The organism is Pseudomonas sp. W5-36 (assembly GCF_046540455.1).
GTDB classification, from domain to species: Bacteria; Pseudomonadota; Gammaproteobacteria; order Pseudomonadales; family Pseudomonadaceae; genus Aquipseudomonas; species Aquipseudomonas graminis_B.
In genome coordinates, this window is record NZ_JAXCIQ010000009.1 from 1 (window position 1) to 57671 (window position 57671).

Consider the following 57671-nt stretch of genomic DNA (forward strand, 5'->3'; position numbering starts at 1 on the left):
GTGGGCCCGCGCCGAACGGACATCCATGTCCTGACGGCGCTCTCGCCGCATCCATGCGGCTCGGCCCACTGCGCGTCGTCTGCGTTCAGCCTGCACCCAAGTCGCGATTGGCGGTGACTGAGCCTTTTGCGTAGGAAGATCAAAAGCGCGCTTACGCTTAGTAGGACCGGCTTTAGCCGGAAAGAGGCCAGTGCGGCCACCACCCATTTCACTGGATGCACGCGCTGCTTTTTTGTGGGACCGGCTTTAGCCGGGAAGAGGCCCGCTCAGGCGCTGATATTTGATCGTTCCCACGCTCCAAGTGGGAACGATCAAAAGTGGCCGCGACCTCGACCGTAGGACCGGCTTCAGCCGGGAAGCTTTTGCTTTTGCTTTTGATCTTCTACGCAAGAAGTCCAAACGACACAAAACGCGACTTGGGTGCAGGCTGAACGCAGGTCTCGCGCAGTGGGTCGAGCCGCATGGATGCGGCGAGAGCTGCCCCCCGCCATGGATGGCGGATGGCAGCGGGCCCACGGAGCGGGACCGGAGTGAAGGAACCCCAGGAACGAGGGGCCCAACCAGGAGCAAGCACCCTTGGTTACTTGGGGATGGTGCGACTTTCGACTTTTCCAAGTAACTCGCCGGAGGCGAAACAGTCTGCCCCCAGGCAGACGCTCTTGATCTTGCTTTAGATCGTGATCTGGATCTTGCCAGACGCAAGTCAAACATCTTCTATTCGAATGACCTCGTCGGGAACGTCCTCAAGCTGCCGCACGATCTGATAAATATTCGCCACCGCCAACAGCGTCGTCCGCGGGATGTACTTGCCTGCCTTGACCTTATAAAGCGTCCGCGCCAGCCAGATACTCTGCACCACCGGAATCCCCGCCTTCTTCGCCCGCGCAATCAACGCCAGCGCCTCATCATCCTCACCCTTGCAATGAATCTGCGGCAGCGGCGTCGTGCCCGGCCGGTAATACAACGCCACCGCATAATGCGTCGGATTCACCACCACCATGTCCGCATCCTCCACCGGCTTGGCCGGCGCAGTCGGTGCCTGGTTCAACAACTCATGGGCCAGCTGCCGACGATGCCCCTTCACGTGTGGGTCACCCTCGGCCTGCTTGTACTCCTTCTTGATGTCCTCGTGGCTCATCCGCAGCTTCTTCGCGTGGAAATACTTCTGCAGCGCAAAATCCACCGCGCCGATCACCAGCAGCAACCCCAGCGTCGCCCGCAAAATGTGCCGGAACACCTCCAACAGCGCATGCCAATACGTCGTCAGGTCCGTGCTCGACAGCAAAATCAGCGTGCCCAGCGACGGCTTCACCACCACGTACAGCGTCACGGCGATGGCCGTGGCTTTCAAAACGCTGAGCAGCAAGGTCGTCAGGCTCTGCGCCGAGAACATCTGCTTGGCGTGGGCGAAGGGGTTGAGCTTGTTGAAGTCCAGCTTCAATGCCTTGGGCGCAAACAGGAACCCGATCTGTATCCAGCTGCCCACCAGCCGCATCAGCATTGCGATGCCGACACTGCTCAGGATGAAGCCGATCAACACGCTCGCGCCTTCGCTGGCGACCTGCTCGACGGTGTGCATGAAGGGCTGGCCAACCCCTTTAAACGACAGGTTCAGCAAGTTCAGCAAGCGCGCGACACTTTCGTCCGCCAGGCCCAGGGTCACTTCGCTGACGACCAGCAGCACCAGCAGTTTGCTCAGGTCCTGGCTTTGCCCGACCTGACCCTTTTCGCGGGCGTCGCGCACCTGTTTGGGCGTGGCTTTTTCGGTTTTTTCGCTCACGGCATATGCACCAGTTGACCGAGCAAATGCTTCAGGTCGGCGAGTTGCATGATCTGGCCGTTGCCCAGTTCCAGCAGCGTCGGCAGGTAGATGAGCAGGAACGCGATGCCCGCCATGCTCTTGGCCGGCATGGCCAGGATCGACACGTTCAGTTGCTGCGCGTACAGGCCGATGATCGCCAGCGCGGCCTCGATCAACAGCAGCAAACCAATGAACGGTGCGGCGTAGAGCATCATGTGCTGGAGGGTCTGGTTGAGTTGTTCGAGAAACAGGTCCAGGCCGTCGACCGTCATGCCGGGCAGCCAGGCGGTGGGCGGCCAGACCTGATAGCTGTCCCAGATCACCTGCGTGATCAGCGACAACCCGCCGGACAGGATCACCAGCATGATCAACGTTTCCTGAAACAGCTCGCCCAGCGGCGTCGCGTCAGGCCCCAGCGCCGGGTTCAGCTGACCGCCGCTCAAGGCGCCGCGCTGGCTGTCGAGCAGCGCGCCCACCGAGGCGAACATCCAGAACGGCGCGTACAGCAACAGGCCGAGGAGGGTGCCGAGTACGGCCTCTTTGAGCAGCAGCGCGCCGATGGAAAACCAGTCGTCATTCATCCCCGACAGCGCGCGGCTGATGCTCGGCGCCGGCACCATCGACACCACCAGCACCACCGCGTAACGCAGCGGGCCCTTGAGGTATTTGAAGCAGAACGCCGGCACCAGAATCATGCACGGCAGGATGCGCGCCGCCGCCAGGCCCATGCCCAGCATCAGTTCGAACAGGCCCTGGGCGTCGAAGGGCATCTAGTGCGCGCCGCCGGACCGGGCGATCAGGTCGAAGGCCAGGTTGATGAACTGGATCAACTCGACACCGATCCAGCGCCCGGTCATGGCCAGGGTCAGGCCGACGGCGGCGAGCTTGATGCCGAAGGGCAGGGTCTGGTCCTGGATCTGCATCAACGCCTGCAACAGCGAAGTGATGACGCCGACCAGCACGGCGACCCCCAACGGCGGCGCCGTGAGAATCACCACCAGAAACATGCCCTGCTTGAACAACGCCAGCGCTTCCATCACCGCCTCACATGTACGAGTAGAAAAGGCTGTCGAGCAGGCGCGTCCAGCCTTGCACCAGCACGAACAGCAGCAGTTTGAGCGGCAGCGAAATGGTCATCGGCGAGACCATCTGCATGCCCAGCGCCAGCAGCAGGTTGGAGACGATCAGGTCGATGACGATGAACGGGATGTAGATCAGAAAGCCGATCTGAAAACCGGCCTGCAACTCGGACAGGACGAAGGCGGGGACGGCCAGCAGCAGGTCGCTTTTGCTGGCCTGATCGGCCATGTCCTTGGGCCACATGCGCTGGGTGTTGTCGAGCAGGTGGGCAACGACTTCCGGGTCGGTGTTACGGCTCATGAACCGTTGCAACGGCTCGATGACGGTGTTGGCGCTGGCCTGCAATTTCTCGGTGCTGCCCATCTCCAGCGGGCGGTCGTGAACCCGCTGCTGGATTTCGTGGGCGACGGGGGCCATGACGAACATGGTCGCGGCCAGGGCGATGCCGTACAGCGCCATGTTCGGCGGCACTTGCTGCACGCCGATGGCGTTGCGGGTAATCAGCAGGGTCATGGAGATCTTGAGAAAGGCCGTGCACACGATCAACAGAAACGGAATCAACGACAGGGCGCCGAGGAACAGCGCCAGCATCACCGGGTTCATCCCGTCCATGATCATGGGCGGGACGCCATGCGGGTGATCTGCAGACCGAGCCGTCCCTCGACGCTGACCAGCTCGCCCTCCGCGACGATGCGATCGCCATGGCACAGGGTGGCGAAGCCCGGCGTGACGCCGTTGACCGGTAATACGGTGCCGGCAGCGACGCGGCGCAGGTCGCCGAGGGTCAGTTCGAGGCTGCCGCAGCGCAGGGTCAGGGCCAGCGGCAGTTGATCGAGGGAATCGAGGGAGGGGTGGATTTCTGTTGATTGAGGCTCGTAAGAATCGTCCGCGTAGCCAACGGCGGCGGTTTCATCCTGCCACTCGTTTTCAGTGGATTGATATTCGGGGGCGCCGTGATGTCCAGGGTCCTCAAAAGCTTCCCGGCTGAAGCCGGTCCTACTCTGATCCGGCGCCTGATTCAGCGGTGGCTCAATTGACTCATCGTCGGCAAGATCCTCGATCTCGTCTTCGTACAATTCTTCATTGACCATGTCCCAAGTCTTCCTCGTGGCTGAACCGTACATACAGCTGCTCTGCGCGGCTGTCCGTCTGCACTGCCCATTGCCGACCCGCCAGTTGCAGGCGCCCGCCGCCTTCCTCGTCGAAATGACACAACGACGGCAGCAGCACGTCCCCCGGTTGCAACGACGCCAACTGGTCGAGGCTCAACGACAGCTCGCCCAGCACCAGCGGCTGGCGGATGGGCCAGTCCTGCGCGACGTTCTGCCGGTGTGGCTGCCAGTGGTGGCCGCCGAGCAGTTGCAGCATGACCCGCGCGTCGGCGCAGAGCTGTGCGTGCAACACCTGCGAACCCAGCCGCAGGTGCAATCGGCAGGTCATCGGCGCGGTAGCCGGGCGTTGGTCATCAACAGACAGCGCAGTGATATCGCTGAGTGGCCGCAAGGGGCAAAGCAGTTCCGCCAGTTCTGTACTCATGCGTTGATTCACCAATTGCCAGTACCACGGCTGGTGCTCGCCGCCGAGGGTGACCGGCAGTTCGCCCAGCAAACTCAGTACCGCTTCGGCGTCGCTCAGGGCGAAGGGGCCGATGGCGCTGTCGAACCAGGTCAGCGACGACCTGGTCCCGGCTGAAGCCGGTCCTACGAAGGGCGAGCCATCCCGGTTTGCATCGTCGGCTACCAATCGCAGGGTCAGTTCGCCGCGCTGGCCCTGGGCGGTGTAGCTGCAGCTCACGCCGGCGCCCAGCAAACGCGAGGCCTCGGCGACGTCGGCGCTGACTTCCCGCAGTGTCAGCGGACTGAACGACGGGTTCCCGGCTAAAGCCAGTCCTACAGGGTTCGGGCGGCTGATGTTCAGGGGGTTCACGTCCAATCCAGCCATGTCCACGTTGCTCACGTCCGAATTTATATCCGGGTTCATGTTGCCGCCTCCTCGTGCAACGACAAATCAACGTCACAGCCCAGCGCCTGTTCCAGCGCGCTTTCGCAGTTGCGTTGATGGGGCTGCAAGCGTTTCAGCACGCCCCGTCGGGCGAAACCCAGTTCGATGCTCCACTGGTTGTCGCGCTTGTTGGCGTTGACCTGCACCTTGCCCAGATTGGGCATCAGCAAGGTCAGGCTCAACGGGCCGTCCGGCTGTTGGGGCAGGCGTTGGGCGAGCTCGTCGATGAGCTGCGTCGGCACGCCTTCAGCGGGGAACAACGTGCTGAAACTGCTGCCGGCGAAACCCGATTCGCTTTGATCTTCCGTCACCGGCGGCACCAGCAGTTGGGAAAAAAACATCCCGTCTGCACTCAACGACGCAGGCGAAGCGGATTCATCGCACAGCCGGCGCAGGCGTTCGGCATCGGCGCGACGCACGTTGGGCTGCGGCTGGCGCGTTTCACTTGGGGAAGCCGGAGAGGGCGTACGGGGCGGTTCAGCGCGTTGTTGCGGTTGCGGGCGAGGCGGGTGTTGCACCGGGCTGTTCATGACGATTCACCTTGTTCGTTGAGGGCCTCGGCCAGGCAGGCAAGTTTTTCCACGGCGCGTTGGGATGCTTTCGCCGCGTCTTTTGCCTGAGCGAGGCGCTGCTGTTGTTCCTCGATGCTCAACGCTTGGCGGGCCATGTCCTGGCGGATATAGGCGAGCCGGTCGAGCATGCGGTTTTCCTTCTCGTGCCAGCGTTCGAGGTCGTCCAGCGACATTGCTTTGTTGACGTGGGCGCTGCTCAACACCTGCCGGCGTTCACGCTGGTTATGCCGTTCCTGCGCGTAGGAATCGCGAGTCTGTTGCAGGTGTTCGTGCATCTGCTCCAGGGTTTTCTGCGCCTGCCGCTGCGCCCGTTCGGCGCTGGCCTGGCGATGCTGACGCAAAGGCGTGAGCACGCTGATGACCTGCTCCATGGCGAGGGTTTGCGGATCGACTTCGAGCGCTTCTTCCACGCGACTACTCCGGCAGTTGCGAGGTGAGTTGCATCAGTGCGGCCAGGGTTTCTTGCAGCGGCACCGGCTCGCGCAGGTCCTGGCGCAGAAACGCGTTGATCGGCTCGTTCAGCCGCACGGCGCAATCGGTCACCGGGTCGCTGCCGGGCTGGTATTCGCCCAGGCGCAGGAGCATTTCCACCTGCTTGTACGCGGCCATCAAGCGACGCAACCGGTTGTTCGCCTGCTGGTGCTCGCGTCCGGTGACGTTGCTGATGATCCGGCTGATGCTGGCCTGCACGTCGATGGCCGGGTAATGCCCGCGCTCGGCCAGTTTGCGCGACAGCACGATGTGGCCGTCGAGCAGCGAACGCACCTCGTCGGCGACCGGGTCGTTCATGGAATCCTGTTCGATCAGCACGGTATAGAGCGCCGTGATCGAGCCTTTTTCGCTCATGCCGGCCCGTTCAACCAGGCGCGGCAGCAGGGTGTAGACCGAAGGCGGCAGGCCGCCACGGCCGAGGGGTTCGCCGGCGGCAATACCGATCTCGCGCTGGGCCCGGGCGAACCGGGTCAGGGAGTCGAGCAGCAACAACACCTTCAGGCCGCGCTCGCGAAAGGCTTCGGCGATGGCCGTGGCGGTGAACGCTGCCCGGGCGCGCTCCATGCTGGAACGGTCGGAGGTGGCGCAGACCAGCACCGAGCGCGCGCGCAAGGTGGCGTCCAGTTCGTGGTCGAGAAACTCGCGCAGCTCACGGCCCCGTTCGCCAATCAGGCCGAAGACGATGACGTCGCAGTCCATGTTGCGCGCCAGTTCGGCCATCAAGGTGGTCTTGCCGCAACCGGCGCCGGCGAACAAGCCGACGCGCTGGCCTTCGCCGAGCAGAATCGCGCTGTCGATGGCGCGCACGCCCGTGGGCAATGCCCGGCTGATCCGCGGCCGCTGGGTCGGCGGCAGGGCGTCGGCGATCACCGGCAGGGTCACGCGCCGATCACCCGGCCCGGCGAATGCGCCTTCTGAATCCCCCAGCAGCGGGCGACCGAAACCGTCGAGCACGCTGCCCAGCAAACGGTCATCGACGCCGATGCGGTGGGCCATGCCCAGGGGCCGGATGTGCGCGCCGACCTGAATCCCGTCCGGAGTGCCTAGGGCACTGAGCAACGTGCAGTCGCGGGTGAAACCGACAATTTCCGCGAGCATGGTGCTGCCGTCGGATTTGCTCACTTCACACAAGTCACCGACCTTGGCTGCGGGAATCTGACACTCCAGCAAGATGCCGCTGACGGCGCTGACACGGCCGCTGATTTTCACCGCAGAAAAGCCCTTCAGGCGCTGAAGGTGAGCGGATTTCCATTGATCCAGCGCCGCGTTCACCAGCTCACCTCGTAGTGGCGGTCGCCGTCGAACTGAATGCGGTTGTCATCGATGCGGGTCAGGCGCAGCCCGGCCAGTTCGTCGCCGACGTACAGCCGGCGACCGTCCGCCGTGACCAGGTGGGCGTGGGGCCCGGACATGATCTGCACGATGGTGAACGGCAGGCCACTGGTGCCGGCGGCGACGTTGTCGATCAACGCGACCGGCGTGTCATAGCGGTCCTTGAAACGCTGCAGCATGCGCTGATACACCAGCTGCGATTCCGGCTTGAGATTGCCGCTCAACGCCAGGCCCTCGGGCGTCTGCTCCACGGTGACGTCGCTCAGCAGGCGTTCGCTGAGCATGGTGTTGAGCTGGCGTTTGACGTCATCGACGCTGGTCAGCCGGATGCGCTTGCTGGTGGGCTGCCCGGCGGTTTTGTCCTTCGTGGTCGAACGCTTTACGGGCTGCACGTCTTGTTTGGCGAGCTGCTGCGCTGGCGTACTGATTGCCATCGCGTCGGACGAAGGCGTCCCGCTGCGGCTCAGGCTCCAGGCGCTGCCGGCAATGCCCAGCAACAGGCCGATGACGACGCCGGTGGTGCGGTTGAAGAAGCGTGAGCGCGACTCGACCTTCTCCAGCGGCGCGCTGGCCGGCGCTTCGGTCTGTGCCGTCTGTTCGGACTGCGCTTGAGGAATCACCGCCGGCAGCGAAGGCCAGGGGTCCTCGGCCGGGGACACGCACAACCACACCGCACCCAGCACAAAAGCGGTGTTGGGGGTGAGCAGGGTGCTCCCGTGAAGGTGGCCCTCTTCATCGGCAACGGCGCCGTCGGCCGCGTCGAGCCGCCAGTCTTCGCCCTGGCGTTGCAGGCGGCAGTGGAGCTGCTCGACGCCGGGATCGTGCAGCGCCAGATCCTGATCGGCGTCAGCGCCAATGCCCCATTGCTCACCCACCAGCGGCAGCGCGGCGCCCTGGTGCAGGCCGGTCAATACGCGTAATTCAAACATGTGACGCTCTCCAGGCACTCAAGCGGCGTACTCGTTATCCAGCGCGTGCGGGTCGTCTTCGTGATCGCTCTCGAAGTCGTCTTCCAGGTCGAAGCGCCCCAGCACCTTGACCTGCGCCGCGTTGCTGATCTCGGCAAACGACAGCACCGGCACGTGATAGAACTCCTCCTGCAGCAGGGTGCGCAGCGGGCTGCGCAAATCCTGGGCGACCAGCAACACCGCGCGCTGGGCGCTGCGCAGGGGGAAGGCGATGTGCAGCTGCTGTACCAGCAACTGGCTGGTTTCGTTGTCCAGCGCGAAGAAGGTTTCGGTCTGGGTCTGGCGCAGGCCGTCGCGCAGAATGCCTTCGCTTTCCGGCGTCAGCACCCAGACCAGCAAGCCCTCGGGGCCGGAATACTGGTGGTAGATCTGCGACTTCAGGGCGATGCGCACGTAGTCGGCGAGCACCGTGACTTCACGCTCGTGCTGTCCGTGCTCGATCAGGGTTTCGGCGATCACCCGGATCGCCCGCAGCGGCACGCACTCCGAGGCCAGGCGTTGCAGCACCGCCGAGAAGCGCGCCAGTGGCAGCACGCGCTGCATTTCCTGGGCAAGCTCCGGCTGCTCCGATTCCAGCCAGCCGAGGATCGCCTTGGTTTCCTGCAGGCCGATGAACTGCGGCCCGCACGACTGCAGCGCGCGTTCCATGCGCTCAATGATCAGCGTGGTCGCGTCGATGCGCTCGACGTCCCCATGCTGCAATTGCGGCGAATCGGTCGGCAGCCACAACCACTGAGCTTCTTCGCGCTCAACGCTGCCGTGCACGGCCGATTCCAGCGAGGCCGACTCCGGCAAGCCTTCTACCGAGCGCGCGTCCACCGCGACGTGGGTCTGGCTGAGCGTGGCCCGAAGCAGCGGCACTTCGTAAACCGAAAAACGAAACTCGTCCGGAGGCAGCAGCTCGCTGGTTTCGATGATGAAGGAGGGCAGGGTCAGGCCGTATTGCACCACCAGCCGGTTGCGTCGCTGACGGATTTCGCTGACCAGCGCTTCGATCTGCGCCGGGTTCTGGCTGGGGTGAAAATGCAGCACGAACTGGCGGCTGGGAGAGAAGGTGCGCAGGTCTTCGCGGCCGTTCATTTCCGGCGCGACGGCCACGGCCTGGGCAAGCTCGGCCTTGGGCTTGGCGCGGTGCAGCTGGAGCAGGCCGCCGACCCCGCAGATGATCGAGATGACCACGAACACCGCCGTCGGCATGCCCGGTAGTGCGGCGAATCCCAGCATGGCCACCGCCGCGATGATCCACGCCTTGGGCTGGCTGGTGATCTGCTCGGCGATCTCTCGGCCGATGTTGGCTTCGACGCCGTTTTCGCCGCTGGGCACGCGGGTGATGATCATGCCGCAGGTGACCGAAATCAGCAGCGCCGGGATCTGCGCGATCAGGCCGTCGCCGATGGTCAGCACGGTGTAGACCTGCAAGGCGTCGCCGGCGGTCATGTTGTGCTGCACCACGCCGATTGCGATGCCGCCGATCATGTTGATCGCGACGATGATCAGGCTGGCGATGGCATCGCCGTTGACGAACTTCATGGCCCCGTCCATGGCGCCGAACAGCTGGCTTTCCTTGCCCAGTTCGGCGCGGCGTTTGCGCGCTTCGTGGACGCTGATCAGGTTGGCGCGCAGGTCACTGTCGATGGACATCTGCTTGCCGGGCATCGCGTCGAGGGTGAACCGCGCGCCGACTTCCGCCACCCGCTCCGAGCCCTTGGTGATCACCAGAAAGTTGACCACGGTGAGGATCAGGAAGATCACCAGGCCCACCGCCAGATTGCCGCCGACCACGAACTGGCCGAACGCTTCGACGATGTGCCCGGCGTCCTGGTTGAGCAGGATCAGGCGCGTGGTGGAAATCGACAGCGCCAGCCGAAACATCGTCGTCAGCAGCAGCACCGCCGGAAACGTCGAGAACGCCAACGGGCGCGGCAGGTGCATCGCCAGCATGATCAACAGGCACGAGATGCAGATGTTGATGGCGATCAGCACGTCCACCAGCCCGGTGGGCAGCGGCGTGATCATCATGAACACGATGGCGATGACCACGAACGCACCGACGATTTCCGAGCGGCGCATGGCGGCGTGCGCGATCGAATTGAGCAGGTTAATGACACGATCCATCAGGCGAGGCCCCCCTGGAGCTGGTTCTGTTCCTGCCGAGTCAGTTCGGCCATGAGAATGAGCAGGTTGCCCAAGGCGTTCTGGCGGCTTTTCAGGTCGCGCCAGAGCAGAATCGGCAGCTGTTGCAGCATGGGCCGCAGCCCGTTGAGAAACGCCAGTTGATGCTTGAGCTGCTTGCCGCCGATGTGTTGCGTCAGTTGCAGGGTTTCGCCCAGGTTCATGCCCTTGCCCGACAGCGCCAGCAGGTGTTTGAGAAAGGCCGCTGCATCCACTTGCAGCGCGGGGTTCTTGTTGCGCATGCGGCCGAGCAGATGCTCGCAACTGCGCAGCAGGGTGGTGACGTGCCGGGCAGTGTTCAGGCCGTGCATCAAGGTGCGCAGTTGCTGCGGCGACGTAGACGGCGTGAGCGATGAAAGATCGTCGGCGAGGGCGCTGCGCATGTCCCGCAGGTTCAGCTCGAATTCGCCGGGTTCTTCCTGCTCGTTGATCAGCGCGTCGATCAGCCCGGTGATGTTCTGCTGCCCGGCCACCGCCACGCTGTAGAGGTTGCGCAGGGCACCGCGGCGCTTTTCCGAGGTCGGCCGGGAAAACGCCTTGGCGCTGTTGATGCCCGCGCGGGTGCGTTTGCCGTATTGACGGCGCAGTTGCTTGAGCTGCTGGCTCAGCACCACGTGTTCGCCCATTTCGCCGTCGGCCTGGGCCTGCTTTCTCGCTGCTTGCAGCATCACATGGGCCTTGGCCGGGTCGCCGTCTGTGTAACTCAGAATCTGCGCGAGGCTCGACGCGTTCTGCTTTTGCAGCTGCTTGCGCAGGTTACGCGCGGCATCGTCGAGGCCTTTGTCCTGACTGCCCATCAACAGCTGATACAGCTCGCCCAGTTTCACCGCCCGCGATTGCAGGGCGTTCCCGCTGGCGAGCAGCTCCCGCTGGCTGAGGCTGCGGCTCTGCTGAACCAGCGCCGACGCGAAGCGCGCGACCTGTTGCGGTGAGGTGCCGTTGACGTTCGGCGGATTGACATGCAGCGGCGCGGGCGCCTGCGTTTTTGCCGGCGTGATCGCAGGGGGTTGCAATGCCTGTGGGGCAACGGGGGCGGCGATCTTCATAAGTCGGCTCTGGATGGCTCGGTTCGGGGCCTGGTCATGGGTCCTGAGTGGAGCGCGGCGGCAAACGGTTCCATCTATTTGTGCGCAGATGTGGGAGCAGACCGATCTGTGCCAAATCTCGTCCGAGAAACAGCGTGTTCGCGCAAAGATTTGCACAGTGCTGTGCCTGAAGATTTATTTATTCATTTAAATTCAATGGCCTATGGGTTTTTGAAGGGTGGCACGCATATCGCTATAGGGCTAATACACTCAAAACAAGGAAGAGCCCTGATGTTTTCCAACCTTGCGATTCTCGACATTGACTCCCCAGTGCGCCGTCCCGCCCAAGGGATACGTCACCTGACCAGTGATCAGATCAAGATGATTCGCGGCTTCATTCAGAAGCGGGTCATGAACCCGGAAGATGTCGACGACATTCTGCAGAGCACCTTTCTGGAAGCGCTGCGCAGCGAACACAAGTTTCAACACGCGAGCAAACCCCAGACCTGGCTGTGTGGTATCGCGCTCAACCTGATCCGCAACCACTTCCGCAAAATGTATCGCCAGCCGTACCAGGAAAGCTGGGAAGACCACACCCATTCCGAACCCGATAGCCATGGCGACATCGGCCATCAGGTCGACGGCCATCGTCAGTTGATGCAGGCCGTCAGGGCGATCGGCACGCTGCCGTCGAACATGCAGCGGGTGATTGAGGTGTCGCTGGAAATGGACGGCAATTATCAGGAAACCGCGTCGTCCCTCGGCGTGCCGATCGGCACCGTTCGCTCACGCCTGTCCCGGGCGAGGGAACAACTCAAGCGGCAGATGGACCCGTTCGCCTGAGTGCCGAGTGGGACTGACGGAACGCGGACTTTGTGGGACCGGCTTCAGCCGGGAATGCGTCGGGCGTCACGCCGCAGGGTTGATGGTGTTCACAAAGGCCAGTTCCCGGCTAAAGCCGGTCCTACGCAAAGCATTGCGCGTATCCAGTGAGACTGGCTGCCCGCTCGGTGGTTGGGAAACAAACTGCAACATTTATCGGAACCGACGCGGCGCATCAGCCACACAGTCGCTATCCCTCATGCCCGGATGACGACTTCATGCGTATCTCAAGCACACCCTACAACGGCGTTGCCCCTCAACCCGCCGGCGCCGATGCCGCCCTGGGATCGCCGCTGACCGACCCCAAATCGGCGCTGTTGCTGAAGGGCGGTGTCGATCCGAATGTGCGCTTCGGCGCCTCGACCCAGCCGTCCCCGGCGAACGGTGCATTTGCCGGCAGTAGCCCGTCAGGCAAGGCTCAAAGCACTGAACAGCAGCTGCTTTCATTGCTGAACCAGCTCACTCAGCTCTTCAAAGGCCAGGCGCAATCGTCGCCCGAGTCCGCCACCTCGTCGCCCGATGCCCCCGCGCAGAATGCGCCCACCGGCGGTGCGGTTCCCACAGGCAACCCGCAGCCTGTGGCTCAGGTCAACGCCGCAGCCCCCGCAGCCCCCGTCGAGGCGGCGAAACCCGCCGAAGAGCCGAAATCCACCGAAGCAGCGTTTCTCGATGACTCGAAATACTCGTCGCCCAAGGAGCTTGAGCGTTGGGCGCCAATGGTCGCCAACCTGCCGGCGGATCAACGCGATCAGGCCGCCAAAGAGCTGAACCGGCCCATCGCCGCTGCACGCATGGCCGCGGAAAAAGGCCCGGACGCGGCCAAGGCCATGGACTTCATCAACGCCAACCCGTCGCTGAAAACGGCGGTCGATACCGGCAAGCACGGCGGCAAAGCGGACGGCAAGATCACCGACGGCGACCTCAAGGCCTTTGCCAAGAACATGCAGAAAGCCGCCGACAGCGCGGACAAGGACATCTCCAACTACCAGAAAGACCATCCGGACGCCGACCCTCAATCCCTGGAAATGGTCCGCAGCGCTGCGATGATGCGGGCCAACGAACCCCTGACGAAAGCCGCCGACCCCAAGCATGCGCTGGGCGCCGACGGCAAAACCAAGGTCGACGGCCTGACCAGCGCCGACGGTCTCAAGGCGATTCAGAACGACAACCCCGGCCTGGGCGGGCCCTTGAAGCAGGCAGCGAAAACCTGGTCGCAGCCCGGCTTTCTCACCCAGATCGATCAGGGTGGCCTGAGCGGTCGCTCGCTGGCGGCTCACAGCCCGGATAAGTTGTTCAATGCCAAGAACATCAGCGACTGGATCAAGAAGCAGGCCCCCACCAACGGCGGCGAATTTGCCAGCGTGCTCAGCGATGCGGCCACGCTCAACTCAGTTGCCAACGTCGATATCTCCAAACTGGGCAAAGACGTCTTCGACAACCCGTCGGCCTACAGCGGCGAGCAGAAAGCCGCAGTCATGGTCAAGCTGCAACAGACCCAGCAGAGCGTCGTCGCCGGCCAGGACCTGCGCAAGACCGGCAAGACCGAAGATGCGCTGAACGAAAAGATCGGCCAATTACAGGCCGATCCCGACGTGCAGGCATTTCTCGACAAACAGATACCGCAGCAGTCGCGGGCGCTGGTCGACAGTACGCCGTCGTTGCAGGAAGCCGTCACCCGGCAGATGCAGAGGGTCAACAGTGGCGAGGCCCTGCAAGCGGACCTGAGCACGGCCGACAAGGCCACCAAAAAAGACAAGCCGAACGCCGATTACAGCAGCGCCCTGGGCGGGTTGTCGGCGCAGTTGCAGATGCAGAAAGACCTGCTCGGCGACGACGCGAACGTGCCGACCGAGCAGCAGGTACTCGGCCAGCGGCCTGATCTGCAGGGCAAGATTCAGGATTCGTACGTGCGCAACTTCAGTGAAGGCGGCGCTGTCAGGCAGTTGCTCGATCAGAAGAAAGCCGATGGCGAAGAGGCGCTGCAGACCGCCGACGCGCAGAAGGCCGCCTACGACAGCGTCCTGCCGAACACCTTCGTGCAGAGCCAGCAATCGCGCTATGTGGATTCGACCTTCCACCATCTGGAAGACACCAAGAGTGGTCGCAAGGTGCTGGAAAACGCCAAGGGCGACAAAGACCATGCGCCATCGATGGCGGCTCAAGTGGCCTCAAACATGGGGCCTTCAGCGCTGCGCTCGGTAGCAGGCTTTGCCTCGGTCTCGGACATGCTCGCCCGCGGCGACAAGACCGATGCCGCCAAGACGATTTACGACAGTACCAAGTCAGGCCTTTCGGCCGCCAAGACCGGTTATGACGCCGTGGCCAAATCCGCCGGACGTGCGGGGCTGGGCGAGGTGGCGGCGAAAGTCGGCGGACGCGTTGCCGGCATGGTCGTGGGTGAAGCAGCGGGCCTGGCGGCCGGTGCGGCCATTGGCGCATCCATTCCGGTGGTCGGCTGGATCGCCGACGCGGCCATGGCCCTGGGTTTCGGCATCTCCGCCATCATCGAAGCCGTCAAGAAGCACAAAGCCCAGAAGGCCTTCGATCACAACGTCGACCCGGTCCTCGATCAGTTCGGCATCCCCAAAGCCCATTGATGTTTCCTGACCCGAAAGAGGTAAGTGATCATGAGTATCGGTATTTCCCAGAATCAGCCATTGAGCAATCCCGCCGCCCACGCGGATTTTTCGTCCCTGAGCGGCAAGCCTGGCCAGAGCAATTCGCTGGGCGGTGGCGGCGGTGCCGGTCAGGCCCTCGACGCCAGCTCGATTCTCTTTGCCCATGCCGGGCAGTCCCAGGTCAACTTCGGATCGCCTGGAAACCAGGACACGAAAACCGACGCCGCCAACCCCCTCGCCAGCGGTGCGGATCAGAATGGCATTGCCCAGCAGCTCATGGCGTTACTCCTGCAGTTGATGCAAATGCTGATGCAGAACAACCCCAATCAAACCGGTAATCCCGCTGCGCAGAACAATGCGGTGACTGGCGGCGGCGGGGGAGGCGGTGGTGGCGCGACCGAGGGGGCTGGCGGCGGGGGCGGCGCTGCGCAAGGGGCGGGCGGTGGTGCAGAAGGCGCAGGTGCCGGCACGGGTGCTGCTCAAGCCGCCGCTTCGCCTGCCGCCAGCACTGGCGCGGTGTCGAGCGACACCTCCCTCAGCGGCTCGGGGGATTTGCACTTGCCGCCCCAGCTTGAAGACTACCGCAAGGACATCATGGAGGCCTCAAGCGCCACCGGCGTGCCGCCGAGCATTCTGGCCGGGCAGATCTGGGCCGAGTCACGAGGTCAGTTGGGCCAGGACACCACCAACGTCAACGGCAAGACCGATGCCGGCGTGATGCAGGTCAACGCCGACACCTTCGCCGCCCTCAAGCGAGACAACCCCAAAGAGCTCGGCAACGCCGACGTCAACAACGCCCACGACAACATCATGGCCGGCGCGCTGTACATGCGCGACCAGAAGAAGGAGTTCGGTGACTGGGATTCGGCACTGCGTGCCTACAACTCGGGCCCGGACAAGGTCAACAAAGGCAACCTCGCGGACGCCGGCGGCATAGGCGATCCGAAGTACGTCGAGAACGTCATGAACTTCGCAAAAATCATCGAAAGCGGTCAGGGGCAATTGCCGGCCTGATCTTTGGCGTGAGTCCAAGGGGGAGCGGGGCGGGCGCGCGTCGCATTCTTCTCAATGCGAGAGTTCGTGAAAAAAGATGGCCTCATGTTGTAGATATCCAGGCAGGATTGCCCTGCCTGGAATCATGCTTCATTGATTGCGAGTGACCCGCCACACGGTGTTCGCCAGGTCGTCGGCGATGATCAGTGCGCCGCGAGGGTCCACGGTGACGCCGACTGGCCGGCCGCGGGTTTTGCCGTCGGCACCCCGAAAGCCGGTCGCGAAGTCAATCGGCGCACCGTTCGGACGGCCATTGCTGAAGGGTACGAACACGACTTTGTAGCCCACCGGATTCTCCCGGTTCCAACTGCCGTGTTCGCCGATGAACACCCCTTCGGCGTACTTGTCGCCCATCGCCGGGATGGAAAAATCCACGCCCAGCGCAGCGGCGTGGGACCCGAGGCTGTAGTCGGGTTTGATGGCGGCAGCGACCATTTTCGGGTTCTGCGGCTGGGCCCGCGTGTCGACGTTCTGACCCCAATAGCTGTAGGGCCACCCATAAAACCCGCCCTCGCGAACAGAGGTCAGGTAATCCGGTACCAGATCGGGGCCCAGTTCATCGCGCTCATTGACGACTGCCCATAACTGTCCGGTTTTCGGCTGGATGGTCAGCGCCGTCGGGTTACGGATGCCGGTCGCATACGCCTTATGAGCCCCGGTCTCGGCATCGACCTGCCAGACCCGCGCTCGGTCGAGTTCGACCTCCATGCCGCGCTCGGTCACGTTGCTGTTCGAACCGATGCCGACGTACAAGGTGCGCCCGTCATCGCTGACGGCCAGTGACTTGGTCCAGTGGTGGTTAATTTCAGCGGGAAGGTCGGTGACCTTGATCGGCGGGCCGCTGGCCTTGGTCTGACCCTCTGCATAATCGAAACGCACCAGTTCGTCCTGGTTGGCCACGTACAGTTTGCCGTTCGCAAACGCCAGGCCGTAGGGCGCGTTAAGGTTCTCCGCGAACACCGTCTTCGTCTCGTAGACGCCGTCACCGTCAGCATCGCGCAGCAAGGTCAGACGGTTGCCGCCTTTGACCTTGGTGTTGCCTTGGGCCTTGATGTACCCCGCGATCACGTCCTTGGGTTTGAGCTTCGCGGCGCTTCCGCCACGGCCTTCAGCGACGAGAATATCGCCGTTGGGCAGCACGAGGGTCTGGCGAGGAATCTTCAGGTCGGCGGCGATGGCCGTCACGCTGTAACCCTCAGGGACTGTCGGCTTTTGATCGCCCCACAAGACCGGTTCTGCAATCTTCATGTTGGGCAAAAGGCCGCGCTGGGGGGCCGGGATCTTCGGATCAGGCCCCAGGGCCTGGGTGGCATCCCCTCCGTCACCGCAGCCGCTTAACAGCAGCGCCATGCTGATCGCGGTCAGTTTGATCGAGTGGCTCATTGTTCTTCTCCCGAACGGATGCTGGTGAGTCCCAGCCACGCCGTCACGCCAATCAACAGCGTGGTCAGTGCGGAGAGAATGAGGCCCGACGGCATGGTGGCGAAGGCATCCTTGGCGTGTTCGAAGGCGTTGACGAGCCCCAGTGCCCAGGTCACCACCAACAACACGAGGTACACCACAGGGCGCCCGGCTTTGCGATCGGCCCGGATCAGATTGACCAGCGCGAACAGTACGGCGAGTCCGCAGAACACCAGGCCCCCGGCGATAAGCCAGGAGGCGAAGTTGCTCCACTGAATCTGGTACGTCTGAAAGTAGGTGATGTCGCTCAGCAATGCGCCGAGAAACAGCGGGACGGTGCCGGCCAGCAATATTGCGTGCAGCGGACCTGGCGGGCTTCGGTAATCAAGATGGGTAGTAGTGTTCAAAACGGCTCCCTATTTTACTGATGCTTACGCTGTGCAGATGAACTGACCCATCAGGGCCGCGCAGGGTGCGCATGGTTTGGGATCAACTCCCAAGGAACATAGTTCACCGCATTTAGGCGTCATGCATATGCAGTTACAACTGCCGTTCTGGTGGCCCGCTGAGGTGAACCGAACGTTACCCGTACGGCCACTGATGCTTAGCGATACGGCCGTCCCGCGCCAAACGCCTCATCGACCCGCGCCAGCTGCTCGGCGGTCAAGGTGCCGGCGTAGTAATGCAGCTTGATCCAGGCCATCAGGTACTCATATCGAGTCTTCGCCAGGTCCTGACGGGTGCTGTAAAGCTGTTGTTGCGCATTCAGTTCGTCCAGGTTGACCCGCTCGCCCCCCTTGATGCTGTATTGCGTAGACACCACCAATGCCTCCGCCGACGCCAACGCCTTGTCGTAAGCGCGAATCTTCCGTACGCCCGTAGCGCAAGCGTTGAACTGGCGGCGCAACTGGATCAGCGTCTCACGGGTTTTGCCCTCAAGGTCATACTCGGCTTGCTCCAGGCTACGACTGGCCTGGCGGCTGGAGGCGCTGACGCCACCCCCGGCGTACAGCGGCAGGCTGATTTCAAGGCCAATGGTGTTGGTGTCGTAACGCTGGTTGTAGGTGTTGCCGCTGTCGGATTCCATGCTGCGCACCGTGGCGTAGGCGTTGAGCTTGGGCAGATGCCCGGCGACGTTGCGTTTCACCTCCTGGTGCGCGACTTCCAGCAGCTGGCGCTGGGAGGCGAGGTCGGCGTTCTCACTCAAGGCGATGGCGTTCCACGCCTCGTACGTGGTGGGCGTCAGGGCCAGGAAGTTGAACGGCGTCCGCAGGGGCGCCAGCTCGTCGATGCGCACCTCGGCCACGCCGATCAAGGCCCCCAGCTCACGCAACGCAGCGTCTTGCTCATTCTGCGCTTCGATTTCCTCGGCACCGGCCAGTTCGTAACGGGATTCGGCTTCCAGGATGTCGGTTCGGGTGCCTTCGCCCTGATCGAACATCTGTCGGTTTTGCTCGAACTGCCGCTCGAACGCTTTCTTCTTTGCCTCGGCAATCTCGATCTGGTCGCGACTGAACAGCGCCTGGCTGTAAGCGGACAACACCCGCACCAACAACTCCTGACTCTTGCCTCGAAAGGCCTGGTCGGCAAACAACGCCTGTGCCACGCCCTTGCGATAGTTGGCGTAGGCCTCGTAGTCGATGATCGGCTGCTGCACGCTCAGGGTTGAACCGAAACTGTTGTAGTGACGGTCCTCGCGGGAGCTGGGGCGATCGTCGCTTTTGTACGTGGCCCTGGAGTCGTTGCGTCCCTTGTTGTAATTCCAGGCCACTTGAGGCAACAGCCCGGCACGGCCGATATTCCGATTCTCCAGCCCCGCGTCACGCTCCTTCATGGCGCCGAGAAAGACCGGGTCGTTACGCAAGGCCTGCTCATAAACGTCAAACAAACCCATTGCCTGGGCCTGCATGTTGGCGCTGATCCACAGCAGCGCTGCCAGCCAGATTTTCATGTACCGAAACATCCTATTCCTCGGTCAGTGCCATGCCTGCGCGATCCATCAAAGGCTTGAACAGGTAATTGAGAAGAGAGCGCTCGCCGGTGCGGACGAACATCTGCGCCGGCATGCCGGGTTTGATCACCAAGCCCTTGAGTGTGGCCAGCGCTTGGTCGGTGACAGTGCTGCGCACGATGTAATAGGGCTGGCCACTGCGCTCGTCGAGTAACTGGTCGGCGGAAATCAGGCTCACCGTGGCGTTCACCCGTGGCGTACGGCTCTGATTGAACGCGGTGAAGAGCACATCCACCGGCAGCTGTTCGGCCACCTTGTCGACCATGTTCACCGGGAGGTGGCCTTCGATCTCAAGGCCCTCGCCCTGGGGCACGATTTCCAACAGCGATTCACCGGCATGCACCACCGCGCCTTCGGTGTGCACCGAGAGGTTCACGGCGATGCCATCGGCCGGGGCGTTGATTTCACTGTGGGTCAGACTGAATTGTGCCGAGGCCAGTTGCTGGCTCAGCGTGATGCTTTTCAGCTCGGCATCGGCCAGTTGCCCGCGCACCTCCTTTTGGTACTCCTCGACACCTTGCTGCAGGCTCAGCCGCGATTGCTCGATCTGCTGAGCAACCCGGCCCGTGTCACCGGTGTTCTGTGCCAGATCGCGTTGCACCTGGGACAGTTGCCGGTCGTAGTCCATTAAGCGGTTGCGGGCGATGTAGCCGCGCTCGGCCAGCGGCCGTAGGTTTTCCAGTTGCTGGCGCAATGACTCGGCCTGGGCTTGAAGGTCATTGCGCGCCTGGCGCATGCCGGCGAGTTGGGCAACGCCACCTTCGATGCTTGCATGGATGCCTGCCTGGGATCGCTGAAACGCCTGGTGACGGCTGCTGAACAACTGCCGCTGGCCTTCCAGCACGCCGAGCAGCTGTGCAGACGCTTTTTGTAACAGGGCCTCGGGAAAGCGCACCTGCACACTGCCGTCGCGTTCGGCCTGGAGCCTGGCAATGCTGGCCAGGGCCAGTTCGTACTGGGCGCGCAACGATTGCACGTCGGCCTGGACCTGGGTGTGGTCCAGCTGGAACAGCGGTTGGCCCTGATGCACCACTTGGCCCTCGCGCACCAGGATGCGACTGACCACTCCGCTGTCCACCGACTGCACCGCTTTGCGCTTGCCCGAGACCACCACGGTGCCAGGCACAGCGATGCCTTGGTCGAGCGGGGCAAGTGCAGCCCAGAGGAAAAAGCTCCCGGCACCGAGCAGGGCCAGCCACCAGCCTGCGCTGACGAAAAACTGTGCGCTGCGTTCGGGTTTAAGGACGTGTTCATTCATGGCGCTGACCTCCTTGCTGCGCGCCGAGCTGGCGACTGGTACTGACCCCTTGCATCCCGTGCGGCCGTTCAGGCGCAGGCGGAGCTCCGGAGAGCGCCCTCAAGACATCACCCGCGGGACCGAACAATTGCAGACGTCCATCGTTGAGCACCAGCAGGCGGTCTGCCTGATTCAGTACGGCTGAGCCATGGGTAATCAGAATCACCGTGCAACCGCGGGCCTTGAGCTGCGCGATGGCAGCGGCCAGTGCGGCCTCGCCGTTGCTGTCGAGGTTGGAGTTGGGCTCGTCGAGCACCACCAGTTTCGGCTCGCCGTACAGCGCACGGGCCAGCGCCACGCGCTGCTTCTGACCGCCGGACAACCCGGAGCCGCCGTCGCCCAATTGCGTGTCATAGCCTTGGGGCAGACGCAGGATCATTTCGTGCACCCCTGCCAGTCGTGCGGCGGTCACCACCTGGTGCGGATCGGCGTCGGTAAAGCGTGCGATGTTGTCGGCGATGCTGCCGCTGAACAGTTCGATGTCCTGGGGCAGATAACCGACATGGGCGCCCAGCGCGTTGCGGTCCCAGCGGTGCAGCTCTGCACCGTCCAGACGCACCACCCCGGCGAGGGGTTGCCAGACCCCGATCAACACCCGGGCCAAGGTTGATTTGCCGGAGCCGGATGCACCCAGCACCCCCAGGGTTTCTCCGGCATTCACGGTGAAACTCAGTTGCTGCAGCGTCACGGTGGTCCGCCCCGGTGGCGCGGCGCTGATTTGCTCGACACTGATGTGCCCGGTGGGAGCGGGCAGGGGCATGGGCGCTGTACGCTCGGGATGGGCGATCAGCAGGGCGTCGAGCCGCTGCCAGGCCAGCCGCGCGGAACTCCACTGTTTCCAGACCGCGATGAGCTGATCAATCGGGGCCAGCGCACGACCCATCAGGATGGAGCCGGCGATCATCATGCCGCCGCTCATCTGGCCTTCGATGACCAGCAGTGCACCCAGCCCCAGCACCAGCGATTGCAGGCACAAACGCAGGCATTTGCTGAACGAACCGATCAGCGCGCCGATGTCGCTCGCGCGGTTTTGCCGCTCCAGAAAACGGCTGTGCAAGGCGAACCAGCGCTGGCGCAACGGCACCAGCATGCCCATGGCCTGGATCGCTTCGGCATTGTTCAGGTGGCTGCCGGACAACTGGCTCGATGCCACGGAAAAGTGCCCGGCCTGGGCCAGCGGCTTGCGGGTCAGCGTTTCATTCAGCCAGGCGAGGGCGATCAGTGCCAGCGCACCCACCGTGGCAAACACGCCCAGCCAGGGGTTGAACAGAAAGATAACCGCCAGGTAGATGGGGAACCACGGCGCATCGAAGAAGGCGAACAATGCCGGGCCGGTGGCGAACTGCCGGACCAGGGTCAAATCGCCCAGCGCCTGTGCGGCATTGCCTTCGCCCTGGCTGAGGTTGCGTTCGAAAGCCACCTGGTACACCTGTAGGTTCAGGCGCCGCTCCATATCGCTGCCGATACGGATCACCACAAAGCTGCGTATGGCTTCCATGAGCCCGATGAACATGAAAAAGGCGACAACCATCACGGTCAGCATCGCCAGTGTGGTTTCGTTTTGCGATGACAGCACCCGGTCGTAAACCTGCAGCATGTAGACCGAGGGCACCAGCATTAACACGTTGATCAGCGCGGTGAAGGCGCCGATGCTGAGCAGGATGCCTTTATAGGCCTTGAGCGTGGCCCACATGGGCGCGCGCGGCAGGGGGCTTGGCCGGCCTTGGGTCATGGGGGTTCATCCTTGAAAAAGAGTCAGGAGCGTGGGGTGGCGCTGGCGGGTTCGCGTTGCAGCAAGAGGGTGCGGCCATCGGGCAGTTGGGCCATGTACAACCCTTCTCGCTGGCGACCCATGTGCACCAGGAGTTCGTCGTGGTCGTCGACCAGCGCGATGCCATCAGGCGTCGGGTACCAGGTTGCCGCTGTGCCGCCCAGCCAGTGACCGGCGCAGGCCAGATCCCCGGCGAGCCGTCCGTCCTGTTCCTGCAGAATCAACGTGCAGGGTTTCTGCGCATCGTCCTTGGGGTAAAACTGCCAGGGACCGGCCAGTTCGGCGGGGCTCGCGAGACGTAGGCTGCTGGCCATGAGGGGTGCTCCGCTTAAGGTGAAAAGCGTCGTGAACAGACACGCCGCGGTCTTCCAATTCATTGATCTGCTCCGGGTATAGGGACGGCGCTCGCACGCCGCCCCCTCAGGCTTAAACCACGATGTCAGTCGTGGCGGCCTGGCCTACGGTGTTCACCATGAAATCGGCCGCACGGTCGCCCGTGAGGTCGATCGACAAGGTGCTGCCAGTGCTGATCTGGGACAGCATGGCCTGACCTGCCGTACCGCTGAACGCACTGACGAACGTCAGCGGGATGTGGCTTGTCGCAAACTCCGGCATGGCCGACAGATCGATTTTGTCCTGACCGCTGACAAAGTCCATGAGCTGATCCGGCGCCGACGGCCGTGAGTCGCTGCTGGCCGCGAATACAAACGTATCCGCGCCCGTACCACCCCACAGTTTATCGGCACCGCCGCCACCGAAGATGATGTCGTTGCCGGCACCACCACGGAGTTCGTTGGCTGCGCTGTTGCCAATGATCAGGTCATTGCCCGAGCCGCCGATGGCGTTCTCGATGACCACACCTTTGGCAATGGACACGTTGCCCACCAGGCCGCCGACATCCGAAAACGAAGCCTCGTTGAGGTTGATTTTCTGGCTGCTGGTGTAGCCGGAGAAGTCCAGAGTGTCCTTGCCACCGCCATCCCATACCGCGAACACCAGCTTGGACGACGAGGACGTCGCCGAGTAGTAGTCACGATCTGCTGTGGAGTTGAAGCCGTAGGTAGTGTCTGCGGCACGTGTCGCGAGATTGGCACCGTACAGCTTTTGTACGGCGGCAATATCGTCGAGCAAGGGTGCCGAGGCGTAAGCCCCTTTGGCGTTCTGCCCGGTGTTGGTTTCGCTCCAGTAGCTCATCACGCTGTAGCCGCGAGTGTCCTGGGCATAGGTGGCATCGGCATAGGTCGGGTTGCCGTTGCCGGCGTTGTAATCGCCGGGGTGCGACAGGCCCAGGGTATGGCCGATTTCGTGGGTCAGGGTCTGGCGCCCGTAGTTGCTGGTGCCAGGGTTGGCGTTGACCTGATAGCTGTTGTTGATCATGTACCAGGACTGACCTGCATACGAGCCGCTATCAGGGAGGTAGGCAAACGCCGCGCCGCCGTTGTCACCGCTGTAGTTGCCGAACGTCATGTGCCCGTCACCGCCGGAATTGGCTTGGGTGAAGGTGACTTTCGCGACATCGGCCCAGGACTGCATCGACAGCTTGGCCTGGGATTGTTGCAGCGCCGAAAAGGCGCTGAACGTGCCCAGGGTGCGATCGAAATCGGCGGGTCGGCTGGTCAGGAAGGTGTAGGTCAACTCGATGGTGCCGCTCTTGTTCGAGTCTGCCCATGCGGCATGGTCGCGCAAGATGTAGTCGGCTGCCTTGTCCACCGTGTACGACGGTTTTCCGTTGATCGGGTTTCCGCCTCGATCGTATTGGTGGCTGAACGTGTTGATCTGGTTGTAGGCAGAGCTTGGACCCTGCGGCGTGACGCCGAGGGCATTGAGTTTAAGTTTCGACATTCAGACATATCCTTGTCTGCGTGAAAAAAAACGACCGAATGACCTCAGGTGCGAGGTCATCCAATCACTCGCTTGGTGCATGAAGCGAGGAAAAATTGGCACAGGGTTGGGACGATCGTCCAGCGATTTAGTTAAAAATGTATCAAGATTTCTCAAATATGTAACAAATTCGACAAACATTTGCCATCAAGTGACACGCTGGCGTTACACATGAGGCGGGGTAGGAGGGTTGCAAGCTCAGCGAGACCGCTTTGTTCGTGATGGCACATTGGGGGTGGTTGAACCGGTCTTTCCCTGACAGTTTTGAAGGGGAAAATGAGTGAGGGGCGGCCAGGCCTCTGTTGGTCTGAACTTTGCTACAGCCCTGTTACAGGCGGCCTTGATCACCGAAAATTGGCGCGAAGGCACTCCTGACATCACCTTTCGTTTTGAATCGGCATGCGCCACGACGCGCACGCCCAGGAGCCGGCCATGAGTACTCTCTCGGAAATTGCAGCAAACCTCCTGAAACGCGAAGACAGTCCCGAGATATCCGCTGCACAGGCTGGCCCCCGTGGGCCGATGGGCTGGGAACAACTGATGATGCTCTCGAAAGAGAAAGACATAGTGAAGTGGCAAGCCGCATTGTCCCGCCTCATCGCCGACAACCCGGGCCAGCGTCGGGTGACCGTGATGCGCGTGATTCAGGGCGGACTGTCCTGACATAACCCGGGTTGTCGCTGATCCGCTTGTCGACGCAATGTCTGGCAAGCGGCTCCCCTTGCGTCAAGTGGGACCGGCTTTAGCCGGGAACAGGTACTCGGTAGGTGCAGATCGGCCGAGGTGTCCGTTAGGCGCTATTGATCGACTTATTGGCGTTAGTCGGCAAGTGCATTGCGCGCTAAAGTGACGGGCATGTTCCTGGCACCTTCGGATGACGCAGATGACCCGCCCCCGCTTTCTCCCCGACAACTTCACCCTCATGCTGATCACCGTGGTGATCATCGCCAGCTTCCTGCCGGCCACCGGGCAAGTGGCCGTTGGCTTCGGCTGGCTGACCAACATTGCCATTGCGCTGCTGTTCTTTCTCCACGGTGCGAAACTGTCCCGCGAATCGATCATCGCCGGGGCAGGGCACTGGCGCCTGCACCTGCTGGTATTCGGGCTGACATTCGTCCTGTTTCCCTTGCTCGGTCTGGCACTCAAACCCGTGCTGTCGCCCCTGATTGGCAAGGACCTGTACATGGGCATCCTGTACCTGTGTGCGCTGCCCGCGACGGTACAGTCGGCGATTGCCTTCACCTCACTGGCGCGCGGCAATATTCCGGCGGCGATCTGCAGCGCGGCGGCCTCCAGCCTGTTCGGGATATTCCTGACGCCGCTGCTGGTCACGCTGTTGCTGAACGTTCACGGCGAAGGCGGCTCGACCTTCGATGCGATCATCAAGATCAGCGTGCAGTTGCTGCTGCCGTTCATTGCCGGCCAGATCATGCGGCGCTGGATTGGCGCCTGGGTCGGACGCAACAAGAACTGGCTGAAATTCGTCGATCAAGGCTCGATCCTGCTGGTGGTCTACGGCGCGTTCAGTGAAGCGGTCAACGAAGGCATCTGGCAGAAAACACCGATCTGGGACCTGGCCGGGCTGGTAGGAGTGTGCTGCCTGCTGCTGACACTGGTGCTCGTGGCTGCGACCCTGCTGTCCAAGCTGTTCGGCTTCAATCAGGAAGATCGCATCACCATCCTGTTCTGCGGCTCGAAGAAAAGCCTGGCCACCGGCGTGCCGATGGCCCAGGTGCTGTTTGCGGGAAGCACGATTGGGTTGCTGATCTTGCCGCTGATGCTGTTTCACCAGATTCAGCTGATGGTGTGCGCGGTCGTGGCTCAGCGGTATGCGAAGCGGACGGAGCCGGTGGTGGAGTTGATGGCGCAGGTTGATCCTTAAGGGTGTTGATTCTTTGACTGACTCAACTAAGAAGCCCCGATGATTCGGGGCTTTTTGCGTTTGGAGGTGGGGGGCGATGGTCAGTTAGTGTGGAATGGTTGATTGCATCAGTCTAAAAGGACTGTCGCCGTCAGACTTATTTCCTGTTTTCGTATTGCCTCCTTGCAGCGTCAGCCACATCTTCATCCTCATCACTTAACAGGTTTACAAGTACTTCCAAAGGAGTCTTTTTGTTCAGAGCTATTCCACTTCTCGCCATAGGATCAGGATCTTGCGAAAGGAACGAGAACAACTCCAGCGACAGTTTTCGCTTACTTGCTATGAAATACCTGCTTTCAGGATGGGAGTCGCATAACTCTTCTGGGATCTCAAGTGGAATTATTTTTTGTGTATTACCCATTGCACGTAATCGGGATATCTCTTGATCACTTCACGCCATACAGCAAAAGGCGCTTCCTCCATGGCAGACCTGTCGTATTCAGCCTTGAGACGGCTAGCGCGTAGGGTTACAAATTCTTCGGCCGATGTAATCATGTTTTCCTTGTATATAAAACTTTTGGATGTCGATGGGCTAAGCCGTTTAACCTTAGGTTAAAAGCATTAAAGGGGTCCGTCCCATTTTAGCCCTAAAGGGGACTGGCCCCTTTAACATTTTGGAGAGGTTTGGGCTATGGCCAGTTAGGAGATATGAATGATTACCAGAATGTCTCAATTATCAGCGAAGGACAGCACGCGGTTGAGTGGCCGTCATTTAAATAGCTGTAAGACAGCGTCGGAGTATAACGTTGGATGAGTCTCGGCTGATTTGAGTACATACTCGCGTACCGTTTGGCCTTTCACCTCCGGGAATTTCGCTGCGTATTCTGGCGTAAAGGCTGGTGCATCCTTACTGGCACCGGCCTCCAGCACGGCCTTTATGCAATCGGGGTTACGACTCACCGCGCTCTCGGCCAATGGCGTTCCAATAGGCCACGGCCTCTGCTGAGGTGAAAGGGTGTCAATCGAGGTTCCTTTCTTGTGCAGCAGGGCTATGCGCTCTGCAGCCTGTGGATCTGGCTGATCCTTCAGCTCAAAAGATCGCGTGCAGACATAATGAAGGGGGGTTGAAGCAACCGAGCTGACGCCGTATGGATCGGTACCGGCTGCGATCAACAGTTTAATAACTTCAATATTTGAAGCTCCTTTACCCATCAGCGGGGAAAATCCACGAGCACTCACCAACTTGGGATCAGCGCCGTAACGCAGCAGCATCTTCACCAAAATGGGCTGGGGAAACGGCTGCGCTTCGAGTGCTGCTGTAAGTGGCGTAGTAGTACCACCTTGGGCAAAAACATTAGGATTCGCGCCCGCCTTGAGCAAACTTTCTACAATGTGTAGTTCATCCTTTGATACTTGCGGATCTTTGCCGTGCTTGAGCGCCGTTAGCAAGACGGTTTCTCCGCTGGTCTCGAAAGTTTGGTTTACATCTATCGTAAATTCGAGCAAGCGATCAACCAGATCGAGCCGTTGGTAATAGGTCGCATGCCACAGGATTTTGATGTCCGGTCGCGCGCCGCTCGCCAGCAACGAATTGACGATAGCCAAGTCTGCTGCATCCTTGGAATAAGCGTATTCCATCACCGCATCGTCTAGTTGACGGACTAGATCTTTTCCAGATTCAGTTTGCGCCATGGTTGAGCCCGAGAGTAGGGCGAAGATCAGGGCACAGGCCCTGCAGAAATTGAAGGCCAGTTTATAGGTAAGCATCTGATATCTCGTAGTGTGAAGGTTGAGGGTGTTAATTGTGTTGTGGTGGGATTTGAGCCGAGTGAATCTCCCCATCGGATCAATAGTTAAAGAAAATCGAAGAGCTGCTCCCTTTTGTTTGTGGAAATTGGAGAAGCTAGCAAATGGTTAATTTGTGAGTCAAAGGGGTCCGTCCCCTTTAACTACGTTTGCTTCTAGAGCCTTGACTAGGCGACGGTAAGCGGACGACTGGTACCCCTTCTTCAGAGAAATGCCCCTCCATTCAAATTTGTGAAAGTCCATTGTATATTTTATAGCGTTGGTCGCAGCTTTATTTAGTAGCCCCATTTCATCATAATCACTTTCCAGAGTCTCAACCTGATACCCATCTCTCTGGTTTTTATGGCTGAATCGCACTACTAGTGAATCATCGAAAATTACCGCACCGTCTTTTTTGTCATGAAAAAAATAGAACGTCAGCGGTTTGATAAGTTCAGGATAGTGTTGACTGTAGATAATATATTCCTTCAGTAAGGATGTAAGCCTAACTCCTTTCAAGACTCTGAAGCCGCTCCCTACTTGTTGGTCCTTAAAAAAATAGCGCTTGAATACCATACCTACAGATCTTGTTTTGTGAGTTACAGTGTAGAGTTGCTCAAAGAAGTGATAGTCATCGGCTTCGCCTGCTAGCTCGTAGTCGTGAGCGATAAGTTCGTCTGGTGAAAAGCTCTTGAGTCCGAATGCCTCAGGGCTTTTGATTGTGGCATCCTTTAAAAAGAGTAAGAAGATCTCGAAAAAAGATGAGTTTAATACTTTCATGATGGCTCCATTTTTTTATTTAGAGATTGGATTTGTTCTGTTGGTGTAATGTTTCTTCAAGATGCTACCTACCTCGTTTAGCTCAGTGACCCTTCCGGAGTTTGGGTTATGCGAAATTCCTGCCTGTGCAGCTTTGACCAGGCGATCCACATTTTTCGAGTCGTCAAGATAGCTGGCCACACACTTACATGCTTTGCGCCAGTGAGATTTGCTCATGTTACGTGTCGCTCTATCAGCCGGCTCAAGTATCACATGCGAGCCTTCTGTATCCGGTATCAAAGTTATATGGCCACCCTTCGGCGATAGGCCTGGTCCGTAAACATTGACGTGTACACCTCGCGCTAGGACGTCCGGTCCGGCGGTTTGTGCTTTTACTTCGTGACCCGCAAGTCCCAGAGGATCAACAAAGCCGACTGGATTGGCTGCGTACGTATAGAGGTTTAACCCCCCCGTGTAACCTATCGGGTCCCTGCTGATAAACCGCCCGACCTTTGGATCATAGTACCGATGCCGGTTGTAGTGCAGGCCGGTTTCGTGGTCGTGGTACTGGCCTTGGAATCTGATCGGGTTGGTCACGCCGACTTGTTGGGCGAACTCCGAACGGTTTTCCTGTGCTTCGCCCCACGCTTTGTATTGGGCGCTCCAGGCGGTGTTGCCGTTCTGGTCAGTGATTTCCTGCGGGGTGCCCAAGTGGTCGCATTGGTACCAGGCCAACGCAGCAATCGCCAGCGCCACCGGTTTGTAGTTCCAGAGCGGGTCTTCTTTGAAGTTGTAGCGACCCTCGTAATTGGGCTGGCTTACCAGGCGGATTGTTTCGTGGCGGATGGCCTGGGCCACCGGGACAAAGGTGCCGGGTTCGTGGATGTAGTGGACGGTGCGGCCGAGGGCGCCGGCGTATGGCGGGGGGCTGCTTTCCCAGGCGAGGTTGTCGCCGTCCCAGCCGTAGAGGGTGAAGCCGCAGCCGAGTTCGCGCTCTTTGCTGGCGTGTGCGTTTTCGTTCCAGCCTGTGCCGGCTTCGGGACGTGGCTTGTAGTGCGCTTTCGAGAATTTGTAGAGGCGGCGTCCGAGGGGGTCGTAGCCGAAGTCGCCAGTCAGGCGCGAATCTCGGAAGTGCACCAGACGATCAAATAGATCCCAGTGAAGCTCGCTGCGCAGGCCGTTGGTCCAGCGCTCAGTCTGGTTGCCGCGTTCGTCGTATTCGTAGTGGTTGCCGGCGTAGTCGCGCAGCAGGTTGTCGACGAGTTTGTTGCGGACAGGTTCGGGATCTAGAGGGCCGCGCACGGGTGCGGCGCTGTCGTTGAGCAGGTTGCTGGCCGGGTCGAAAGCGAAGGTTTCCACGCCCAGGCGGCTGGATGCATTGATTAGTCGGCTGACGGGATCATATCGATAGCTCAATTCCCCACGGCGGCTGTCGTTGATGTCGGTGAGGTGGCCGGCAGCGTCGTAGGTGTAGGCGCGTTTGATGAGGGTGGTTTTGTCGTCGGTGCGTCCTAGCAGTTGCTCGTTTAAACGCCCGGCCGGGTCCCAGCATTGGGTTTGCAGCAAGCTGTTGCCTTGATGGCGGGCGACTTCGCGATGCAAATCATCACGCTCGTAACTGAGCAGTTCGTGCTCGTCGAGCTTCATACCCAGCAAATGACCGCTGCCGTAGGTCAGCCAGCTGACGCGATGTCCGTCCGGTCTGATAGTCGCGACGCGGTGGTTAAGCGGGTCGTACTCGTGCTGCCAGACGGCGACCAGCGGTTCTATCAGGCTGGTGTAGTGCTGATGTTCGCGCAGCAGGTTGCCGGCCGGGTCGTGGAACCATTGCAGCTTGCTGACGGCGTTGGTCGCCATGACCAGATGGCCATTGCCGTCATAGGCGAAGGTTTCGCTCTGGGATGTTGCGCCCAGGGTTGCCCGGCGCTCGGTCAGGCGGCCCACGGGGTCGAAGGTCAGCGCGATGGTGCGTTGGCCGTCGATGGTCTCCGCAAGGCGGCCGGTTTCGGGATCGTACTGATAGCGGGTTGATCGCCCGTCGAAGCCGCTTTCTTGCAGCAGCCGGCCCACCGGGTCGTAGTGAAAGTGAGCGCGGCGCTCGTTTTCGTTTTCCAGCGCCACCAGCCGGCCAAGCTTGTCCCAGCGGTAACGCAGGGTTTGTTCGGCGGCATCAACGCGTTCGGCGATGAATCCCGCAGCGGTGTAGCGCCACGTCGTGCAGCGTTCCAGGCCATCGGAGTGGGCCAGCAAACGACCTTCGGCATCGCGGCTGAAGCGTTCTTCGGTTTTGTCCGGATGCTTGATCAGGACCAACTGACCGGCTTTGTATTCGTACGTCGTGCTATGCCCAGCAGGGTCGGTGAAGCGAACCATCTGGCCGCGCTCGTCGTACTCCCAGCTACTCACCTTGCCGGAGCAGTCGGTGTACTTAACGAGTTGTCCGGCGTCGTTGTAGGCCAACGCTTTTGTATTGCCGTTGGCGTCCTTGATCGCAGTAGGAAGACCAAACGAGTTGTAGGCGTATTCGGTAACGTTCTCTAGCGGATCGATCGCCTCAACCAAGTTTCCGCGAAAGTCATAGTCCCGTTTCCACAAGCCACCCTCGCCATCGCTGATCTTGAGCAGATGGCTTTTGTCGTCGTAGGCGTAGTTGATCACGCTGTGATCAGCGCGGGTGTGTTCGGTCAGGTTGCTCAGCTTGTCGTAGCGATAACGGTCGGTGCTACCGTCGGTGTGAACGTGGCGGATGATGTTCTTCGCCGCATCGCGGAAGAACCACTCGGAACGCCCGTCGGCGTGGCAAATGCGGTAGGTGTAACCCAGGCTGTCGTGGTAATGCCGGGTTTCATGACCCAAAGCGTCAGTGACGTAGGTCAGGCGGATGTTTTCATCCCATGCCAGTCGCGTGTCGAAACTGCCATCGTCGGCCCATTCGCGCACGGCCTTAGCGTTGGGGCCGGAGCCTTGCCATTGCAGGTTCAAACCACGATTGGTGCGGTCGGTGTAGCGAGTGATCAGGTGATTTTGATACTGATAACGCCAGGCCGAGCCGTTCTCGTCTTGGGCCAGAACAAGATCGCCAAAGTCATCGTATTGATAGGCGCACAATTGGCGTTTGACGTCGTGGTCACGTATTTCCCAAAGGCCGGTCAACCGCCCCTGATCATCAATCAAAGTGCCCAGGCGAAGATGGACTTTGTTTAGATCTTTCTCCGAGTAAGTCACCAACTCGGAGAGCACCAGCCGCCCAGCATGACGGTGCTCATGATGCAGCATGACCCCGGCGCCGTTGGGCAGCATCTTGTTGATCAGAACAAAGCGCTTGCCCCGCCGAACATAGGTTTCCCTATGCTCAAGCCCTCGCATCAGCAACAGCCGATCCTTGCTGAGTCGAATAACGGTCAGATTTTCAATGGCGTCGAAGTGAAAAAGTTTGACCTTTGGAAGAGGGAATTCATGACTGCGCCCATCGGCGTCATGAAACACCAAACCATCGCCGACGAGATCAAAGCGTGTCGTAAACGGCGTAATCCAGCGTGCGCCGATAACGTCCTGATCGTAGGCATCGAGGCTCGAGCAATAAGTCCGAGTCCACTCAATGGGAAACGGCCCCGGCAGACTGAAATCGGTGTGACTGACCGACTCCGAGCCCATCGCAAAACTGATGCTGTTCCGCGTCGCCGCACACGCACACTCACAAGGACACGGGCACGCACATTTCTTCCGCTCGTTAGGCCGCCCCTTCGCAGGCCGCTCATGCTGAACAGCCTCCAGCTTGCCTTCACCCGCCTGGCGCTTGGCCTGATTGGTAACGCCAGGCTTGATGTTGAAAGACTGCCCATGCCCATTGCGCGAACGCCAACTGACAACCGCGCCGGCCAGTGTCTGCAGCAACGAACCGATGGAGTTCTGAAACTCTGGATCCGCCAGACGATTTATCTGAGTCCTGAGGTCTTTGCCCATAGCACGCAACGAGTCGGCGTGACCTTGGACTTTGGTTTCCAGCGCCTCGGGCAGCAGAGTCTCGACAACGTCATTGACCTTGTCTTTGCCTGCGGCGATGTAGAGTTCGGCAACCGCAGCGAACATGTTGCCAATCGAAGCTTTGTGGTCGTACGCCCACTGATCGCGGGAAACGCTGATCAGGTGTACCGCTTCATTTAGATTGCTTTCGGCGTCAAGCTTGCCGACGACCTTCCTCGCGCCGTGGGCAACCTTGGCCACCTTCTCAAGGCCATCGGCGATCTCGATAAACACGCTTTCGCCCAGTGCCACGGCGCCATCGAGAATCCCGGGAAGCTTGCCCTGCGCCTGACGCACAAAGTCATCAAGGGTCCCGACAATGGTGGCATTGAGGTGCCCGATCAGAATCTCGATCAGCGCATCGCCCAACACAACCTTGCCCGACCGACGCATTTCCTGACGCACCAGAAACAGCATCGGACGAAGGCTCATCCGCGCTGCTGCCATGGTGGGCGGGATTGGCATCATCCCGATCAGATTAATGCCGAGGCTTACCCAATCCAGAAGCTCACGCTCCGGACTTTTCGAGAGGGTGGCGATGTCATTCAGCGCATCAACCAGCGCCATGACGTTGCCCACCACCGGCAGAAACCCGGCCGCGCTTTTGATTCGCTCGAGCGTGACAACCCCGCCACTGATCTCCTGCAGCCAGACGTCAACGTTGGCCGCACCGGCGCCAACGTCTTCTAGCTGAATCTGATCAAGCGGAACGATCGCCACTTGCGGTTCGCGTTTCTCACCACCAACGGGCAGATTTAAGGGGGTCGCCAAGGATGCTCTCCGTGCTCAAAAAACCACCCGGCGGGCGTGTTTGCCGAACCGGGGGCGACGGAGATATCAAGGGCTGTGCCAGTCACGAATTAGCCAAGTAAAATCAATGACTTAAGAGAGGAAAAAGCAGGTGTTAGCGAACGCCGCACCTAAAGACAAAGAAATAGTGCGCAATAAGTTGCGCACCCCTGTGCAACTTCTTGCTCACTCGCCTGCACGCCACAAACGACGTGGCCTCCAGCCGGTCAATCACCCCATTTCCAACAGACGGGTGCGCAACTTCCTGCGCACACCGCCAAGACAGCACCCAGCCGGTCTTCACCAGAAACACCGCATCGCGAACAAGAACACACGGCAGAAAAACGCAGCCAAAAAAAAGCCCCGAAGAATCGGGGCTTTCAGCATTCAGAGCGGCTCAGGCTTCAGCCAGTTGCTCCTCGTACTCCTTCTGATACTCACTGGCCAGCGACTCTTTCTGCTTGTCGTCCAGCAGCTTACCCGCCGACTGGAAGAACTTCTGCTCTTCTTCCTTGAGGTGGTGGTGGACTTTCTCCGACAGCTTCTTGGCCGTGGCCAGCCATGAGGGGCTGGACATATCGGTCTCGTCGAGTTCTTCCATCATTTCGTCCATTTCATGGTGCTCGGAAATGGCATGGCGGCTGAGGTCGATGCCGTTGTCGAACTGCATCAACGGGATATAAAAGAAGCGCTCTTCGGCGGTTTCATGGGCCTGCAGCTCCGCTTTCAGCTGTTTGTAGGCTTCGACGCGTTCCTTGCTGTCGCCATGGGTTTGGATCAAGGCATCGGCATAGCCGCGTTGCCGGTCATGACTTTCTCTCAGGGCTTCAAAAATATTCACGGGTGCTCCTTGGTTCGGCGACGGGCTGATGTGCTTATCCCTAGACCGCAACGGGTATTCGGCCGTTCCGTTGTACTTCGAGCCTGAACGTATTGCCCATCCCCGGCCAAGATGAAAACCCGCTCCCATACAGCCCGCCGACAGCTCTGATCGAACACTCACGGGCTGACATTCGCGACATGCTGCGTATGATGAGCCCGACGTTTTTCGCAAAAAAGGCTCACCCCCATGATGAAATTTTTCGCCGCGCTGCTGTGCATGTTCACTGGCATGGCCCACGCAGAACCTTCGCTGCTCACCGATCTTGCGCTGCCGTACGTGGCAGCGGCGCCCGCTGAATCCAAAGACAAACCCCTGATCATTTTCCTGCACGGCTACGGCAGCGACGAGCGCGACTTGCTCGATATCAAAAACGATCTCTCCCCGAGCTACACCTACCTCTCCGTGCGTGCGCCGCAGGAAGTCGACGGCGGCGGCTACAAGTGGTTCACCCAGGACACCGATCAGGCCGAATACGAAGGCGTGACCAGCGACGTCGACAAAAGCACCGATCTGCTGCGGACCTTCATCCAGCAGGCCACCGAGAAATACCAGACCCAGCCCGATAAAGTGATCCTGGTCGGCTTCAGCCAGGGCGCGATGATGAGCTACCAGATCGGCCTGCAATACCCGGAACTGGTGCACGGCATCGCGCCCTTGAGCGGCAAGATTCTCGCGTCCCTCCATTCACGGCTGAAGCCCGACGAGCGCCTGAAATCGCTGAAAGTGTTCATCGGCCACGGCTCGGCCGACACCCGCGTGGCTTACTCTGGCGCGACGGATGCCAAAGCCGTGCTGGAGAATCTGCTGATCGTTCCGGAATTTCATTCCTACGCCGGGGCAGGGCACACGATTACAACGGCTGAGGTGGCGGACTTGAAGCACTGGCTTCAGAGCCAGTTGAAGAGTAAGGCTGCTGATTGACCCAGAGGGCGCCGGCACTCACATTGATTTATTCGATTGCTATAAATATGTACCGCAAGAAGGCTGGATGCTTTCGTCATCATTTGCTGCTTTGGTACGCGGTGAATGTGGCAATGAGGAGGCAGGGAAAGGGGACTGCTCTGCGCAATCAGCTTCTCAAGTCGAAAACGCGCGAACTGGTTAATCAAACGGTCGAGAAATCCGTCTAGACCAACGCAGGGAGGTGCTCATGAACACAAGGAAACGCAGAGAAAAACTGCAGTCGATCGCTGAGTTCCGTGCCGAAGCGCGCAAGCGCGCTGTTGAAATAATCCCCTCGCAGATGCACTTTCTGCGCGGAGCGCTCGAGATTGAAAGAGACCTTGAACCCGCCGGCCCCATGGCTGGGTTCAGGGGCTGAACCTTCACAAGAAAAAACCGCCGAATCGGCGGTTTTTTCTTGGGCGGCGAGCAGCGCCTCACGCCTTTGGTCTAAGCATCCTCCGCGTGCCGTGCTCCGTTCTTCATGGCCGTGAGTTCCTCAAAAAACCCAACAACGCCAACACCGGAAACACGCTCCCCACAATGACAATCCAGACCCAGCCACCATGGTCATACAGCGCGCTCGCCACCACCGAACCAATCGCGCCGCCGATAAAGATGCTGGTCATATACAGCGCATTGAGCCGGCTGCGGCTTTTGGCGTCGAGGGCGTAAACCGCACGCTGGCCGAGGACCATGTTCATCTGCACGCAGAAATCGAGGATGACCCCGGTCACTGCCATGCCAATCACGGCGTATGCCGGTTCGATCAGGCTCGGCAGAAAGCTCAATGCGGCGAATAGCATCGCGCACAGGCTGGCGACCCGGGTGTGTCCGGCATCGGCCAGGCGGCCGGCGATGGGGGCGGCGATAGCGCCAATGGCGCCGACCAGGGCGAAGAGGGCGATCTGGCTTTGCGACAGGCCGTGATTGCCTGCCAGTTCCAGCGGCGCGGCGGTCCAGAACAGGCTGAAGGTGGCAAACATGCAGGCCTGATAGAACGCGCGCTGGCGCAGGACCGGCTGTTTGCGCAGCAGGGTCCATAATGATTTGAGCAACTGGCCATAGGTGGCAGTGTGCGTCGGCTGATGTTTGGGAATGGTGGTCGCCAGCACCACGCTGATCAGCAGCATCACCGCGGCCGCCGTGCCGAACACCGCGCGCCAGCCGAAGTGGTCGGCGATCAGACTGGCAGCGGGCCTGGCCAGCAGAATCCCCAGCAGCAGGCCGCCCATGATGCTGCCGACCACCCGCCCGCGTGTTTCTTCCGGCGCCAGGTTGGCGGCCAGTGGCACCAGAATCTGCACCGCCACCGAGCTGAAACCCACCAGCAGCGAGGCGATCAGGAACAGATTGGGCGTTTGCGCGAACGCGGCGCTGAGCAGACTGAGAATGGCGACGCCGGTGGTGACGATCATCAGGCGACGGTTTTCCAGCAAGTCGCCCAGCGGCACGAGGAAGAACAGGCCAAGGGCGTAGCCGATCTGGGTGAGCGACACGATGAAGCTGGCCAGGGTGCCGGACAGCCCGATGTCCGGCGCAATCAGGCCAATGATGGGCTGGGCGTAATACAGGTTGGCGACGATCGCGCCGCAGCAGAAGGCGAACAGCATCGCCAGGCCCTTGGTCATCGTGGCGCCGTGGATTGCGGGGGAACTGGAGGTCATGGGGATACCAGTGAGGTCGCAGGCCTGACAGAGACGGCTCTGGTACGGCGTGCAGAATAGAGTGGCGCGAGGTTAACGCTTTTTCATTGCGTTAAGAAGGGGCCGCTGGGCAATCGCGCAGCGTTGATCAGCGCGGCTTGCGGCCCGAGACCATGACTGCCCATAAGCCGGGCAGCCCCTGATAAGAGTGACGCTCCGGTCGTTCGGCCGAAACTTTTCCGCGTGCGCTCCGGTCACTGCTTACACATACCCCCTCACACCCCATCCCCCATCGGAAATACAAAATATGCCTCGGGCAATCTGGAAAGGCGCGATCAGTTTTGGGCTGGTGCATATTCCTGTGGCGCTGGTGTCGGCGACGTCCCGGCAAGGTGTCGATTTCGACTGGCTGGACAAGCGCAGCATGGACCCGGTCGGTTACAAGCGCATCAACAAGGTCTCCGGCAAGGAGATCAATAAAGAAAACATCGTCAAGGGCGTGCAGTACGAGAAGGGGCGATACGTCGTGATCAGCGAGGACGAGATTCGCTCGGCGCACCCGAAATCGACCCAGACCATCGACATTTTCGGTTTCGTCGACAGCGATCAGATTCCGCTCCAGCACATCGACACGCCTTATTTCCTGGCCCCCGACAAGCGCGGCGAAAAGGTTTACGCGCTGTTGCGCCAGTCGCTGGTCGACACCGGCAAGGTGGCGCTGGCCCATGTGGTGATTCGCACCAGTCAGCACCTGGCGGCGGTGATGCCGCTGGAATCGGCAATCGTGCTCGTGCTGCTGCGCTGGCCTTCGGAAGTGCGCGGGCTGGACAGCCTCGAACTCCCCAAGGAAGCCACCGACGTCAAGCTCAGCAAGAGCGAACTGGACATGGCCAAGCGCCTGATCAAGGACATGAGCACCGAGTGGACGCCGGACGCCGACGAGTACCGCGACACCTTCCAGGATCAGATCATGTCGCTGGTGGAAACCAAGGCCCGCGAAGGCAAGATCGAGAACGTCGAGACTGACGCCGGCGACACCGAGCGCAAGTCGGCTGATGTCATCGACCTGACCGAGCTGCTCAAGCGCAGTCTGGGCGGTCGCAGCGGCGCAGCCAAGGCACCTGCAAAAGCCAAACCGGCCAGCAAAAGCAAAGCCGAGTCCAAGGACGATGCGCCGGCAAAGCGCCGTGCACCGCCCCGGAAGAAGACCACCAAGGCCTCTTGAACGCGAGTCGTGTTGTAGCGTTAAAAGATGCAGCGTTCCAATGCGCAGAGGTTCATCGTCATGGCAAAACCTGTGAGTGAATACACCCGCAAGCGCAACTTCGATGTCACGTCCGAGCCGGCCGAAGGCGAGGGCAAGACGCGAAGCAAGAAAGGCAAGGCGCTGAGTTTCGTCATTCACAAGCACGATGCGCGCAATCTGCACTACGACTTTCGCCTTGAGCTGGAGGGCACGCTGAAAAGCTGGGCGGTGCCGAAGGGGCCGAGTCTGGACCCGAAAAACAAGCGCCTGGCGGTGCACGTTGAAGACCACCCGCTGGACTACGGCAGCTTTGAGGGCAGCATTCCCGAGGGCGAATACGGCGCCGGCGACGTGATCGTCTGGGATCGGGGCATCTGGCAGCCCCACGGCAACCCGCAGGAAACCTATAAGTCGGGCAAGCTCAAATTCACCCTGATCGGCGAAAAACTCACCGGTGACTGGGCGCTGGTACGGACCCGTTTGCCGGGCAACAGCGACAAGGAACAGTGGCTGTTGATCAAGGAAAAGGACGACGCCGTGCGCGCGGACGAAGACTACGACATCGTCGTCGACAAGCCGGAAAGCGTGGTCAGTGGCGCAATGGTGGGCGAAGGGCGCAAGCCGGCCAGGCGCGCCAAAACTAAATCGGCGGCGTCTGACCCCGCCACTGAAACCTCGGGCGGGAAGAAGCCCGCAAAAAAGCCACTGGAAAAGAAAGCCAGAGCACCGTCGCCCAAACAGAACGGCGTGCCTGCCAAACTCTCGCCGCAGTTGGCGACGCTGATGGACGCGCCCCCCGAAGGCAAATGGTTCTACGAGATCAAGTACGACGGCTACCGGATCCTGACCCGCATCATCGATGGCGAGGTGAAGTTCTTCACCCGCAACGGCAACGACTGGACCGAGCGCCTGCCGCTGCAGGCCAAGGCCATTGGCGGTCTGAAGCTGGACAGCACCTGGCTGGACGGCGAAGTCGTGGTCCTCAATGACGCCGGGTTACCGGATTTTCAGGCGTTGCAGAATGCGTTCGACATCGACCGCAGCATGGACATCATTTATTACCTGTTTGACGTGCCTTTCCTGAACGGGGAAGACCTGCGCGAGACACCCGTCGAAGACCGTCGCGCGGCGCTGAAGAAAGTCCTTGGGCGACAGAAAAAAGGCCTGCTGCGGTTCTCCGAAGCCTTCTCGGCAGGCCATCGCGACATCATCGAGAGCGCCAGTCTGATGTCCCTCGAAGGCGTCATTGGCAAGCGTGCCGGTAGCGTGTATCAGTCCAGTCGCAATGCCGACTGGATCAAGCTCAAGTGCAAGTTACGGCAGGAGTTCGTCATTGTCGGCTTCACTAAACCCCAGGGCGCGCGCAACGGTTTTGGCGCGCTGCTGTTGGCGGTGAACGAGGAGGGCGCAGGTCTGGTGTACGCCGGTCGGGTCGGCACCGGATTCAATCAGCAGATGCTCGGCGACTTGCTCGAGCAGATGAAGCCGCTGGAACAGGACACATCGCCCCTGGAGAAAAAAGTGACGAGCGCCCAGGCCCGGGGCGTGCACTGGATAAAGCCGACCTTGGTGGCGGAAGTCGAGTTCGGCGAATGGACCCGCGACGGCATCATTCGTCATTCGGCGTTTGTCTCGTTGCGCAGCGACAAGCCGGCCAGCGAAGTGGTCCACGAGCACCCGATACCGCCGAAGGACATCAAAGCGCCGTTCAAGCCCCGTGCCGCCAAGGCCTCAGCGCCCGCGAAGAAGTCCGGGGCCGGTGACAATGCTGGCGCCGAGAAATCCAGGCCGACCCGTAAGCGCGCAGGCAAGGACCGCATCGAAGTGGCCGGCGTGATGGTCAGCCATCCCGAACGGGTGATTGATGCGCAGAGCGGCCTGCACAAGATCGAGCTGGCGCAGTATTACGAGTCGGTGGCCGACTGGATTTTGCCGCACCTCGACCACCGTCCCGTGGCGCTGCTGCGTTGCCCCGAGGGCGTGGAAGGCGAGCAGTTTTTCCAGAAGCATTCCGAGCGCATGGCGATCCCCAATATCAAGCAGCTGGACCCCAAGCTCGACCCCGGCCACGCGCGGTTGATGGAGATCGACAGCGTCAAGGCACTGGTCGGCGCGGCGCAGATGGGCACCATCGAACTGCACACTTGGGGCGCGACCTACGACCAGATCGAGCTGCCGGACCACTTCGTTCTCGACCTCGACCCGGACGACCAGTTGCCTTGGCGCAGCATGATCGAAGCCACGCAACTGACGCTGTCGACCCTTGATGAGCTGGGCCTGGACGCGTACGTCAAGACCAGTGGCGGCAAGGGTATGCACATCGTCGTGCCACTGGCGCGTCGGGCCGATTGGGAGTCGGTCAAAGCCTTCGCCAAGGCGCTGGCGCAATTCATGTCGCGAGAGTTGCCGGACCGATTTACCGCCACGTCCGGGCCGAAAAACCGGGTCGGCAAGATTTTCATCGATTACCTGCGCAACAGCCGCGGCGCCAGCACCGTGGTGGCCTATTCGGCGAGGGCGCGGCCAGGGTTGCCAGTGTCGGTGCCGATCAGCCGTGACGAGCTGACTGAGGTGAAGTCCTCGGCGCAGTGGAACATCGCCAATCTGCAGCAGCGGTTGCGCAAGCTGAAGGCGGATCCGTGGGCCGGTTACAAGCACAGCCAACGCTTGACCAAACCGATGTGGAAACGCCTGGGCGCAACGCCGCCAGCTTGAGGCATCGGATCAGGCGTCGATATGGTTGGTCAGGCTGCGGCGCAAGTCACCACCGCGCCGTTAAATCACTTGACCCCGTCGATCCGTTCGCCCACTTCAGCGGGATAAAACTCTCCCTCAAGCCCGGCGGCCAGCAGGCGTTCACGCACTTGGGTTTCGACCTCCAGGACTTGGTCGGGGTTATCAATGTTGTCGACGACGAGCCAGACGGGCATCACGTTCTGGCCATGGGTGCCTTCGCTGAGCATGTCGTGGGAGAAGACTTGATTGGCGCGCCACAGGCACAGTTCGTCATCGGTGTGGTGGGGTTCGCGCACGGCGGTTGGCGAGGTGAGCCAGATTTCGGTGTAGGGGCGAAGGTCGGCGTTGGCGAGTTCGTTCAGGGTGATGACGGTTTTCATTTCGTGTGCTCCAGTGTTCAAGATGGAGTTGTGACGCATGGGGCTGCCCAGCGTTCCCGCGATCTGCGCAGATGGTCGCAGTATCTGCAGAGATCAAGAGCGTCTGCCCGGAGGCAGACTGTGAAGACCAAAAGCGCTGCGCAGATCAAGAGCTTCCCGGCTGAAGCCGGTCCTACGCCGCCGCCGGTGCCTCTGGATGCACGCGTTGCTTTTCGTGGGACCGGCTTTAGCCGGGAAGAGGCCAGTGCAGGCGCTAATGGTTCTGCGGACTTGAACCCACGGCGTCCGCGTGGGGTCGATCAATCACTGTGCGTTCACGTCAGCCCGACCCGGAGAGATGCCCGTGACCGACCCACACCCGCTCACCCGCAGAAGACTGCTCACCCTGGCAGCCGGTGCCTCGGCGGCGCTGGTGTTTGACGCCGTCAGTCGCCATGCGCAGGCATCCGAAGCCCTGCAACCCGGTCCTTCGCCCGGCCAACCTGGAGAACGGAACATGCTCACGCGAGACATTCCATGCAGCGGCGAAGCATTGCCGATGATCGGTCTCGGCACGTATCGCGGGTTCGATGCCCAGCCCGGCAGCGACGCGTACAAACTGCTGCCTGCGGTGGTGGACCAGCTGTTCCACGCCGGCGGCACGGTGATCGACAGTTCGCCGATGTACGGCCGCGCCGAGGAAACTACCGGCGAGTTGCTGGCGATCCATCAGCCGCCATCGTCGGCTTTTCTGGCGACCAAGGTCTGGACCCGGGGACGCGATGAAGGCTTTGCCCAGATGGAAGCCTCGTTCCGGCTGCTGCAGACCCAGCGCATCGACCTCATGCAGATCCACAACCTGCTGGACTGGAAAACCCACTTGCCGACGCTGCGTCAGTGGAAAGAACAAGGGCGCATTCGCTACATCGGCCTGACGCACTACACCCCGTCGGCCTACGCCGAGGTGGAAGCCGCGCTGAAGGCCGAGGCATTCGATTTCCTGCAGATCAATTACGCCCTGGACGATCGCGCTGTCGAAGCGCGGTTGTTGCCGCTGTGTCGTGAGCGCGGGGTGGCGGTGATCTGCAATCGGCCTTTTGGTGGCGGCAGTCTGCTCGGCCGCTTGCGCAACAAACCCCTGCCGGGCTGGGCGGGGGAAGTGCAGGCCAGGAGCTGGGCGCAGTTGGCGCTGAAGTTTTTGATCTCACATCCGGCGGTGACGTGCGCGATTCCCGGTACGGGAAATCCGAAATACATGAAGGAAAACGCCGAGGCAGCCAGAGGGCCTTTGCTCACCGATGCCCAGCGCCAGCAGCTGATGACCCTGATCGGCTGACGCTGCCTACCGCCGGTTGGGCCGTTTCATATCATCGGCGCGAACTGAGGCGATCAGCGTTTGACCGGCGCAGGCAGAGTGACCAGATCTACGTACGCGTCCCAGAACTTCTGCTGGTCCACGGCGTACACCACTTTCGCCTTCTGCGTGCCGACGGGCGCGCCCTTCTTGTAGCCGATGGAGCGGCCGTAATCCGGTCCGAAGTGGGCGTCGACATCGACCCACAGGTCTTTGGACTCGGTGACCAGTTCCGGATGCACCAGGTACAGCGCGGGCAGGCTGTCCCAAGTGAAGCTGTGATAATTCGGGTCCTTGTCGAACTCAGGCCCCAGCACCGCTTTGTACAGGTCGGGAATCACGCCTTTGCTGGCGACGGTGCGTGTGTAGACCGAGGCGTCGAAGATGACTTTTTCGCAGACATCGTTGGGGAAAATCACGTGCTCGATGGGCGAGCGCAGGACGATTTTTGCCGCCTCGGGGTCGAACCACCAGTTGAATTCCGCCGCTGGCGTCGTGTTGCCGGGGATCTCGATGGCGCCGCCCATGTACACGATGCGTTTGATCAGCGGCACGATTTCCGGCGCGCTGCGAATCGCCAGCGCGATGTTGGTCAATGGGCCAACGGCCAGGAGGGTCACTTCGTGAGGGTTTTCCTTCACGCTGTCGACGATGAACTGCGCGGCGGATTTACTGCGCAATGCAGTGTGCGTAGCCAGCCCGTCCGGCGGCGAAACCAATTGTGAGGCCGAGGTCGGGCGCGGGGTCTTGAACGCCCCCGGCCAGCCTGCGCCGAACAGGGCTTTTTCCTGTTCATAGGTGGCGAAGTCGTGCAGCAGCGGGTAGGCCGCGCCCGAGTACACGCCGATGTCCTTTTCCACGCCCATGCGCTCGACCGCCTTCAGCGCATCGACCTGCTCCTGATCGACCCACGCGTTGCCACTGACAAGGGTCATGCCCAGCAGATCGATGCGCTGTTGCGCGTGCAGTTGCGCCAGCATGATGAAGGCCTGGCCGTCGTCGTTGAGCACGTTGAAATCGGTGTCGAAGATCACCTTTTCCGCCGCCTGCAAGGAGGTCGCGGACAGTCCCAGCGTCAGGGCCAGGGCACAGCTTTTCACAAACGCCTGCATGGGCGGTTTCCACCGTTGTTATTGGATGAATGCGATTAGCAGTGTAGGAGCGTGGCTTGTCCCGCGATCGGCTGCGCAGCAGTCGTAAAGTCAGACGCCCTTTGCACCTGATACACCGCATCTACCGGATACACGACGACTGCGTCGCCGATCGCGGGACAAGCCACGCTCCTACAGGATTTAGATCTGATTATCTGTTCACCAGCCTCGCCGGCAACGCCACCACCAGAAAACTGCTCAGAATCAGGCACCCGGCAAAGAACCACAACGCCCCGGCGCTGCTGCCGGTGACGTCGATGGCGATGCCCATCATCGAGTTGCTCACCAATCCCGCAACGTTCGCCAGCGAGCAGGCCAACGCAAACCCTGTCGCTGCCGCCCGGCCTTTGAGGAATGTGGCCGGCAGGCTGAAGAACACCGGCACGGCGCCAATGATCGCGGCCGACGCCACGGCGAACAGCGCGACGGTCGCGACCAGGTTATGGGTGAAGAACGGGCTGGCGGCCATGGCCACGGCGCCGATCCAGAACGGCACGATGATGTGCCAGCGACGTTCACGACGACGGTCGGAGCTGGCGCCGATCATCAGCATGCCGATCAGCGCCGCCACGCTGGGCAATGCCGTCAACACGCCGATGTGGAAGGTGTCGGTGACCCCGGCGTTCTTGATGAACGTCGGCATCCAGAAACCCATGGCGTAGGCGCTGAGCAAGATCGAGAAATCGATGCCGCCCAGCATCCACACTTTCAGATTGAAAAAACCGTCGCGAAAGCTGTGCTTACTGTCCTTGCCCTCGGCATCGTCCAGGCGCAGTTCGCCTTCCAGCAAGGTTTGCTCGGCGCCGTTCAGCCATTTGGCTTCTTTCGGGTTATTCGGCAGCGCCCAGAACGTCATCACCCCCAGCAGCACGCTGGGAATGCCCTCGATCAAGAACAGCCACTGCCAGCCCCGCAGCCCGGCCGTCTGGTCGAAATGGCCCATGATCCAGCCCGACAGCGGGCCGCCGATAACGCTGGAAAGCGGCAGGCCGATCATGAACAGCGCGATGATGCGACCCCGGCGATAGGTCGGGAACCAGGTGGTCAGGTAAAACAGCACCCCCGGCAGAAAGCCCGCTTCAGCGGCGCCGAGCAAAAAGCGCAGCACGTAGAACTGCGTCGGCGTGCTGACGAACAGCGTGCAGGACGACAGCAAGCCCCAGGTGATCATGATCCGCGCGATCCAGATTTTCGCGCCGACCTTTTCCAGCACCAGGTTGCTCGGCACTTCGAACAGGATATAACCGACGAAAAACAGCCCGGCGCCGAGCCCGAACGCGGTCTCGCTGAAGTACAACTGGTCGAGCATCTGCAGCTTGGCGAAGCCGATGTTGATGCGGTCCAGGTACGCGGCCAGGTAGCAGAAACACAGGAAGGGGATGAGCTTCCAGGTGATCTTGGTGTACAGCGCTTTGATCGGGTCCGCGGTTAAGTTCGCGGAGGTTTCTACATTCGCAGAGGGCATGGGTGTCTCCTGGCGGTTCTTCGACCGGTGAGCGCGGCGGCGGCTGATTTTGCCTGTGTTTGCGGTGTTCTGATATGGGTGAGGCAGGCTGCGAACTTCAGCGGCAAGCCACAAGCTTCAAGCTGCAAGAGGGGAACGCGTGCGCTTCACTTGCAGCTTGCGGCTTAACGCTTGGAGCTCACGGCCCGCAACTGCTCAATGGCTTCCTGCTTACCAACCACATCCCCGTACTTGCTGTCGATGTCGAACAGGTTCGCTTCATGGGGATCGGGGTGACGGTCGCCCACGCATTCGCGCACGACGATGGTCCGGAAACCGTGCTGCACGGCATCCACCGCAGTCGCCCGGATGCAGCCGCTGGTGGAGCAACCGGCCAGCACGACGGTGTCGATCCCCTGTGCGTGCAGCATTGATGCCAGTGAGGTGCCGAAGAATGAACTGGCGTACTGCTTACTGATGACGACCTCTTCGGGCAATGGCTGCACGGCCTCGCAGAACGCGGCCAGCGGATTGCCTTCGACCATGTCCTTCATCACCGGCGCTTTTCTCACCCACATGCCGCCGTCCGCGAAATGCGTGGGGTGGTAGCGGATATTGGTGTGCACCACCGGGATGCCGTGTTCCCGCGCGCAGGCCAGCAGCTCAACGCTTTCGGCCACGGCGCTGACCACGCCCGGCGCATACAAAGGTGCACCGGGGTGGGTGTAGCCCTGCATGAAATCGATCATCAACAGGGCCGGTTTCGCACCAAAACCGATGCGATTGCCCCAGACGCCCTGATAGTTGGCGTCCGCGCTTTGTGAATCGGTCATTGGGTTCTCCTGTTCATCGTATTAAGCGAAGGCCGTTAAGTGAGCGGCGTGCCGAGAAAATCCCCGAACGCGGCAAAGAATCCCGGCAGGTTGTCCCACGGAATCATGTGCCCGGCGTTTTCCACCCGCGCGATCAGAATGTTCGGTTGCAGCTGTCGGATCTCGGCCTCGTCTTCCGCCTGAATCACACCCCCACGCTCAGCGACGATGAGCAGGGCAGGGACCGGAAGATTCGGCAGGTCCTGATGGAAATCCACGTCATGGAAGTCATTGAAGGCGCGGACGATTGCCGGTTCGTAGCAGGTGTGTAGCCACTCGGCACGCAACTGCAACTGCTCCTCGGTCCAGGTCGGGCAGAACGTGCGCATGTCCTCGGCGCTCATGCCCTGTTGCGACTGGCGGATCGAATCGACGTACCACGGCAACTTGGCCGGGTATTCACGACGCCCCGGACCGGACACCGGTGGATCGATCAGCACCAGGCTTTTCAGTCCTTGGGAACAACGAATCGACGCCCGTACGGCAAAACGCGCGCCCATCGAGTGACCGGCCAGGTGGTAGCTATCGATGCCCATGGCGGCGGCGAACGCACCGATGTCATCGGCGCAGGTGTCGACGCTGTAATCCAGATCCGGCCCCGTGGAAGAAAGCCCGCGACCCCTGGCATCCAGCACGTAGGTGTCGAAAGACTGGCCCAGACGTTCGGCAACGAAACCCCAGGTGATCGCCGGGCTGGTGATGCCCGGGATCAGGATCAGCGCCGGTTTGCCCGAATGCGTGTCGCCGCCGTAGCGCAGGTAATGCTGACGGATACCGTTGGCCTGGACGTTGCCGCCATGAATGAATGTGCTCACGCCGCCACCCCCGATTTCAGCGCCTGGCCGTACAAGTCATAGCCGTAGACCCAGGCCGGATCTTCCTGGGTGCGCAGCCAGGTGTTGGCGTTGGAAACCGCTTGCACGCGAGAGGCGCGTTCCTTGCGATTGGTTTCGTAGAGCTGGAACGCGGTGCGGTAGTCGCTGAGGCCGGTTTCCTGCAGGCAGCGGGTGAGCATCGCGGCGTCTTCAATGGCCATGCCGGCGCCCTGGGCCATGTGCGGCTTCATCGGGTGGCAGGCATCGCCGAGCAAAACGAGGCGGCCTCGACTCCACAGGGGCAGCGGGTTCCGGTTGAGCAGCGGCCACTTGGTCACGCTGTCGGTGGACTCGATCAGGGCCTGCACGGTGGGGTGGTAGCCGGCGAAGGCTTCGTACATTTCGTCCCGGCTGCTGTCGACCCAGTTGCCCTCGAAATCCCACGCCGCATGGGGTACGCCCGTGACGTAGTAGTACTCATCGCGCTTGCCGGTGGTGTGATAAACCATCATGTGACGGTCCTCGCTCCACCATTTCACGCAGTTCTCGAACTCCAGGTTGTACTTGGTGAGTACCTCGCTGGGGATCAGCGCACGGTGGGCGACCCAGCCGCTGTACAGCGGTTTCTCATGGCCCAGCAGTTCTTCGCGGATCTTCGAATTGATGCCGTCGGCGCCGATCACGATGTCCGCATCGGCGCGGGTGCCGTCGGCAAAGTTCAGGCGCACGCCGTTGTCGCGTTCCTCCAGCGTGGTCAGGCATTTGCTGAAATGCACGCTGCCGGGCGCCAGCGTCGACATTTGCAGCGCATGCAAGTCCCCGCGGTGCACGGTGATGTAGGCCGCGCCGTACTCTTTGAGGGAGAACTCGCCCAGGGCGATGCGCGACAGGTAGTCGCCGGTCGCACCGTCGCGGCTGAACCAGAAATCCGGGTGCGAACCCATGTCGCTCAGCTGTTGCTCGATGCCCATGCGCCGGAAGATTTTCATGATGTTCGGGCCCATGTGGATCCCGGCACCGATGCGTGAAAACGCGGGGGCCTGCTCGTAGATGTCGACGTGGAAACCGGCTTTCTGCAACAGCGTTGCAGCCGCAGCGCCCCCCAGACCGGATCCGACGATGGCGATTTTTTGCGTGGTTGGCATGGCGCGCATTCCTTTGTGTTTCATGAGCTCTGAATGACAGGAGCTCTGGATGACGGCGAGGCGAAGAAGGGCTGTCGCGTCGCTGGGTTTTTAAAGTGTATACGCTGATATTTTTAAAAGTGAACCGATATTTCCAGAAACGGCCGGAGGTGTCGCAAACAGACATGTCACTCGCTGTAACCCATATATGCGGGTATCTGTGTGGTTAGGTAACAGAGTGGCGTGCCTATTGCAGCGGCGTCCGGATTGATGTCTTATCGCTTTAAACAAGTGTGTACGCTTTAAAAAATGCACTGGTCTGATGCGCGACGCCTTGCAATGGTGCATCCGACCGGTCATCCCCCGAGAGGAGAGAAGAGATGCCGGTTAGCGATTGCGAATTGACCCAGATGTTCGAACACGTGCTGAAACTGTCGAAAGTGGACGCGACCCAGAGCGTGGCGGTGCTCAAGAGCCACTACTCCGATGGGCGCACGGTGCGCGCGGCCATGGACGCCGCCCAACGCCTTGGCGCGAAGGTGTATGCGGTCGAGCTGCCGTCGTTTAATCACCCCAAAGCCATGGGCAATGACATGACCGCCTACTGCGGCGACACCGCGCTGACCGGCAACATCGCGGCGCAACGTGCCCTGGAGGCGGCTGACCTGATCGTCGACACGATGATGCTGCTGCACTCGCCGGAGCAGGAGCAGATCCTCAAGACCGGCACGCGGATCCTGCTGGCGGTCGAGCCCCCTGAAGTGCTGGCGCGGATGCTGCCGACAGTGGCCGACAAGGAGCGGGTGCTGGCCGCCGAACAGGTGTTGAAAGCGGCGCGCTCGATTCAGGTGAAGTCCCGCGCCGGCAGCGATTTCCGTGCGCAACTGGGGCAATACCCTTCCGTCACCGAATACGGTTTCGCCGACGAGCCGGGCCGTTGGGATCACTGGCCCAGCGGCTTCCTGTTTTCCTGGCCCAACGAAGAGACCGCCGAGGGCACGCTGGTCATTGATGTCGGCGACATTGTGCTGCCGTTCAAGACCTATTCCCGCGAGCAAATCACGCTGGAAATCGACAAGGGTTTTATCACCGGGATTCACGGTGGATTCGAGGCGGAGTACCTGCGCGAATACCTGAAGTACTTCAATGATCCGGAGGTTTACGGCATTTCCCACATCGGCTGGGGCCTGCAACCCCGCGCCCAATGGACGGCCATGGGCCTGCACGACAAGAACGACGGCATGTGCATGGACGCCCGGGCTTTCTACGGCAATTTCCTGTTTTCCACGGGGCCGAATACCGAGGTCGGCGGCACCCGCAAAACCCCGTGTCACCTGGATATCCCGCTGCGCCGTTGTGACATATATCTGGACGACCAGGCCGTGGTGCTGGCGGGGGAAGTGGTGGCCCCCGAGGCTTCAAGGGCCTGAGGCAGATATACATCCCACCGCGGACCTGTAGGAGCGTGGCTTGTCCCGCGATCGGCTGCGCAGCAGCCCTAAACCCGACAATCGCGCTCTTACTGACGCACCGCGTTGGCAATATCACTGCCGCTGCGCGCCAGATCGCGGGACAAGCCACGCTCCTACAGTCGATATCGCCTTATCCATACGCGCATCTCTGGCGCAATAAAACACGCTCGTTCCGAAGATTCCCCTCAACCCCCGCAAACGTTACTGTAGCCACCACTTCCCAGATCCTGCCGAACGAGCCATCCGTGTCCACTGACAACCCTTCCAACAATAACTCGTCCTACACCTTCTCCGAGCAAGTGGGCCATTTGCTGCGCAAGGCCTATCAGCGGCATCTGGCGATCTTCCAGCAGAACGTCGGTGATTCGCAGCTCACGGCGGTGCAATTCGTGACGTTGTGCGCGCTGCGCGATCACGGCCCCAGCTCCCAGACCGAGCTGGTCAAGGCCACCGCCGTGGACCAGGCCACCATTCGCGGCATCGTCGATCGCCTGAAAGCCCGGGACCTGATCAGCCTTGAGCCGGACCCGCAGGATCGCCGCAAAGTCATCTGCAGCCTGACCGACAGTGGCCTGCATCTAGTGCAGGAAACCGTGCCCCGCGCCGCGCAGATCAGTGAGCTGACCCTGAGCAAACTCAATCCTGCCGAGCGTGTGGCCGTGCTGTTTCTGCTGCGCAAACTGATCGATGAGGGCGATGAATAACGCCGGCTGACGCGCCCCTTTAGGAGCGCGCGTGCCCGCGAACACGGTCTGCCCGCGACATTTATGTGCCTGATCCACTGCATTCGCGAGCAAGCTCACTCCCACATGGACGATGTTCAGTCGGCCAAATCGCGACGTCGAAACGACTGAACCCACCCCCAAAACTCCAACGTCCTACAGCCTTTTCTTCGCTGGCATGCTTCCTGCTCCTGTTTCATGAAGTAATCACTTCATCAAATGCAAGCTACAGCGGGTAACACATGAAGGCTGACACGAGCGAGCTGCAGCGGGCGGCGGAGAAGACCGTGACCCTGAACGTCAACGGTCAGGCCACACGCGTCACGGCAATGCCTGACACGCCGCTGTTACTAATCCTGCGCAATGACCTGCACCTTAATGGCCCCAAATACGGCTGCGGCCTGGGCGAGTGCGGCGCCTGCACGGTGATCATCGACGGCGTCGCCGCACGTTCCTGTGTGTTTCCGCTGGCGGGCGCACAAGGGCGTGAGATCACCACGCTGGAAGGCATCGGCTCGCGAAACCGCCCCCACCCGGTGCAGCAAGCCTTCATCGACGAACAGGCCGCGCAATGCGGCTACTGCATGAACGGCATGATCATGACCGCCAAAGCGTTACTCGACCGCAACCCGCACCCCACCGAAGCGCAGATCCGCAACGAACTGTCGGCCAACCTGTGCCGCTGCGGCACGCACCTGGAAATCCTGAGTGCGGTCATGCGTGCCGCGCGTCATCAGCCCAGCCCGGATCCCGTCCAATGACCCAGACTTTGCCCACGCGCGATGAATTGCTCGCCCAAAACGGCGTGCTGTTGATCGTCGACGAGATCCTGCCGCCGTCCGGTCCGGTGGCCAAAGGCGGCACGCCCACGGTCCGGCCCATGGAGCTGGGGCTGTTCATCGCCATCGATCAGAACAGCCGCGTCTACGCTTTCAACGGCCACGTCGACCTCGGCACCGGCATCCGCACCTCGCTGACACAGATCGTCGCCGAAGAGCTGGACCTGCAGATGGATCAGGTGACGATGATTCTGGGGGACACCGAGCGTGCGCCGAATCAGGGCGCGACCATCGCCAGCGCCACGCTGCAGATTTCCGCCATTCCGCTGCGCAATGCCGCCGCCGAGGCCCGGCGGTACCTGCTGCAGCAGGCCGCACAGCGCTGGGCGGTCGCTGTGGAATCGTTGGTGATTGAAAGCGGGGCGATCAAGGCGCAGGACGGTCGCGAACTGACCTTTGGCCAACTGCTGGTCGATCAGCGTGTCGAACTGCGCATCTCCGGCAATGCGCCACTCAAGCGGCTGGAGGACTACAAACTGGTGGGGCAGGGCGCCGCCCGCGTGGACATTCCGGGCAAGGCCACCGGCGAATTGACCTACGTGCACGACATGCGTTTGCCGGACATGCTCCACGGCCGCGTCGTACGTCCGCCCTATGCCGGTTACGACACGGGAGACTTCGTCGGCACGAGCCTGCTGGAGGTGGACGAATCTTCAATCGCACACATTCCCGGCATCGTCCGCGTGCTGGTCATTCGCGACTTCGTCGGCATCGTCGCGATGCGCGAAGAGCAGGCGGCGAAGGCGGCGCGCGAACTCAAAGTCACGTGGAAGCCTTGGCAGCACAATTTGCCGAACATGAGCAACATCGAGCAGGCGATTCGCGACAACCCGAGCATTCAGCGCGTGGTGCTCGATCAGGGCAATGTCGAAGAGGCGTTGGCTCAGGCCAGCGAGCGGATGACGCGAACCTATCTGTGGCCCTACCAGATTCACGGCTCCATCGGACCTTCGTGCGGGCTGGCGGACTACAGCGAAGATGGCATTCGGGTCTGGTCCGGCACGCAGAACCCTCACATGCTGCGCGCCGATCTGGCCTGGCTGCTGGAATACCCGGAAGAGCGCATCGACATCATCCGCATGGAAGCGGCGGGCTGTTACGGGCGCAACTGCGCTGACGACGTGTGCGCCGACGCGGTGCTGCTGTCCCGCGCCGTGGGCCGGCCGGTGCGCGTGCAACTGACCCGTGAGCAGGAACATGCCTGGGAGCCGAAAGGCACCGCTCAATTGATGGAAGTCGACGGCGGGATTAATGCCGATGGCGGCATCGCCGGTTACGACTTCAGCACCCGCTACCCGTCGAACAACTCGCCGACTCTGGCCCTGCTGCTGACCGGGCGCGTGGAACCGGTGGCGACGATGTTTGAAATGGGCGATCGCACTTCGATCCCGCCCTACGACTTCGAGCACATGCGCGTCACCATTCACGACATGGCGCCGATTGTGCGGGCATCGTGGATGCGCGGGGTGTCGGCACTTCCCAATACCTTCGCTCACGAGTCCTACATCGACGAGTTGGCTTTCGCGGCCGGCGTCGACCCCGTCGAGTACCGGCTTCGGTATCTGCACGACGAGCGCGCTGCTGAACTGGTTCGTGCCACCGCCGCCCGGGCCGACTGGGCGCCGCGTACCCAACCGATGCAGATCCCGGAAGAAGACGGCCTCTTGCGCGGGCGCGGTTTTGCTTACGCGCGCTACATCCACAGCAAGTTTCCCGGCTTCGGCGCGGCCTGGGCGGCATGGGTCGCGGACGTGGCAATCGACAAGCACACCGGCGATGTGTCGGTGACCCGCGTGGTGATCGGCCACGACGCCGGCATGATGGTCAATCCGGCCGGCGTGCAGCACCAGATTCACGGCAACGTCATTCAGTCCACCAGCCGCGTGCTCAAGGAACGGGTGACGTTCGAGGAGTCCACGGTGGCGAGCAAGGAGTGGGGCGGCTACCCGATTCTGACGTTCCCGGAAGTGCCGAAAGTCGACGTCATGATGATGCCGCGCCAGGCCGAGCCGCCCATGGGCGCCGGGGAGTCAGCGTCGGTGCCGAGCGCGGCGGCCATCGCCAATGCTGTGTACGACGCGACCGGGATTCGCTTTCGCGAGCTGCCGATGACGGCGGAACGCATTCTTGCCGCGCTGAACAGCGCAGGCACGCAGGCCAATAGCCAACCCCCGCAATCGCCGAAAGCCAAACGTTCGAAATGGCTGTTCGGTTCGTTGTTCGCAGCGTTCGGTGCGCTGCTGGGCATGGCCGCGACCGCATTACCCTGGCGTGGGGAAATCGCGCCGATCACGCCGCCTTCATCGGGCACCTGGTCGGCGGCGACCCTAGAGCGCGGGCGATTGCTGTCAGCGGTCGGCGATTGCGCGGTCTGCCACACCGCCCCGAATGGCGCCAGCAATGCCGGCGGGCTGGCGATGCAGACGCCGTTCGGCACTTTATACAGCAGCAACATCACCCCGGACCCGGAGACCGGCATCGGCAACTGGTCCTATCCGGCGTTCGAAAGGGCGATGCGTGACGGCATTAGTCGCGATGGCAAACACCTTTATCCGGCGTTTCCCTACACGGCTTTCAGAAATATCGAAGACGCCGACATGCAGGCGCTGTACGCGTACCTGATGTCGCAGACACCGGTGAAGCAGGTTAAACCGGCCAATGACATGCGTTTCCCCTTCAATGTGCGACCGTTGATGGCCGGTTGGAATGCCTTGTACCTGCGCAAAGGCGAGGTGCAGACGCAGCCCCAGCAAAGCGCGCAGTGGAATCGCGGTCAGTATCTGGTCAATGGATTGGGGCATTGCGCAGCGTGTCATTCACCCCGGGGTCTGCTGGGGGCGGAGAAGGGCGGCACGTCGTTTCTTGCGGGCGGCACGGTGGACGGCTGGGAAGCGCCGGCGCTCAACAGCCTGTCGAAAGCGCCGACGCCGTGGACCGAGGGTCAGTTGTTCAACTACCTGAGCAGCGGGTATTCCGATGCCCACGGTGTGGCCGCTGGGCCGATGGGGCCGGTAGTCTCGGAACTGGCGAAACTGCCGAAGAGTGACGTGCGGGCGATTGCGGTGTATCTGGCGGCGTTGAATGAGCCGGCGTCCGGCAGCGCTGATGCCCGTCCGGCGACGGCGACTCGTCTGGCAGAGATGCCCAGCGTTTCGCCCCAGTCGTTGAGCAATGGCCAGCGGGTGTTCGAAGGCTCGTGCCAGGGGTGTCATGCCGACGGTCTGGGGCCGAAGCTGTTTGGCGTGAGCCCTTCGCTGGCAACCAACACCAACGTCCACAGCGCCCTGCCGGACAATCTGATCAAGGTGATTCAGCAGGGAATAGACAAACCGGCGACGGCAGATCTGGGCTACATGCCGGGCTTCAAGGACAGCCTGTCCGACACCCAGATCAGCGACCTGGCGGCGTACCTGCGCAGCCGATTTGCGCCGAATGAGCCGCAGTGGACGGGGTTGTCAGAGAAGGTGGCGCATTTGAAAGTCAATCCCGGAACGCACTGATTGGGTAAGCCTGAGGGATTTACTTACTCTTCAGGGACTGCGCTGGACCTGTGCTGAATAAAGTCCGTGTGGGAGTGAGCTTGCTCACGAAAGCGGTATCTCAGCCACAGAATATTCAGCGGATGTACCGGCGCCTTCGCGAGCAAGCTCGCTCCCACAGACTGCATTTCAACCGCTAAATATCTGGCGGATGTACTGGCCTCTTCGCGAGCAAGCTCGCTCCCACAATTTAGATGTGTGGCGTCTGAGGGGCCTTCGCCACCCCGCGCATCACCAGGTCCTGAATAAACGCCAACCAGTCCGTGCGCTCTCCTTCCGCGGCCATGTCCTGACCCAGGAACGAGCTGAGGGTGTGCAGGTTGGAGTTATAGAAGTAGCACAGCGACGCGATCATCAAATACACGTGCTTGATGTCGAGGTCCTGCCGAAACAGACCCTGCGCCTGACCGGCATCAATGATCGGTCTGAGCACGCCGACGGCTTCGCCTGACAGGCGTCGCAGCTCACCGGACTGGCGCCCGTGCTTGCCCTTGTGCAGGTTTTCGATGCTGAGGATGGCGACGAATTCCGGGTGGCTGACGTAATAGTCCCAGACGAACGCGACCAACTGGCGCAGCGTCTCCACCGGCGTCGACGGGTCCAGTGACAGCAGGCTTTCGGCGCGATTGAACTGCTCGTAGGTGTGCTCAAGCACTTTGACGAACAGCTTCTCCTTGCTGCCGAAATAGTAATAAATCATCCGGTCGTTGGACTCGGCTTCGGCGGAGATCTTCTCGATGCGCCCGCCGGAATAGCCGTCGCGGGTGAACACCGTGATCGCCGCCTGAAGAATGCGCGCCCGGGTCTGATCGGCCTGTTGCGCACGCACGCCGGTGCTTTTGCCCATGGGCTTACAGAATCCGGTAGAGCAGGCGCTCGACGCGGACCCGGCTGACACGGCGCAGGAAGGTGCGCACGCCGACCGGGTATTCGCTCAGGGTGTCGAGCTCGTCGAACTTGCCGACCCGATGGGTATCGCGCATCAGCAGCGCAATCTCTTCCGCGCGCGGCTTCAGCCATTCGCCTTTGGGATCATCGATCAGCACGGCGTTTTCCAGGTCCAGCTGAAAGGCCCGCGGGTTCAGATTGTTGCCGGTTAGCAGGGTGTAGCGGTCGTCCGACCACAGGCCCTTGAGGTGATAGGTGTTGTCGCCGTCTTTCCACAAATGAATATTCAACTGGTGCTTGGCGATCGCCGTCTGATGCTTCTGCATGAAGCGACGCAGGCTGATCTCGTACAGATACGGCAGCGCGGAGATCACCTTGAACGGCTCCTCCGGCGAAATGAAAAAGTCGTTGGCGGTCTTGTCGCCGATGATGATGTCGACCTTCACGCCTCGCTTCAGCGCGCGGTTGATCTCGCGCTTCACCACCAGCGGCATGTTGAAGTACGGCGTGCACAGCGTCAGTTGCTCGTTCGTCGCGGCGATCAGGTCGCAGAGGGTTTTGCTCAGCGGGTTCTTGTTGCCGATGCCCAGCAGCGGAATGACCCGGAACCCACCGTTGTCTCGCACGCCGTCGTTGACGTCATAGCTGGCGCGCTTGAGGTGCTGACGGAACTGACGAATCTCCCCGCGCAGGCTGCGTGAGCTGGGCGGCGAGGGCAGGTCGAGGCGATGCACGGCGTCAGACGGCAGAATATCCTGCTGCACCAGGCGCTGGAACGAGTCCGCCAGGCCTCTGCTGTCGATCAGTTGATAGCGATCGAGCCGGTATTTGCCGAGCTTGTGCAGATAGACGTTATTGATGCTGGCGCCGCTGTAAATCACGCAGTCGTCGATGACGCAGCCCTTAAGGTGCAGCACGCCGAACAGCTCGCGGGTTTGCACCGGCACGCCATACACCGGCACTTCCTGGTCGTGTTCCAGGTTCTGCGCCTGATACCACGCCGAGTTCCCGGCCTGCTTGCCGGCGCCGATCAGGCCGCGTTGGGCGCGGAACCAGTCGACCAGCACCACGACGTCCAGCGCCGGCCGGGCAGCCTTGGCGGCGTATAACGCATCGAGAATTTCCTGGCCGGCTTCATCTTGCTGCAAGTACAGGGCAACGATGTAAATCCGCCGGGTGGCGGCGGCAATCTTTGCCAGCAGCGTCTGCCGGTAATCGGCGGCACTCGGCAGAATCGTGATCGCCGTGCCGGAGGATTCAAAACCGCGCAGCGCTGCAAGGGTAGAACGTCGGAAGGGAGCCCGCATAAGCCTCTCGATGGGTCGGATCAACAGCGCACGAGCTTACACCAGAGTGCGCCCTCTGGTGGTTTTGGCAGCGTTATCCGTGAGTTGTTCAGCGGATTATCAGCGACGGCTCACCCCTTGCGGTCTCGCCTTCACCTCATACCTTCAGAACCAGCTTGCCGCTGTTTTCGCCCTTGAACAGCATCTGCAGGGTTTCGGGGAAGGTCTCCAGGCCCTCGACGATGTGCTCTTTGCTCTTCAGCTTGCCCTGTGCCAGCCAGCCGGCCATTTCCATCCCGGCTTTGGCGAAGTGTTCCGCATGGTCCATGACCACGAAACCTTCCATGCGTGCGCGGTTGACCAGCAGCGACAGGTAGTTGGCCGGGCCTTTGACGGCTTCTTTGTTGTTGTACTGGCTGATGGCGCCGCAGATCACCACCCGCGCCTTCAACGCCAGGCGCGTCAGGACCGCATCGAGGATGTCGCCGCCGACGTTGTCGAAATACACGTCCACGCCCTTGGGGCATTCGCGTTTCAGGGCGGCATGGATGTCCTCGTTCTTGTAATCGATAGCGCCGTCGAAGCCGAACTCATCCATCAGCGTTTGGCACTTTTCCTTGCCGCCGGCGATGCCGATGACCCGGCAGCCTTTGATTTTGGCGATCTGACCGGCAATGCTGCCCACCGCACCGGCCGCGCCGGAAATCACCACGGTGTCACCGGCCTTGGGCTGGCCGACTTCGAGCAGGGCGAAATACGCCGACATGCCGGTCATGCCC

48 protein-coding genes (1 of these 48 running past the window's edge) are annotated in these 57671 nt (G+C 61.1%); 14 read left to right on the forward strand and 34 right to left on the reverse strand.

The annotated features are described in order from the left end of the window. Positions 1-703 precede the first annotated feature (703 nt). From sctU to sctW, 12 genes are read right to left on the reverse strand one after another with little or no spacing between them, the layout of a single operon-like run. Entirely contained in the window at positions 704-1780 is a 1077-nt protein-coding gene (gene sctU, locus SLW74_RS15915; RefSeq protein ID WP_410929458.1) for a type III secretion system export apparatus subunit SctU, read from the reverse strand. Continuing rightward, positions 1777-2571, reverse strand: coding sequence for a type III secretion system export apparatus subunit SctT (gene sctT, locus SLW74_RS15920; RefSeq protein WP_065989230.1), 795 nt, complete (start codon positions 2569-2571; stop codon positions 1777-1779). The genes sctU and sctT overlap by 4 nt, the downstream gene beginning before the upstream one ends. Continuing rightward, positions 2572-2838: a type III secretion system export apparatus subunit SctS gene (sctS, locus tag SLW74_RS15925; protein ID WP_065989232.1), complete on the reverse strand. Its 267-nt coding sequence runs from the start codon at positions 2836-2838 to the stop codon at positions 2572-2574. Between the two features lie 7 nt (positions 2839-2845). Continuing rightward, entirely contained in the window at positions 2846-3499 is a 654-nt protein-coding gene (sctR, locus tag SLW74_RS15930) for a type III secretion system export apparatus subunit SctR (RefSeq protein ID WP_065989234.1), read from the reverse strand. Then, positions 3496-3972: a FliM/FliN family flagellar motor switch protein gene (locus tag SLW74_RS15935; RefSeq protein ID WP_369319403.1), complete on the reverse strand. Its 477-nt coding sequence runs from the start codon at positions 3970-3972 to the stop codon at positions 3496-3498. Before SLW74_RS15935 ends, sctR begins: the two co-directional genes overlap by 4 nt. Continuing rightward, entirely contained in the window at positions 3962-4861 is a 900-nt protein-coding gene (locus SLW74_RS15940) for a type III secretion system protein (protein WP_410929459.1), read from the reverse strand. The genes SLW74_RS15935 and SLW74_RS15940 overlap by 11 nt, the downstream gene beginning before the upstream one ends. Further along, on the reverse strand, positions 4858-5412 hold the full coding sequence (locus SLW74_RS15945) for a type III secretion system HrpP C-terminal domain-containing protein (RefSeq protein WP_410929460.1): 555 nt from the start codon (positions 5410-5412) through the stop codon (positions 4858-4860). Before SLW74_RS15945 ends, SLW74_RS15940 begins: the two co-directional genes overlap by 4 nt. After that, a complete protein-coding gene (locus SLW74_RS15950; protein WP_192134510.1) occupies positions 5409-5864 on the reverse strand; it encodes a YscO family type III secretion system apparatus protein in 456 nt (151 codons plus the stop codon). Before SLW74_RS15950 ends, SLW74_RS15945 begins: the two co-directional genes overlap by 4 nt. Positions 5865-5868: 4 nt before the next feature. After that, complete coding sequence (locus SLW74_RS15955) at positions 5869-7218, reverse strand: FliI/YscN family ATPase (RefSeq protein ID WP_410929461.1); 1350 nt, start codon at positions 7216-7218, stop codon at positions 5869-5871. Next, the gene (gene sctD, locus SLW74_RS15960; protein ID WP_410929462.1) at positions 7215-8207 is read right to left on the reverse strand and encodes a type III secretion system inner membrane ring subunit SctD; all 993 of its coding nucleotides are present in this window, start codon (positions 8205-8207) and stop codon (positions 7215-7217) included. The genes SLW74_RS15955 and sctD overlap by 4 nt, the downstream gene beginning before the upstream one ends. An 18-nt stretch (positions 8208-8225) precedes the next feature. Beyond that, positions 8226-10361, reverse strand: a complete 2136-nt coding sequence (sctV, locus tag SLW74_RS15965; protein ID WP_296313206.1) for a type III secretion system export apparatus subunit SctV — start codon at positions 10359-10361, stop codon at positions 8226-8228. After that, positions 10361-11464: a type III secretion system gatekeeper subunit SctW gene (gene sctW / locus SLW74_RS15970; RefSeq protein WP_366927161.1), complete on the reverse strand. Its 1104-nt coding sequence runs from the start codon at positions 11462-11464 to the stop codon at positions 10361-10363. The genes sctV and sctW overlap by 1 nt, the downstream gene beginning before the upstream one ends. Positions 11465-11734: 270 nt before the next feature. Between sctW and SLW74_RS15975 the strand changes: the two genes are divergently transcribed. The 3 genes from SLW74_RS15975 to SLW74_RS15985 all read left to right on the forward strand — a co-directional run bounded on the left by SLW74_RS15975 (position 11735) and on the right by SLW74_RS15985 (position 15957). After that, positions 11735-12286 carry an RNA polymerase sigma factor gene (locus tag SLW74_RS15975; RefSeq protein WP_410929463.1) on the forward strand — a complete coding sequence of 184 codons (552 nt, stop codon included), beginning with the start codon at positions 11735-11737 and terminating at the stop codon, positions 12284-12286. Between the two features lie 257 nt (positions 12287-12543). Continuing rightward, positions 12544-14922 carry a type III effector HrpK domain-containing protein gene (locus SLW74_RS15980; RefSeq protein ID WP_410929464.1) on the forward strand — a complete coding sequence of 793 codons (2379 nt, stop codon included), beginning with the start codon at positions 12544-12546 and terminating at the stop codon, positions 14920-14922. Between the two features lie 171 nt (positions 14923-15093). Continuing rightward, on the forward strand, positions 15094-15957 hold the full coding sequence (locus SLW74_RS15985; RefSeq protein ID WP_065989680.1) for a lytic transglycosylase domain-containing protein: 864 nt from the start codon (positions 15094-15096) through the stop codon (positions 15955-15957). A 129-nt stretch (positions 15958-16086) separates the two neighbouring features. Here SLW74_RS15985 and SLW74_RS15990 read toward each other — a convergent pair whose 3' ends face one another. The 7 genes from SLW74_RS15990 to SLW74_RS16020 all read right to left on the reverse strand — a co-directional run bounded on the left by SLW74_RS15990 (position 16087) and on the right by SLW74_RS16020 (position 24318). After that, positions 16087-17379, reverse strand: coding sequence for a PQQ-dependent sugar dehydrogenase (locus SLW74_RS15990; protein WP_410929465.1), 1293 nt, complete (start codon positions 17377-17379; stop codon positions 16087-16089). Then, positions 17376-17804 (reverse strand): DUF2231 domain-containing protein, encoded by a 429-nt coding sequence (locus tag SLW74_RS15995; protein WP_410929466.1) that lies wholly within the window; start codon positions 17802-17804, stop codon positions 17376-17378. The genes SLW74_RS15990 and SLW74_RS15995 overlap by 4 nt, the downstream gene beginning before the upstream one ends. Positions 17805-18001: 197 nt before the next feature. Then, positions 18002-19348: a TolC family outer membrane protein gene (locus SLW74_RS16000; protein WP_296310035.1), complete on the reverse strand. Its 1347-nt coding sequence runs from the start codon at positions 19346-19348 to the stop codon at positions 18002-18004. A 13-nt stretch (positions 19349-19361) separates the two neighbouring features. Continuing rightward, positions 19362-20666, reverse strand: coding sequence for an HlyD family type I secretion periplasmic adaptor subunit (locus SLW74_RS16005; RefSeq protein ID WP_410929467.1), 1305 nt, complete (start codon positions 20664-20666; stop codon positions 19362-19364). Further along, the gene (locus tag SLW74_RS16010; RefSeq protein ID WP_410929468.1) at positions 20659-22437 is read right to left on the reverse strand and encodes a type I secretion system permease/ATPase; all 1779 of its coding nucleotides are present in this window, start codon (positions 22435-22437) and stop codon (positions 20659-20661) included. Before SLW74_RS16010 ends, SLW74_RS16005 begins: the two co-directional genes overlap by 8 nt. Before the next feature lie 23 nt (positions 22438-22460). Continuing rightward, complete coding sequence (locus SLW74_RS16015; RefSeq protein ID WP_083233121.1) at positions 22461-22790, reverse strand: AprI/Inh family metalloprotease inhibitor; 330 nt, start codon at positions 22788-22790, stop codon at positions 22461-22463. 112 nt (positions 22791-22902) lie between these two features. Continuing rightward, on the reverse strand, positions 22903-24318 hold the full coding sequence (locus SLW74_RS16020) for a serralysin family metalloprotease (protein WP_065989262.1): 1416 nt from the start codon (positions 24316-24318) through the stop codon (positions 22903-22905). Positions 24319-24789: 471 nt separating this feature from the next. Here SLW74_RS16020 and SLW74_RS16025 point away from each other — a divergent pair, with 471 nt between their 5' ends. Together SLW74_RS16025 and SLW74_RS16030 are read left to right on the forward strand one after the other, a co-directional pair. Beyond that, the gene (locus tag SLW74_RS16025) at positions 24790-25020 is read left to right on the forward strand and encodes a hypothetical protein (protein WP_369319413.1); all 231 of its coding nucleotides are present in this window, start codon (positions 24790-24792) and stop codon (positions 25018-25020) included. A gap of 220 nt (positions 25021-25240) precedes the next feature. Further along, positions 25241-26239, forward strand: a complete 999-nt coding sequence (locus SLW74_RS16030) for a bile acid:sodium symporter family protein (protein WP_410929469.1) — start codon at positions 25241-25243, stop codon at positions 26237-26239. Positions 26240-26375: 136 nt separating this feature from the next. Here SLW74_RS16030 and SLW74_RS16035 read toward each other — a convergent pair whose 3' ends face one another. The 5 genes from SLW74_RS16035 to SLW74_RS16055 all read right to left on the reverse strand — a co-directional run bounded on the left by SLW74_RS16035 (position 26376) and on the right by SLW74_RS16055 (position 34415). Further along, complete coding sequence (locus SLW74_RS16035) at positions 26376-26639, reverse strand: hypothetical protein (protein ID WP_410929470.1); 264 nt, start codon at positions 26637-26639, stop codon at positions 26376-26378. A gap of 347 nt (positions 26640-26986) precedes the next feature. Beyond that, a complete protein-coding gene (locus SLW74_RS16040; RefSeq protein WP_410929471.1) occupies positions 26987-27985 on the reverse strand; it encodes an ankyrin repeat domain-containing protein in 999 nt (332 codons plus the stop codon). Positions 27986-28144: 159 nt separating this feature from the next. Continuing rightward, entirely contained in the window at positions 28145-28783 is a 639-nt protein-coding gene (locus SLW74_RS16045; protein WP_410929472.1) for a hypothetical protein, read from the reverse strand. A gap of 15 nt (positions 28784-28798) precedes the next feature. Then, on the reverse strand, positions 28799-33556 hold the full coding sequence (locus SLW74_RS16050; protein ID WP_410929473.1) for an RHS repeat-associated core domain-containing protein: 4758 nt from the start codon (positions 33554-33556) through the stop codon (positions 28799-28801). A gap of 415 nt (positions 33557-33971) precedes the next feature. Further along, a complete protein-coding gene (locus SLW74_RS16055; protein ID WP_065989270.1) occupies positions 33972-34415 on the reverse strand; it encodes a hemerythrin domain-containing protein in 444 nt (147 codons plus the stop codon). A 228-nt stretch (positions 34416-34643) separates the two neighbouring features. On the opposite strand from SLW74_RS16055, the gene SLW74_RS16060 reads away from it, so the two are divergent. Together SLW74_RS16060 and SLW74_RS16065 are read left to right on the forward strand one after the other, a co-directional pair. Continuing rightward, complete coding sequence (locus SLW74_RS16060) at positions 34644-35378, forward strand: alpha/beta hydrolase (protein WP_410929474.1); 735 nt, start codon at positions 34644-34646, stop codon at positions 35376-35378. Between the two features lie 229 nt (positions 35379-35607). Next, positions 35608-35778: a hypothetical protein gene (locus SLW74_RS16065; RefSeq protein WP_410929475.1), complete on the forward strand. Its 171-nt coding sequence runs from the start codon at positions 35608-35610 to the stop codon at positions 35776-35778. A gap of 103 nt (positions 35779-35881) precedes the next feature. Here the strand turns inward: SLW74_RS16065 and SLW74_RS16070 are convergent, their stop codons facing one another. Continuing rightward, positions 35882-37066: an MFS transporter gene (locus SLW74_RS16070; RefSeq protein WP_410929476.1), complete on the reverse strand. Its 1185-nt coding sequence runs from the start codon at positions 37064-37066 to the stop codon at positions 35882-35884. A 286-nt stretch (positions 37067-37352) separates the two neighbouring features. Between SLW74_RS16070 and SLW74_RS16075 the strand changes: the two genes are divergently transcribed. Both SLW74_RS16075 and ligD read left to right on the forward strand, forming a co-directional pair. Then, complete coding sequence (locus SLW74_RS16075) at positions 37353-38270, forward strand: Ku protein (protein ID WP_065989284.1); 918 nt, start codon at positions 37353-37355, stop codon at positions 38268-38270. Between the two features lie 60 nt (positions 38271-38330). After that, complete coding sequence (gene ligD, locus SLW74_RS16080) at positions 38331-41006, forward strand: DNA ligase D (protein WP_410929477.1); 2676 nt, start codon at positions 38331-38333, stop codon at positions 41004-41006. 65 nt (positions 41007-41071) lie between these two features. On the opposite strand, the gene SLW74_RS16085 is transcribed toward ligD, so the two are convergent. Then, positions 41072-41407 carry a hypothetical protein gene (locus SLW74_RS16085; RefSeq protein WP_410929478.1) on the reverse strand — a complete coding sequence of 112 codons (336 nt, stop codon included), beginning with the start codon at positions 41405-41407 and terminating at the stop codon, positions 41072-41074. 337 nt (positions 41408-41744) lie between these two features. Between SLW74_RS16085 and SLW74_RS16090 the strand changes: the two genes are divergently transcribed. Continuing rightward, on the forward strand, positions 41745-42722 hold the full coding sequence (locus tag SLW74_RS16090) for an aldo/keto reductase (RefSeq protein WP_410929479.1): 978 nt from the start codon (positions 41745-41747) through the stop codon (positions 42720-42722). A 53-nt stretch (positions 42723-42775) separates the two neighbouring features. On the opposite strand, the gene SLW74_RS16095 is transcribed toward SLW74_RS16090, so the two are convergent. The 5 genes from SLW74_RS16095 to SLW74_RS16115 form a co-directional block, all read right to left on the reverse strand. Beyond that, on the reverse strand, positions 42776-43852 hold the full coding sequence (locus SLW74_RS16095; protein WP_410929480.1) for a nucleoside hydrolase: 1077 nt from the start codon (positions 43850-43852) through the stop codon (positions 42776-42778). A gap of 190 nt (positions 43853-44042) precedes the next feature. Then, entirely contained in the window at positions 44043-45356 is a 1314-nt protein-coding gene (locus SLW74_RS16100) for an MFS transporter (RefSeq protein ID WP_410929481.1), read from the reverse strand. Positions 45357-45520: 164 nt separating this feature from the next. After that, the gene (locus tag SLW74_RS16105) at positions 45521-46168 is read right to left on the reverse strand and encodes an N-carbamoylsarcosine amidohydrolase (protein WP_410929482.1); all 648 of its coding nucleotides are present in this window, start codon (positions 46166-46168) and stop codon (positions 45521-45523) included. A gap of 35 nt (positions 46169-46203) precedes the next feature. Continuing rightward, positions 46204-47022 (reverse strand): alpha/beta fold hydrolase, encoded by an 819-nt coding sequence (locus tag SLW74_RS16110; RefSeq protein WP_410929483.1) that lies wholly within the window; start codon positions 47020-47022, stop codon positions 46204-46206. Continuing rightward, complete coding sequence (locus SLW74_RS16115) at positions 47019-48167, reverse strand: FAD-dependent monooxygenase (protein WP_410929484.1); 1149 nt, start codon at positions 48165-48167, stop codon at positions 47019-47021. Before SLW74_RS16115 ends, SLW74_RS16110 begins: the two co-directional genes overlap by 4 nt. A gap of 359 nt (positions 48168-48526) precedes the next feature. On the opposite strand from SLW74_RS16115, the gene SLW74_RS16120 reads away from it, so the two are divergent. The 4 genes from SLW74_RS16120 to SLW74_RS16135 all read left to right on the forward strand — a co-directional run bounded on the left by SLW74_RS16120 (position 48527) and on the right by SLW74_RS16135 (position 54679). After that, positions 48527-49576 (forward strand): 2,5-dihydroxypyridine 5,6-dioxygenase, encoded by a 1050-nt coding sequence (locus SLW74_RS16120; RefSeq protein WP_065989297.1) that lies wholly within the window; start codon positions 48527-48529, stop codon positions 49574-49576. A 287-nt stretch (positions 49577-49863) separates the two neighbouring features. After that, positions 49864-50322, forward strand: coding sequence for a MarR family winged helix-turn-helix transcriptional regulator (locus SLW74_RS16125; protein WP_065989299.1), 459 nt, complete (start codon positions 49864-49866; stop codon positions 50320-50322). Between the two features lie 260 nt (positions 50323-50582). Further along, positions 50583-51101, forward strand: a complete 519-nt coding sequence (locus SLW74_RS16130) for a (2Fe-2S)-binding protein (protein ID WP_410929485.1) — start codon at positions 50583-50585, stop codon at positions 51099-51101. Beyond that, the gene (locus tag SLW74_RS16135) at positions 51098-54679 is read left to right on the forward strand and encodes a molybdopterin cofactor-binding domain-containing protein (RefSeq protein ID WP_410929486.1); all 3582 of its coding nucleotides are present in this window, start codon (positions 51098-51100) and stop codon (positions 54677-54679) included. Before SLW74_RS16130 ends, SLW74_RS16135 begins: the two co-directional genes overlap by 4 nt. Before the next feature lie 229 nt (positions 54680-54908). On the opposite strand, the gene SLW74_RS16140 is transcribed toward SLW74_RS16135, so the two are convergent. The 3 genes from SLW74_RS16140 to SLW74_RS16150 all read right to left on the reverse strand — a co-directional run. Next, complete coding sequence (locus tag SLW74_RS16140) at positions 54909-55565, reverse strand: TetR family transcriptional regulator (protein WP_410929487.1); 657 nt, start codon at positions 55563-55565, stop codon at positions 54909-54911. A gap of 4 nt (positions 55566-55569) precedes the next feature. Then, positions 55570-56913, reverse strand: coding sequence for a CDP-diacylglycerol--serine O-phosphatidyltransferase (gene pssA, locus SLW74_RS16145; RefSeq protein WP_410929488.1), 1344 nt, complete (start codon positions 56911-56913; stop codon positions 55570-55572). A gap of 136 nt (positions 56914-57049) precedes the next feature. Then, a protein-coding gene (locus SLW74_RS16150; protein ID WP_410929489.1) for an NADP-dependent oxidoreductase crosses the window boundary here: on the reverse strand, positions 57050-57671 show its 3' portion. The gene runs 383 nt beyond the window's last position; the window shows 622 of its 1005 coding nt (coding positions 384-1005); its start codon lies off the right edge, out of view; the stop codon is at positions 57050-57052.

Excerpts from the sequence above, each read along its gene's own strand:
- sctR (WP_065989234.1), bottom strand. The coding sequence starts at position 3,499 with ATGATCATGGACGGGATGAACCCGGTGATGCTGGCGCTGTTCCTCGGC.
- SLW74_RS16105 (WP_410929482.1), bottom strand. The coding sequence starts at position 46,168 with ATGACCGATTCACAAAGCGCGGACGCCAACTATCAGGGCGTCTGGGGC.
- SLW74_RS15990 (WP_410929465.1), bottom strand. The coding sequence starts at position 17,379 with ATGAGCCACTCGATCAAACTGACCGCGATCAGCATGGCGCTGCTGTTA.
- sctS (WP_065989232.1), bottom strand. The coding sequence starts at position 2,838 with ATGGAAGCGCTGGCGTTGTTCAAGCAGGGCATGTTTCTGGTGGTGATT.
- SLW74_RS15940 (WP_410929459.1), bottom strand. The coding sequence starts at position 4,861 with ATGAACCCGGATATAAATTCGGACGTGAGCAACGTGGACATGGCTGGA.
- pssA (WP_410929488.1), bottom strand. The coding sequence starts at position 56,913 with ATGCGGGCTCCCTTCCGACGTTCTACCCTTGCAGCGCTGCGCGGTTTT.
- SLW74_RS16070 (WP_410929476.1), bottom strand. The coding sequence starts at position 37,066 with ATGACCTCCAGTTCCCCCGCAATCCACGGCGCCACGATGACCAAGGGC.
- SLW74_RS16100 (WP_410929481.1), bottom strand. The coding sequence starts at position 45,356 with ATGCCCTCTGCGAATGTAGAAACCTCCGCGAACTTAACCGCGGACCCG.
- SLW74_RS16130 (WP_410929485.1), top strand. The coding sequence starts at position 50,583 with ATGAAGGCTGACACGAGCGAGCTGCAGCGGGCGGCGGAGAAGACCGTG.
- SLW74_RS16010 (WP_410929468.1), bottom strand. The coding sequence starts at position 22,437 with ATGACCCAAGGCCGGCCAAGCCCCCTGCCGCGCGCGCCCATGTGGGCC.
- SLW74_RS15975 (WP_410929463.1), top strand. The coding sequence starts at position 11,735 with ATGTTTTCCAACCTTGCGATTCTCGACATTGACTCCCCAGTGCGCCGT.
- sctV (WP_296313206.1), bottom strand. The coding sequence starts at position 10,361 with ATGGATCGTGTCATTAACCTGCTCAATTCGATCGCGCACGCCGCCATG.
- sctT (WP_065989230.1), bottom strand. The coding sequence starts at position 2,571 with ATGCCCTTCGACGCCCAGGGCCTGTTCGAACTGATGCTGGGCATGGGC.
- sctD (WP_410929462.1), bottom strand. The coding sequence starts at position 8,207 with ATGTTTGAATTACGCGTATTGACCGGCCTGCACCAGGGCGCCGCGCTG.
- SLW74_RS16035 (WP_410929470.1), bottom strand. The coding sequence starts at position 26,639 with ATGGGTAATACACAAAAAATAATTCCACTTGAGATCCCAGAAGAGTTA.
- SLW74_RS16040 (WP_410929471.1), bottom strand. The coding sequence starts at position 27,985 with ATGCTTACCTATAAACTGGCCTTCAATTTCTGCAGGGCCTGTGCCCTG.
- SLW74_RS16045 (WP_410929472.1), bottom strand. The coding sequence starts at position 28,783 with ATGAAAGTATTAAACTCATCTTTTTTCGAGATCTTCTTACTCTTTTTA.
- SLW74_RS16015 (WP_083233121.1), bottom strand. The coding sequence starts at position 22,790 with ATGGCCAGCAGCCTACGTCTCGCGAGCCCCGCCGAACTGGCCGGTCCC.
- SLW74_RS15945 (WP_410929460.1), bottom strand. The coding sequence starts at position 5,412 with ATGAACAGCCCGGTGCAACACCCGCCTCGCCCGCAACCGCAACAACGC.
- SLW74_RS16000 (WP_296310035.1), bottom strand. The coding sequence starts at position 19,348 with ATGAAAATCTGGCTGGCAGCGCTGCTGTGGATCAGCGCCAACATGCAG.
- ligD (WP_410929477.1), top strand. The coding sequence starts at position 38,331 with ATGGCAAAACCTGTGAGTGAATACACCCGCAAGCGCAACTTCGATGTC.
- SLW74_RS16025 (WP_369319413.1), top strand. The coding sequence starts at position 24,790 with ATGAGTACTCTCTCGGAAATTGCAGCAAACCTCCTGAAACGCGAAGAC.
- sctW (WP_366927161.1), bottom strand. The coding sequence starts at position 11,464 with ATGAAGATCGCCGCCCCCGTTGCCCCACAGGCATTGCAACCCCCTGCG.
- SLW74_RS16060 (WP_410929474.1), top strand. The coding sequence starts at position 34,644 with ATGATGAAATTTTTCGCCGCGCTGCTGTGCATGTTCACTGGCATGGCC.
- SLW74_RS16030 (WP_410929469.1), top strand. The coding sequence starts at position 25,241 with ATGACCCGCCCCCGCTTTCTCCCCGACAACTTCACCCTCATGCTGATC.
- SLW74_RS16005 (WP_410929467.1), bottom strand. The coding sequence starts at position 20,666 with ATGAATGAACACGTCCTTAAACCCGAACGCAGCGCACAGTTTTTCGTC.
- SLW74_RS16090 (WP_410929479.1), top strand. The coding sequence starts at position 41,745 with ATGCCCGTGACCGACCCACACCCGCTCACCCGCAGAAGACTGCTCACC.
- SLW74_RS16095 (WP_410929480.1), bottom strand. The coding sequence starts at position 43,852 with ATGCAGGCGTTTGTGAAAAGCTGTGCCCTGGCCCTGACGCTGGGACTG.
- SLW74_RS16020 (WP_065989262.1), bottom strand. The coding sequence starts at position 24,318 with ATGTCGAAACTTAAACTCAATGCCCTCGGCGTCACGCCGCAGGGTCCA.
- SLW74_RS16140 (WP_410929487.1), bottom strand. The coding sequence starts at position 55,565 with ATGGGCAAAAGCACCGGCGTGCGTGCGCAACAGGCCGATCAGACCCGG.
- SLW74_RS16115 (WP_410929484.1), bottom strand. The coding sequence starts at position 48,167 with ATGCCAACCACGCAAAAAATCGCCATCGTCGGATCCGGTCTGGGGGGC.
- SLW74_RS16135 (WP_410929486.1), top strand. The coding sequence starts at position 51,098 with ATGACCCAGACTTTGCCCACGCGCGATGAATTGCTCGCCCAAAACGGC.
- SLW74_RS16075 (WP_065989284.1), top strand. The coding sequence starts at position 37,353 with ATGCCTCGGGCAATCTGGAAAGGCGCGATCAGTTTTGGGCTGGTGCAT.
- SLW74_RS16120 (WP_065989297.1), top strand. The coding sequence starts at position 48,527 with ATGCCGGTTAGCGATTGCGAATTGACCCAGATGTTCGAACACGTGCTG.
- SLW74_RS16085 (WP_410929478.1), bottom strand. The coding sequence starts at position 41,407 with ATGAAAACCGTCATCACCCTGAACGAACTCGCCAACGCCGACCTTCGC.
- SLW74_RS15980 (WP_410929464.1), top strand. The coding sequence starts at position 12,544 with ATGCGTATCTCAAGCACACCCTACAACGGCGTTGCCCCTCAACCCGCC.
- SLW74_RS16065 (WP_410929475.1), top strand. The coding sequence starts at position 35,608 with ATGAACACAAGGAAACGCAGAGAAAAACTGCAGTCGATCGCTGAGTTC.
- SLW74_RS15935 (WP_369319403.1), bottom strand. The coding sequence starts at position 3,972 with ATGGTCAATGAAGAATTGTACGAAGACGAGATCGAGGATCTTGCCGAC.